Annotated in this window: 45 protein-coding genes and 1 pseudogene; 23 read left to right on the top strand and 23 right to left on the bottom strand. The window is 73.0% G+C overall.

Annotated features, from left to right (window positions below; all coding sequences use genetic code 11):
• Positions 1-176 precede the first annotated feature (176 nt).
• Positions 177-1,277 (top strand): branched-chain amino acid aminotransferase, encoded by a 1,101-nt coding sequence (locus tag ACFYMO_RS31230; protein WP_366772934.1) that lies wholly within the window; start codon positions 177-179, stop codon positions 1,275-1,277.
• 49 nt (positions 1,278-1,326) lie between these two features.
• On the opposite strand, the gene ACFYMO_RS31225 is transcribed toward ACFYMO_RS31230, so the two are convergent.
• From ACFYMO_RS31225 to ACFYMO_RS31215, 3 genes are all read right to left on the bottom strand, one after another.
• Positions 1,327-2,433, bottom strand: coding sequence for a hypothetical protein (locus ACFYMO_RS31225; protein WP_388550744.1), 1,107 nt, complete (start codon positions 2,431-2,433; stop codon positions 1,327-1,329).
• Positions 2,434-2,823: 390 nt separating this feature from the next.
• Positions 2,824-3,759 carry a universal stress protein gene (locus ACFYMO_RS31220; RefSeq protein ID WP_366772936.1) on the bottom strand — a complete coding sequence of 312 codons (936 nt, stop codon included), beginning with the start codon at positions 3,757-3,759 and terminating at the stop codon, positions 2,824-2,826.
• Between the two features lie 411 nt (positions 3,760-4,170).
• Complete coding sequence (locus ACFYMO_RS31215) at positions 4,171-4,410, bottom strand: chaplin (RefSeq protein ID WP_019354585.1); 240 nt, start codon at positions 4,408-4,410, stop codon at positions 4,171-4,173.
• A gap of 355 nt (positions 4,411-4,765) precedes the next feature.
• On the opposite strand from ACFYMO_RS31215, the gene ACFYMO_RS31210 reads away from it, so the two are divergent.
• The 5 genes from ACFYMO_RS31210 to ACFYMO_RS31190 all read left to right on the top strand — a co-directional run bounded on the left by ACFYMO_RS31210 (position 4,766) and on the right by ACFYMO_RS31190 (position 7,696).
• Positions 4,766-5,167, top strand: a complete 402-nt coding sequence (locus ACFYMO_RS31210) for a rodlin (RefSeq protein WP_019354584.1) — start codon at positions 4,766-4,768, stop codon at positions 5,165-5,167.
• A gap of 495 nt (positions 5,168-5,662) precedes the next feature.
• Complete coding sequence (locus tag ACFYMO_RS31205) at positions 5,663-5,899, top strand: chaplin (protein ID WP_019354583.1); 237 nt, start codon at positions 5,663-5,665, stop codon at positions 5,897-5,899.
• A gap of 162 nt (positions 5,900-6,061) precedes the next feature.
• Positions 6,062-6,643 carry a chaplin gene (locus ACFYMO_RS31200; protein ID WP_366772938.1) on the top strand — a complete coding sequence of 194 codons (582 nt, stop codon included), beginning with the start codon at positions 6,062-6,064 and terminating at the stop codon, positions 6,641-6,643.
• A gap of 216 nt (positions 6,644-6,859) precedes the next feature.
• Positions 6,860-7,138 carry a hypothetical protein gene (locus tag ACFYMO_RS31195; RefSeq protein WP_366772939.1) on the top strand — a complete coding sequence of 93 codons (279 nt, stop codon included), beginning with the start codon at positions 6,860-6,862 and terminating at the stop codon, positions 7,136-7,138.
• Positions 7,139-7,285: 147 nt separating this feature from the next.
• Positions 7,286-7,696 carry a rodlin gene (locus tag ACFYMO_RS31190; RefSeq protein WP_019354580.1) on the top strand — a complete coding sequence of 137 codons (411 nt, stop codon included), beginning with the start codon at positions 7,286-7,288 and terminating at the stop codon, positions 7,694-7,696.
• A 132-nt stretch (positions 7,697-7,828) separates the two neighbouring features.
• Here the strand turns inward: ACFYMO_RS31190 and ACFYMO_RS31185 are convergent, their stop codons facing one another.
• Positions 7,829-8,317, bottom strand: coding sequence for a hypothetical protein (locus ACFYMO_RS31185; protein WP_388550737.1), 489 nt, complete (start codon positions 8,315-8,317; stop codon positions 7,829-7,831).
• Between the two features lie 252 nt (positions 8,318-8,569).
• Between ACFYMO_RS31185 and ACFYMO_RS31180 the strand changes: the two genes are divergently transcribed.
• Positions 8,570-9,064: a DUF5949 family protein gene (locus ACFYMO_RS31180; protein WP_366772941.1), complete on the top strand. Its 495-nt coding sequence runs from the start codon at positions 8,570-8,572 to the stop codon at positions 9,062-9,064.
• A gap of 87 nt (positions 9,065-9,151) precedes the next feature.
• Here the strand turns inward: ACFYMO_RS31180 and ACFYMO_RS31175 are convergent, their stop codons facing one another.
• The gene (locus ACFYMO_RS31175; RefSeq protein WP_019354577.1) at positions 9,152-9,697 is read right to left on the bottom strand and encodes a carboxymuconolactone decarboxylase family protein; all 546 of its coding nucleotides are present in this window, start codon (positions 9,695-9,697) and stop codon (positions 9,152-9,154) included.
• Between the two features lie 19 nt (positions 9,698-9,716).
• Between ACFYMO_RS31175 and ACFYMO_RS31170 the strand changes: the two are divergent.
• Positions 9,717-10,254 (top strand): annotated as a pseudogene (locus ACFYMO_RS31170) (MarR family winged helix-turn-helix transcriptional regulator).
• 159 nt (positions 10,255-10,413) lie between these two features.
• Here the strand turns inward: ACFYMO_RS31170 and dnaK are convergent.
• Positions 10,414-12,360, bottom strand: coding sequence for a molecular chaperone DnaK (gene dnaK, locus ACFYMO_RS31165; RefSeq protein WP_388550733.1), 1,947 nt, complete (start codon positions 12,358-12,360; stop codon positions 10,414-10,416).
• A 53-nt stretch (positions 12,361-12,413) separates the two neighbouring features.
• Positions 12,414-13,523: a ferritin-like domain-containing protein gene (locus tag ACFYMO_RS31160; protein ID WP_388550730.1), complete on the bottom strand. Its 1,110-nt coding sequence runs from the start codon at positions 13,521-13,523 to the stop codon at positions 12,414-12,416.
• A gap of 201 nt (positions 13,524-13,724) precedes the next feature.
• On the opposite strand from ACFYMO_RS31160, the gene ACFYMO_RS31155 reads away from it, so the two are divergent.
• The 6 genes from ACFYMO_RS31155 to ACFYMO_RS31130 all read left to right on the top strand — a co-directional run bounded on the left by ACFYMO_RS31155 (position 13,725) and on the right by ACFYMO_RS31130 (position 19,341).
• A complete protein-coding gene (locus tag ACFYMO_RS31155) occupies positions 13,725-14,672 on the top strand; it encodes a diiron oxygenase (RefSeq protein WP_366772944.1) in 948 nt (315 codons plus the stop codon).
• Between the two features lie 118 nt (positions 14,673-14,790).
• Positions 14,791-15,558, top strand: a complete 768-nt coding sequence (locus ACFYMO_RS31150; RefSeq protein WP_366772945.1) for a TetR/AcrR family transcriptional regulator — start codon at positions 14,791-14,793, stop codon at positions 15,556-15,558.
• Between the two features lie 32 nt (positions 15,559-15,590).
• Entirely contained in the window at positions 15,591-16,229 is a 639-nt protein-coding gene (soxR, locus tag ACFYMO_RS31145; RefSeq protein ID WP_388550727.1) for a redox-sensitive transcriptional activator SoxR, read from the top strand.
• A 4-nt stretch (positions 16,230-16,233) separates the two neighbouring features.
• Entirely contained in the window at positions 16,234-16,509 is a 276-nt protein-coding gene (locus tag ACFYMO_RS31140) for a hypothetical protein (protein ID WP_388550724.1), read from the top strand.
• Between the two features lie 340 nt (positions 16,510-16,849).
• Positions 16,850-17,713 (top strand): hypothetical protein, encoded by an 864-nt coding sequence (locus ACFYMO_RS31135; RefSeq protein WP_388550721.1) that lies wholly within the window; start codon positions 16,850-16,852, stop codon positions 17,711-17,713.
• 530 nt (positions 17,714-18,243) lie between these two features.
• Positions 18,244-19,341, top strand: coding sequence for an NlpC/P60 family protein (locus ACFYMO_RS31130; RefSeq protein WP_388550719.1), 1,098 nt, complete (start codon positions 18,244-18,246; stop codon positions 19,339-19,341).
• Positions 19,342-19,424: 83 nt separating this feature from the next.
• Here the strand turns inward: ACFYMO_RS31130 and ACFYMO_RS31125 are convergent, their stop codons facing one another.
• Positions 19,425-20,249 carry a protein phosphatase 2C domain-containing protein gene (locus ACFYMO_RS31125; RefSeq protein ID WP_366772949.1) on the bottom strand — a complete coding sequence of 275 codons (825 nt, stop codon included), beginning with the start codon at positions 20,247-20,249 and terminating at the stop codon, positions 19,425-19,427.
• A 535-nt stretch (positions 20,250-20,784) separates the two neighbouring features.
• Between ACFYMO_RS31125 and ACFYMO_RS31120 the strand changes: the two genes are divergently transcribed.
• Complete coding sequence (locus tag ACFYMO_RS31120) at positions 20,785-23,859, top strand: nitrate- and nitrite sensing domain-containing protein (protein ID WP_388550716.1); 3,075 nt, start codon at positions 20,785-20,787, stop codon at positions 23,857-23,859.
• Positions 23,856-24,530, top strand: a complete 675-nt coding sequence (locus tag ACFYMO_RS31115) for a roadblock/LC7 domain-containing protein (RefSeq protein ID WP_388550713.1) — start codon at positions 23,856-23,858, stop codon at positions 24,528-24,530. The genes ACFYMO_RS31120 and ACFYMO_RS31115 overlap by 4 nt, the downstream gene beginning before the upstream one ends.
• A 60-nt stretch (positions 24,531-24,590) precedes the next feature.
• On the opposite strand, the gene ACFYMO_RS31110 is transcribed toward ACFYMO_RS31115, so the two are convergent.
• The gene (locus ACFYMO_RS31110) at positions 24,591-25,106 is read right to left on the bottom strand and encodes a MarR family winged helix-turn-helix transcriptional regulator (protein WP_388550710.1); all 516 of its coding nucleotides are present in this window, start codon (positions 25,104-25,106) and stop codon (positions 24,591-24,593) included.
• Positions 25,107-25,343: 237 nt separating this feature from the next.
• Between ACFYMO_RS31110 and ACFYMO_RS31105 the strand changes: the two genes are divergently transcribed.
• Positions 25,344-26,297, top strand: coding sequence for a lysozyme (locus tag ACFYMO_RS31105; protein WP_366772952.1), 954 nt, complete (start codon positions 25,344-25,346; stop codon positions 26,295-26,297).
• A 73-nt stretch (positions 26,298-26,370) separates the two neighbouring features.
• Here the strand turns inward: ACFYMO_RS31105 and lon are convergent, their stop codons facing one another.
• Positions 26,371-28,827 carry an endopeptidase La gene (lon, locus tag ACFYMO_RS31100; RefSeq protein WP_388550707.1) on the bottom strand — a complete coding sequence of 819 codons (2,457 nt, stop codon included), beginning with the start codon at positions 28,825-28,827 and terminating at the stop codon, positions 26,371-26,373.
• A gap of 303 nt (positions 28,828-29,130) precedes the next feature.
• Here lon and ACFYMO_RS31095 point away from each other — a divergent pair, with 303 nt between their 5' ends.
• The 4 genes from ACFYMO_RS31095 to ACFYMO_RS31080 all read left to right on the top strand — a co-directional run bounded on the left by ACFYMO_RS31095 (position 29,131) and on the right by ACFYMO_RS31080 (position 36,088).
• Positions 29,131-29,907, top strand: coding sequence for a spermidine synthase (locus ACFYMO_RS31095; RefSeq protein ID WP_366774711.1), 777 nt, complete (start codon positions 29,131-29,133; stop codon positions 29,905-29,907).
• Between the two features lie 69 nt (positions 29,908-29,976).
• Positions 29,977-30,774 (top strand): response regulator transcription factor, encoded by a 798-nt coding sequence (locus tag ACFYMO_RS31090; protein ID WP_019354560.1) that lies wholly within the window; start codon positions 29,977-29,979, stop codon positions 30,772-30,774.
• A gap of 89 nt (positions 30,775-30,863) precedes the next feature.
• Entirely contained in the window at positions 30,864-32,009 is a 1,146-nt protein-coding gene (locus ACFYMO_RS31085; protein WP_366774725.1) for a HAMP domain-containing sensor histidine kinase, read from the top strand.
• A gap of 224 nt (positions 32,010-32,233) precedes the next feature.
• Positions 32,234-36,088 (top strand): multifunctional oxoglutarate decarboxylase/oxoglutarate dehydrogenase thiamine pyrophosphate-binding subunit/dihydrolipoyllysine-residue succinyltransferase subunit, encoded by a 3,855-nt coding sequence (locus ACFYMO_RS31080; protein WP_366774712.1) that lies wholly within the window; start codon positions 32,234-32,236, stop codon positions 36,086-36,088.
• Positions 36,089-36,200: 112 nt separating this feature from the next.
• Here ACFYMO_RS31080 and fxsT read toward each other — a convergent pair whose 3' ends face one another.
• The 8 genes from fxsT to ACFYMO_RS31040 all read right to left on the bottom strand — a co-directional run bounded on the left by fxsT (position 36,201) and on the right by ACFYMO_RS31040 (position 50,349).
• Entirely contained in the window at positions 36,201-39,221 is a 3,021-nt protein-coding gene (gene fxsT / locus ACFYMO_RS31075) for an FxSxx-COOH system tetratricopeptide repeat protein (RefSeq protein ID WP_388550703.1), read from the bottom strand.
• A 61-nt stretch (positions 39,222-39,282) separates the two neighbouring features.
• On the bottom strand, positions 39,283-40,632 hold the full coding sequence (locus tag ACFYMO_RS31070; protein ID WP_366774714.1) for an aKG-HExxH-type peptide beta-hydroxylase: 1,350 nt from the start codon (positions 40,630-40,632) through the stop codon (positions 39,283-39,285).
• A complete protein-coding gene (locus tag ACFYMO_RS31065; RefSeq protein ID WP_366774715.1) occupies positions 40,619-40,981 on the bottom strand; it encodes a hypothetical protein in 363 nt (120 codons plus the stop codon). Before ACFYMO_RS31065 ends, ACFYMO_RS31070 begins: the two co-directional genes overlap by 14 nt.
• Before the next feature lie 231 nt (positions 40,982-41,212).
• The gene (locus ACFYMO_RS31060; protein WP_388550700.1) at positions 41,213-44,419 is read right to left on the bottom strand and encodes an SAV_2336 N-terminal domain-related protein; all 3,207 of its coding nucleotides are present in this window, start codon (positions 44,417-44,419) and stop codon (positions 41,213-41,215) included.
• Between the two features lie 7 nt (positions 44,420-44,426).
• Positions 44,427-45,482, bottom strand: coding sequence for a MoxR family ATPase (locus ACFYMO_RS31055; RefSeq protein WP_019354553.1), 1,056 nt, complete (start codon positions 45,480-45,482; stop codon positions 44,427-44,429).
• Positions 45,479-47,779 (bottom strand): trypsin-like peptidase domain-containing protein, encoded by a 2,301-nt coding sequence (locus tag ACFYMO_RS31050; RefSeq protein ID WP_388550697.1) that lies wholly within the window; start codon positions 47,777-47,779, stop codon positions 45,479-45,481. Before ACFYMO_RS31050 ends, ACFYMO_RS31055 begins: the two co-directional genes overlap by 4 nt.
• A 521-nt stretch (positions 47,780-48,300) precedes the next feature.
• Positions 48,301-48,708: a CU044_2847 family protein gene (locus ACFYMO_RS31045; protein WP_366774718.1), complete on the bottom strand. Its 408-nt coding sequence runs from the start codon at positions 48,706-48,708 to the stop codon at positions 48,301-48,303.
• Positions 48,709-48,903: 195 nt separating this feature from the next.
• On the bottom strand, positions 48,904-50,349 hold the full coding sequence (locus ACFYMO_RS31040) for an amidase (RefSeq protein ID WP_366774726.1): 1,446 nt from the start codon (positions 50,347-50,349) through the stop codon (positions 48,904-48,906).
• 102 nt (positions 50,350-50,451) lie between these two features.
• On the opposite strand from ACFYMO_RS31040, the gene ACFYMO_RS31035 reads away from it, so the two are divergent.
• Positions 50,452-51,102: a TetR family transcriptional regulator C-terminal domain-containing protein gene (locus ACFYMO_RS31035; RefSeq protein ID WP_366774719.1), complete on the top strand. Its 651-nt coding sequence runs from the start codon at positions 50,452-50,454 to the stop codon at positions 51,100-51,102.
• A 135-nt stretch (positions 51,103-51,237) separates the two neighbouring features.
• Here ACFYMO_RS31035 and ACFYMO_RS31030 read toward each other — a convergent pair whose 3' ends face one another.
• The 4 genes from ACFYMO_RS31030 to ACFYMO_RS31015 all read right to left on the bottom strand — a co-directional run bounded on the left by ACFYMO_RS31030 (position 51,238) and on the right by ACFYMO_RS31015 (position 54,212).
• Entirely contained in the window at positions 51,238-52,314 is a 1,077-nt protein-coding gene (locus ACFYMO_RS31030) for a helix-turn-helix transcriptional regulator (RefSeq protein ID WP_366774720.1), read from the bottom strand.
• A gap of 1 nt (position 52,315) precedes the next feature.
• Entirely contained in the window at positions 52,316-53,344 is a 1,029-nt protein-coding gene (locus ACFYMO_RS31025) for a DUF4097 family beta strand repeat-containing protein (RefSeq protein ID WP_366774721.1), read from the bottom strand.
• Positions 53,345-53,648: 304 nt separating this feature from the next.
• Complete coding sequence (locus ACFYMO_RS31020) at positions 53,649-53,837, bottom strand: DUF6104 family protein (RefSeq protein ID WP_360302757.1); 189 nt, start codon at positions 53,835-53,837, stop codon at positions 53,649-53,651.
• Between the two features lie 162 nt (positions 53,838-53,999).
• Positions 54,000-54,212 (bottom strand): hypothetical protein, encoded by a 213-nt coding sequence (locus tag ACFYMO_RS31015; RefSeq protein ID WP_360302754.1) that lies wholly within the window; start codon positions 54,210-54,212, stop codon positions 54,000-54,002.
• A gap of 482 nt (positions 54,213-54,694) precedes the next feature.
• On the opposite strand from ACFYMO_RS31015, the gene ACFYMO_RS31010 reads away from it, so the two are divergent.
• Positions 54,695-55,648 carry a sensor histidine kinase gene (locus ACFYMO_RS31010; RefSeq protein WP_388550691.1) on the top strand — a complete coding sequence of 318 codons (954 nt, stop codon included), beginning with the start codon at positions 54,695-54,697 and terminating at the stop codon, positions 55,646-55,648.
• On the opposite strand, the gene ACFYMO_RS31005 is transcribed toward ACFYMO_RS31010, so the two are convergent.
• Complete coding sequence (locus tag ACFYMO_RS31005) at positions 55,621-56,430, bottom strand: HAD-IA family hydrolase (RefSeq protein WP_366774724.1); 810 nt, start codon at positions 56,428-56,430, stop codon at positions 55,621-55,623. The two genes, ACFYMO_RS31010 and ACFYMO_RS31005, sit on opposite strands and share 28 nt — an antisense overlap.
• Positions 56,431-56,739: the final 309 nt, after the last annotated feature.

Below are 56,739 nucleotides of genomic sequence, written 5' to 3'. Positions count from 1 at the left end.
GGGCTCCGGCCGGGGCCTTGACTGCGTCGGGTGGCCGGCTGACCCGTGCTGGCCGTGGGCGCTGTACGACGTACGGAGGGACGCCGCGCCGTGCCGCGGGCGAGCGGCGTCCGGGCAGGGTCGGGCGACTTACGATGCCCGTTGCCGGTCGTGCCGTGAGGCGGGAGGAGCCGAGGGTGAGTGCGGAGTTCGCAGTGGTGCGCAGTGAGCGGCCCGTGGGTGAGGACGCGCGCGCCTCGATCCTGGCGGCGCCGGGGTTCGGACGGTACTTCACGGATCACATGGCCTCGGCGACCTGGAGCGCGGAGGCCGGCTGGACGGGGCACAGGGTCGGCCCGCTGGAGCCGTTCCGGCTCCATCCGAGTGCGGCCGTGCTGCACTACGCGCAGGAAGTCTTCGAGGGGCTGAAGGCGTACCGGCACGACGACGGCAGTGTGTGGCTGTTCAGGCCGGACGCGAACGCGCGGCGGTTCGCACGGTCCGCGCGGCGGCTGGCGCTGCCGGTGCTGCCGGAGGAGGACTTCGTCGCCGGTGTCACCGCGCTGGTGCGCGCGGACGAGCCGTGGGTGCCGGCGCCCGCGGGCGAGGAGAGCCTGTATGTGCGGCCGTTCATGTTCGCCTCGGAGGCGTTCTTGGGGGTGCGGCCCGCGGCCCGGGTCGAGTACGCGGTGATCGCGTCACCCGCGGGACCGTACTTCGCGTCGGGGGTCACCGGGGTCACCCTGTGGGTGAGCACGACGTACAGCCGCGCGGCGGAAGGCGGTACGGGTGCCGCCAAGTGCGGCGGAAACTACGCCGGGAGCCTGGTGGCGCAGCGGGAGGCCGCCGAGCACGGCTGCGACCAGGTGCTGTACCTCGACAGCGCCGGAAAGGGGAACCTGGAGGAGTCGGGCACGATGAACCTCTTCCTGGTCACCTCGGACGGCCGTCTCGTCACTCCGGAGCTGGGCACCATCCTGGAGGGCGTCACCCGGGACAGTCTGATGGCGCTGGCCGACCAGCACGGGCTGACGGTGGTGGAGCGCTCCGTCGGGGTCGGCGAACTGCGCGCGGGGATCTCCGACGGCACGTTCGTCGAGGCGTTCGCGGCGGGCACGGCCGCCGTGGTCACTCCGATCACCGGGTTCAAGGGCGAGGACTCCGAGGGTGGCGGCTACGCGCTCACCGTGGGCGGGGGAACCCCGGGCAGGAAGACGCTCCAGTTGCGGGAGCATGTCCTGGACATCCAGTACGGCCGCGCCGGTGACCGGCACGGCTGGCTGCACCGCGTGTGCTGAGCCGCGTCGCCTGGCCCGGCCATGTCCAGGATGCTTTTCGGTGGCGGCCTCACCGCGAGTCGACCAGGGCGTATTTCGCCGAGAGCACCGCGGGGCGTCCGTGCTGCGGCAGGTGGGCGAGCGCCTGACCGTGGAAGGTGCTGACCACACAGTCGCGCGGTGTCGCGTCGTAGACGGCTTCCTCGTCGGACGGGGTGATCTGGTATCCGGGTCCGGTGACGCGCAGCCGCTGTTCGTGTGCGAGGGGCACGACCGCCAGCACTCCTCCTCCGGCGGTGCGCAGTGCGTAGCTCTCGCTGTGGCTGGGCAGCGTCGGTACGAAGCGTCTTCGGGCGTGCTCCGGGCCCAGTTCGTCGTCGCGGTTCCGGTAGATGCGGCGGGCTTCCTCGGTCACGGCGTTGGGGGCGAGTGCCGCCGCCTCTCCGGTGCCGCCGGTGCGCCACAGGTCCTCGTAGGTCTCGGGGACATCGTGCGGGCGCAGGGCGCCGCTCCTGGTGGAGATCCCGGCTTCGGCCGCGAGGCCGGAGCGGGTCGTGGAGATCCGGGGCAGCTTTCCGGCCTGGAGGGGCAGCGCGGCGTGCAACCGCCAGCCGGCCGCAGGGGCGCTGTCGTGTCCTCCGGTGGTTCGCGACGGCGCGTCCTTCGCGTTCCGGGCGAAGACCAGCACGGTGTTCTGCGGTTCGGGGGAGGTGCGGGTGGCCGTCACCATGAACCACCGGGCTCCCGCGGGGATGTGGAACTCGGGCTTGCGGAAGCTGGTCGGACGGGCGAACGCGGCGCGTTCGGCGCGCGGCAGCGCGCCGTACTGCTCGTAGCCCGCCGTCGCACGCTCCAGCGCGTTTCCGGCAGCGACGTGGGCCAGCAGGGCGGCGTCCCGGTGCCGGTCGGCGCGGGTCGCGACGCGCTCGTAGTGGTCGAGGATCCGGCGGGCCTGTACGGCGGTCACGGGGGCGCGCGGATGCGGAGGTCCACCGGTGCGGCCGTCACCGCCGCGGGCACCGCGGTCGGCCGGTGCGGGACCGTCCGCTCCGGGGAGGCGCCCGCCGGCGCAGCCCGCGGTGGTTCCGGCGAGGAGTACCGCGGCCAGGACGGTGGCGACGGCGGTCCGGAGGCGGTGGGACAGCCGCCGCGTGGGCGGACGACAGCAGGCACACATGGCGGAGCTCCTGGTGCGGGTCCGAGGGACGGTCACGGTCCGGGGGCCGGGAGGGACGGACGCCGAGGGGCCCGTACCTCCCGGTCCACGTTCCGGCAGGATGCCTCAACGGCCTCGTCGGCTCAGCGGATCGGGCGGAATTCGACCTTGGACGGCTGACCCGGCACGGCCGCCGTGGCCGGTATCGTTCGACGGGCTCCGCCCTTCGGTGCACTGCTGCACCGTCGGGGACATGGCAGGCGTCCGGTCGCGCACATCCTGCGACCGCAGCGCGCAATGTGAGTGCAGAGGAGCAGGCCGCCCCCGGGGAAGGCATGTTGACTCCGACGTGTCAGGCGCCGTCCCTGGTGCCACCGGGCCACCGGATGCCGCCGCTCGGCTCCGGACCGTTCACTGCCCCGTCTGCCCCGGCCCCCTGTGGTGGCGGTGGCTCGTCCCGTGCCGGTGCTCGCGATCCGTTCTGACGACCGCCACGGGACAGTACGCGTGGTGGAGCACCGCCTGGCTCACCGACCCGAGCAGCAGCCCTGTGAAGCCGCCCCGGCCGCGGGCCCCCACGACCAGCAGTTGCGCCTCCTCGCTGGCTGCGATCAGCGCCTGCCGGGTGTACTCCTGAACGAGCCGCGGCGTCACCCGGACGCCGGGGTACTGCTCGCGCCGGGCGCTGATCGCGGTCGTCAGCACGCGCTCCTCCTCGGCGCGGTAGAGGTCCACGTCGTAGTAGGTGGGCACCTGGATGCTCGGTCCCGCCGCGACCGGTCCGGTCCAGGCGTTCCAGTTGTGCAGTGCCACGAGTTCGGCACCGCGCAGGGACGCCTCCTTGAAGGCCCAGCCGACGGCCGCGTCGCCCACCTCGGAGCCGTCCACTCCGAGCACCACCGGCCCGGTGGGGTGCTTCCTGCCGCGGGTGACCAGTACAGGGCACTCGGCGTGCGCGGTGAGGTAGACGGCGACGGAGCCGACCAGCAGTCCGGTGAAGCCGCCGAGGCCGCGGTCCCCGACGACGACGAGTTCGGCGTCGCGTGACTCGGCCGCGAGCACCGAGAGCGGCTCCCCCGCGACGACCGCGTGGCTGACCTCCACGGTCGGCTGGGAGCTCTTCGCGCGCGCGGCGGCCTCCTCCGCGGTGCGGTGGGCGAGATTGCGCAGCCCGCCCTCGGGCGGACCCATGGCGGACGGGCCGAGCGGGACCTTCATCGTCGGCCAGACGAACGCGTGCACCACGTGCAGCGAGCCGCCGCGGTGCTTCGCCTCGCGGGCGGCGACGTCGACAGCTTCCAGACTCGACGGAGAACCGTCGACACCGACCACCACGGTCCCGCTCACGACGGCGCTCCCTTCCGGGGCCCCCACCCGCCACCGCACTGCGGCGCCGTGGTCGGGTGCGTCCCTCCTGCGTCACTCCAGGCATACCGCCCGCGGGCCGGAACGGCAGCGGCAGATGGCCCGAACGGGCGGCCCGGGCGCCCGGGCGCCGGGAGGGAAAGCACGCACGGCCCCGCACAGGGCGGGGCCGCAGGGCGGGTAGGAGGGCGAACGGGGACTCGACCGGAGGTCGGGACCGGGGCCGGACCGACGGCCGGGCGGAAGCCTGACCGATCGGTACCCCGCGAGGTCCCCGGCCGGTGTCAGTGGTCCTCCCGGGCCGGGGGCCGGCGGCGGCCCCACCGCGGAACGGCAGGCCGCGGATCTGCGGCATGCGGCGGCATTCGGCGGCGGGGAGGCGTCCGTCGAGAATCAGCGGCTGACGCCGAGGTTCCCGAAGGCGGGGTTCAGCACGCCGACGACGTTGATGGTGTTGCCCACGACCTGCACCGGGACGGAGACGGGCACCTGAATGACGTTGCCCGAGACCACGCCGGGCGAACCGGTCGCGGCGCCGGTGGCACCCGCGTCCGCGAAGGCGGAGCCGGAGGCGGCGCCCACCGCCATCCCAGCGCAGGTGAGAACCAGGGCGGCCTTCTTCGGGGTCTTCATGTGCGTTCCTCCACAGGGTTGTTCACGGCCCCGACTTGGCGCCGCGGACTGGTGAACGCGGCGGTGCCGGCGGGGGCACGGCCGGGAGGCCGCCGTCCACCGTTCGGCCGACGGGGCGGCCGAACCGTCCCCGCGCCCGGGCCGGGCGAACAGGCGGGCCCGGCGAATCATGCGGGCGCATATGGCGAACAAGCGGGGTGAACAGGCCGAGCGAACAGACCGGACCGATGAAACGAGTATCGGATCTGGGCAGGTCAGAGAGTCGTCGTCCGGGTGAACCTGCGCAACCAACCCCGAGTCGCCGAGTTGTCCAGTGCGCTCCGCGTCTGAGCTCCACATCAGGATTGGACTATCAATGATCAAGAACGCGTTGGCCACGGCCGCCGCCGCCACCGCCGTCGTCGGTGTCGCCGCCCCGCAGGCCATGGCCGTCGGCAACGACCACGGCACCACGACCGTGAACGGCAACGGCGCGTCCCAGATGTACGGCAACTCGGCCACCTACGGGAACTGGAGCCCCCAGTTCGCGCTCATCCAGGGGTCGCTGAACAAGCCCTGCATCGGCCTGCCGCTGAAGGGCAACGTCGGCTCGCTCGTGGGCCTGGTGAACGTCGCCGTCCAGGACCTCAACGTCCTGTCGAACCCGCAGAACCAGCAGTGCGTCGAGAACTCCACCCAGGCCAAGGGTGACGAGCCGCTCTCGCACGTCCTGAACGACATTCCCCTCCTCTCCGGAAACGGTGCCGGCAACCGCTGAGGCGGTTCCCACCGCGGCCGGAGCGGAACGCGGGCAACGGGCCCGGGGCGCAGTGCGCCCCGGGCCCTGCGCTGTTCCCAGGCGCTCTTCCGGCCTTTTCGGCCTTTCCATCCCTTCCGGCCCCGCGCGACTCTTCGCCGAGCGGGCGAACCCCTGAGCGGGCCGAAAGCACCGGCTGACCCCACCGAGCCGGGAGACGCTGCGGGGCGGCGACCTGAATGCGTGCCTTCGGAGACGTCGTCCGGGAATCAACAGCCCGGCCGGCGGCCGGAGTCGGTGTTCCCCACAGCAGGCGGCATCCGGAAACCCGTCCGACCGGGCCGGTCGCACAATTAGGCCGTCCGAGGGATAAGAGCCGGAATTCTGCATAACTCGTGTCGTACGGAACGCGGCATCGTTACGAATGGCAGCAGCGGAGTTGCGGGCGATGAGCCAGCACTCGTGGACATACGAAATCCGTGGTCCAACGAAACCCGCTTAAGAAAGGACTCCCACGTGAAGTACACGAAGGTCGCGACCGTCGCCGCCGGCACGCTGATGGCCCTGGGCACCGCCGCCGCTCCGGCCCTCGCCGACTCCGGCGCCCAGGGTGGGGCCGCGAACTCGCCCGGCGTCATCTCGGGCAACGTCATCCAGGTTCCGGTCCACGTTCCGGTCCAGGTCTGCGGCAACACCATCGACGTCATCGGGCTGCTCAACCCGGCGTTCGGCAACACCTGCGTCGCCGACTGACACTCCCCGCCCTCGTGAGCGGGAACCAGTTCGGACCGGCTCCGGTGCGTGCGGCGTGAGCCCGCGCGCCGGAGCCGTCCGGTCTCCTGAGACGCGGACGGAGACCGCGGGTCTTCCGCACCGTCCGCGCCTTCCGCACCAGAATGAGAGCAGGAAGAGACCATGCGAAAGGTCTTGAGCAAGAGCCTCCTGACCGCTGCCGCGACGACGGGGGTGCTCGCCGCAGCCGCCGGGTACGCACAGGCCGACGCGGGAGCCGGCGGTGGCGCCGCCGACTCCCCCGGCGTGCTGTCCGGGAACGCGGTACAGGCCCCGGTGCACATTCCGGCCAGCGTCTGCGGCAACACCGTGGACATCGTCGGTGTGCTGAACCCCTCGTTCGGCAACAGCTGCGCCAACGGGCACCACGAGACGGTGACCCCGCATCACCCGCCGCGGTCCGAGCCGCCGCGGCAGACCGAGGAGGAACCGCCGGAGCGCCCCGAGGGACGCACCCCGGACAAGCCCGCGGAGAAGCCGGCCGAGGAACCCGTCGAGGAGCGCGCCCCCGAGCAGCCGGAGATGCCCGCTGCCCCCGTGGAGGAGGCCGCCGCCGAGACTCCGGTGACACCGCAGAGCAACGAGGCGCCCGAGGCGCTGGCGGAGACCGGCTCGGAGAGCGCCTGGACCGTCGGGGCCCTCGGTGCCGCCGCGCTGCTGGGCGGCACGGTGCTCTACCGCCGTTCGACAAGCCGCCGCGTCTGAGCGGACCGTGTCCGCACGCGTCCGGCACCTCGGCAACGGCGGGGCGAAGGAGACGCGAAGGAATCGCGGAACAGTCCACAGGGCTGTTCCGCGATTCTGTCTGCGGCTTTCCGCGGGTCGCTGCGCACCGCTCGCAGACACAGGGCTTCTCCCCGGCGGTCCCGTTGTCGGAGCTCCGCCGGAAAACCGAAAACGTACCGGGAGAAGAGAAACCCCATGAAGTACACCAAGACCGCCACCGCCGTCGCGGGTACGGTGCTGGCGCTGGGCGCCGCGACGCCCGCTTCCGCCGACGCGCCCCCGGTGGGCCCGAATTTCAGCCTCAACGGCGCTCTCGACAAGGCTCTCGCGAGCGGTGAGCTTCTCACCTATCCCCCGGTCGGCGTCAAAGGCCCGCAGGTGGACGCCCTCGTGAATACCGTCGAGGAGACGACGAAGAACGGGGAGCTGACCAGCGACCAGAATCTGCTCGGCGGCCTGCCGCTACTCGGGTGACCGGTACCGCCTGGCGAACGGATTTCCTCGTCACGGGGGATTCCGAGGATTCACCATTCAGGTGAAAAAGAACAACTCATGAAGCGGAAGACAGTTGAACCCGACGTCCCAGACTTCCGCACTCTTCGAAGAGGAACGGTAATACCCATGATGAAGAAGGCTCTGTCCACCGCTACGGTGGCCGTTTCACTCGTCGGCGTCTCCGCGCTGGCCGCCCCGCAGGCGCTGGCCGTCGGCAACGACACCGGCACCACCTCGGTGAACGGGAACGGCGCCGACCAGAGCTTCGGCAACGCCGCCACCTACGGCAACGGCAGCCCGCAGTTCCAGGCCGTCCAGGGCACCCTGAACAAGCTCTGCGTCGGTGTGCCGGCGAAGGTCAACGTCGGTTCGCTGGTGGGCCTGGTCAACGTGGCCGTCCAGGACATCAACGTCCTGCACAACCCGCAGAACCAGCAGTGCTCGGACAACTCGACCCAGGCCAAGGGCGACGACTCGCTGTCGCACATCCTGGACGACATCCCGGTCCTGTCCGGGAACGGCGAAGGCAACCGCTGAGCCACCGGGCCCCCGGCCCGACCGCGGTCCGCATCCCGCGGATCAGCACGGAGCAGTTCCGTACATGAAGAAGCCACCGGCATCCAGCCGGTGGCTTCTTCATGTGGGTGCCGCCACTGCGCGGCGCCGCGCTCAGCTACGCGGCAGCGCGCTGATCACGCCGTTGGCGACAGGACCGACGAGCGGGAGTTCACCCAGGGAGGCACCGCGGGCGAGCGGTCCGGTGAGCGCCGCGGTGCTCACCGCGCGGAAGTCGGCGACCTGGGTGCCCACGGCGTTGTCCAGGGGGTCCGTGCCCGTATTGGCCAGCGGGTCGAGTTGCAGGCCGGTGACCGTCTCCAGAGTCCTGGCGAGGGCGATTCCGGTGCCGCGCACCGTCTCCCTGGCCGGCGCCGCGAGGCCCTCGGCAGCGGATCGGGCTGCGACGGCGCCGCCCTTGCCCGCCGCGTCGAGGTTCTCGGCGACACCGCTCTTCTCGGCCGTGCCGCCGTGTTCCGCCGCCATCGCCGCCTGGCCGCCCGAACCGAGCGCGGCGGCCCCGAGGACCGTCGCGAGGAGTCCGGCCCGCAGGAGGACGCGCTGGGAGGGGGCCCTGTGACGGGCAGGTCGGGAGTTCAGCATGTGTCACCACCGAGTAAGAGGTCGTGCGGAAGGCGGGACAACAACATGTCACCGCATGACTCCATACAGTAGTCGACCGGTTCCGTCGGGCTCCAACCCGGCCGGGGCACGGCCGGGGTACCGGTGTCAGTGCACTGATGACGCACAGGCGAGCGAACCTGCCCCCGGTGGCGTACTCACGGGCCGGAGAGTGGTCATTGCGGGTGATTCGGGTGCCGTCGGGGTCCGCGGTCGCCACTAGGGTGCCGATCCATGACCTCCCCCCATGCCGCCCCGGGCGGCATCCAGCAGCAGCAGTTCGGCACCCTGACCGTGATCGGCTGGGCGGGCGAGTACGAGGACGGGCGGGACATGGCCTTCCTGCTCGCCTACTCGCTCGGCGACGGCGCGGACGGCCCGGAAGCGGCCTCCCGCGCGATGCGGCAACTCGCCCAGGAGGTCGGACTGCCGGTGGGCGAGGTGGTGGACGCGGCCGAGAACCGCAACTTCCCGGTGACTCTGCTCGTCGAGGGCGGACAGGCCGTGCTGCGGATGCCGAAACTGACGGCGCAGTACGTGGCACCGCCCCAGTGGCTCGCGGCGGCGCAGGAGCGCGGACTCGTCTACTTCATGCTCGCGAGCACTCCCTGGCCGCAGGCGCGTCCGGGGCTCGAGATCGGGGAGCAGGCCCTGCGGGAGTTCGTCAGCGAGGAGATGATGTCCACCGCCGCCCACTGCATGCTGCCGGTCCGGGGTCTGGCGAGCTGAACCCGGGGCCGTCCGGCCGCGCTCACGCGCGGCCGGACGGCGGACGGCCGGACAGCGGACGACCGGCCGGCCGCAGCGGAGCAGCAGTCAGGCACACGCTTCCAGTTCCGCGTCCACAGGGGCGCCGGTGAGCCTGTTGGCGAGGGTGGAGAGGGTGTACGCGCCGATCCCCAGGACGACCTCCAGCGCCTGCTCCGGCGTGTAGCCGTGCGCAGCGAAGGCTTCGAGCGCCTCCTCTCCGACGTCCCCCGCCCGGTCCAGCACCCGCAGGGTGAACACCCGCACGGCCTCGAGGCGTTCGTCGGGGAGCGGGCGGGCTTCGCGCAGGGCCGCGATCAGCGCCTCGTCCGCGCGCAGGGCGCGCAGCTTGCGGGTGTGCATGGCGACGCACACATGGCACCTGTTGCGGGTCGCGACGGTGAAGACGACCGTCTCGCGCGCCTGCGGTTCCAGACTGGTGGCCTCGAAGGCGGCGCTGATCCGCATGAACGCCTCCAGGGTGTGCGGCGAGGCGGCAAGGCGTGCCACCGCCGCCGGCAGGAAGCCCAGGCGCTGCCGGGTGGATTCCATGACCCGGCGCGAACCGGCGGGAGCTGACTGCGGGGTGAGATCCGTGAAGGCGGATTCGGGCACGGCGGGCCCCTCTCCTAGAATGGTCAACGTGGTTGTCGAAAAAAAGGTAAACCAGGTTGTCGAATATGTCGAGTGCGGGCCCCGCCATGGCTGACCGGGAACGGTGGGGCTTCGAGCTGCCATTGCTGCTGTTCGCCGGGTTCCGCTCGCTGATCGACCAGCTGCACGCCGAGTTGGCCGACCACGGACACCCCGAACTGCGCCCTGTGCACGGCTTCGCGATGCAGGCCGTGGGCGGGGACGGGGTGACGGCGAGCGAACTGGGGCGACGACTGGGCGTCTCCAAGCAGGCGGCGGGCAAGACGGTGGACCGGCTGGCGGCACTGGGCTATGCGGAACGGGTCTCCGACCCCGGGGACGCACGGCGCAAGCTGGTGCGGCTCACACCGCACGGCCAGGACGCTCTGGTGCTCTCCGGCACGGTCTTCGAGGAACTGCGCGGCCGATGGGCCGACCGGTTGGGGCAGGAGCGCCTGGCAGAGCTGGAGGACGCGCTGGAGACCGTGGTGGGGCCTGCCGCGTTCGGCCTGGACGCGGCAACATGGTTCGGGGACTGACCAGCGGCTCCGGTCCCCGGCCACTCCTCCGGCGGAAGCGAAACCCGCCCCCGCGCTCACCCGCCCCCGCGCTCGCGGCTGTGCGCGGTTCGCGCCCAGCGCCTGGCGGCGCCCTGCCGCAGGCCCCCGGACCGGCCCGGCCCCGGCCGGGAGGACCGGTCAGGATCCTCCGGGGCCGCCCCCGCCGCTCCCCGGTCCGGTGGAGCCGCCGGGCTCCTCGTCGTCGACGATCTCCGCGTCCACCACGTCCTCGTCCCCGGGTGCGCCTCCCTGGCGCGGCTCCTCACCCGTCGTCTGCTGCCCCTCCGCACCGCCGGACGGCCCGCTCCGCGCCTGCGCGTACATCGCCGTGCCGATCTGCTGTGCCGCGGCGGCGGTACGGTCGACGGCCTCGCGCAGCGTCGCGGTGCGCTCGGTGGCCCGAGCCGGGTCCTCGGGCGTCTCGGCCAGCCTCGCCCGGAGGTCGGCGAGGGCGGCCTCCGCCTCGGAGCGGGTCTCGGCCGGCACCGTGCCCGGACCGGTGTCGGCGAGCAGTCGTTCGGTCTGATGCACGAGTTGCTCGGCCTGGTTGCGCGTCTCGGCGGCCTCGCGGCGCCGCGCGTCCTCCTCGGCGTACTGCTCCGCCTCGTGCACCATGCGCTCGATGTCGTCACGTGGCAGCGCTGAGCCGCCGGTGACCTGCATCTTCTGCTCCTTGCCGGTGCCGGTGTCCCGGGCGGAGACGTGCATGATCCCGTTGGCGTCGATGTCGAAGGTGACCTCGATCTGCGGGACGTTGCGCGGCGCCGGGGGCAGGCCGGTCAGCTCGAACACTCCCAGCCTCTTGTTGTAGGCGGCGATCTCCCGCTCGCCCTGGAAGACCTGGATCTGCACCGACGACTGGTTGTCCTCCGCCGTGGTGAAGGTCTCCGAGCGCTTGGTCGGAATGGTGGTGTTGCGCTCGATCAGCTTGGTCATGATGCCGCCCTTGGTCTCGATACCGAGGGACAGCGGGGTGACGTCCAGCAGCAGGACGTCCTTGACCTCGCCCTTGAGCACGCCCGCCTGGAGCCCGGCACCGATCGCCACGACCTCGTCCGGGTTCACCCCCTTGTGCGGATCCCGGCCCGTGAGGTTCTTGACCAGGTCCGTCACCGCGGGCATCCGGGTGGAGCCGCCGACCAGGATCACGTGGTGGATGTCGGACAGGTCGACTCCGGCGTCGTCCACCGCCTGGTGGAAGGGCACCTTGCAGCGCTCCAGCAGGTCCTCGGTCAGCTGCTGGAAGCGGGTCCGGGTCAGCTGCTCCTCCAGGTGCAGCGGCCCCTCGGCGGTCGCGGTGATGTAGGGCAGGCTGATGGTGGTCTCGGTGGCCGAGGACAGTTCGATCTTCGCCCGCTCGGCGGCCTCGCGCAGGCGCTGCACGGCCATCCTGTCCTGGGACAGGTCGACGCCGTGCGCGTTCCTGAAGCTTTCGGCGAGGTGGTCGACCACGCGCTGGTCCCAGTCGTCACCGCCCAGGTGCGTGTCCCCCGCGGTGGCCTTGACCTCCAGGACGCCCTCGCCGATCTCCAGCAGCGACACGTCGAAGGTTCCGCCGCCCAGGTCGAAGACGAGGACGGTCTGCTCCTCCTCCTTGTCGAGACCGTAGGCGAGGGCCGCGGCGGTCGGCTCGTTGACGATGCGCAGCACCTCCAGTCCGGCGATCTCGCCGGCCTCCTTGGTGGCCTGGCGCTGCGCGTCGTTGAAGTACGCGGGGACGGTGATGACGGCGTCGGTGACGTCCTGGCCGAGGTAGCTCTCGGCGTCCCGCTTGAGCTTCTGCAGGATCCGGGCGGAGATCTCCTGAGCCGTGAACGACGTCCCGTCGATGCTCCCGGACTCCGGGAAGCGCCAGGCGGCCTCCCCCATGTGGCGCTTCACGGAGCGCACCGTGCGGTCGACGTTGGTGACCGCCTGCCGCTTGGCCACCTCGCCGACGAGCACCTCGCCACCCTTGCCGAACGCGACCACGGACGGCGTCGTCCTGGCGCCCTCGGCGTTGGCGACGACCACGGGTTCACCGCCCTCCAGGACGCTGACCACCGAGTTCGTGGTGCCGAGGTCGATTCCGACAGCGCGTGCCATGGCCGTCCTCCTCAGGAGCGCCGGCCTCCGCGAACCGTGGAGTGCCGGATGGGCTACCCCTGAGTCTTGCCTTCCTCGATGGCTTCGGCCACCTCAGCCGTCCGTTCGGCTTCCTCTGCGGCGAAGCGCTCGGCGTCCAGCTTCTCGGCGATCTCCTCGTCCTGGGCCATCAGCAGGTCGAGGTTCTGGTCGCCCATCTCGAAGACGCCCATGTCGACGTAGGCGCGCTGGAGACGTTCGCCCCACAGGCCGATGTCGCGCACACAGGGCACGATGCGGCTGAAGAGCAGCTTGCGGAAGAGCTGCAGGTACTCCGACTGCTCGCTGAAGGTCTCCGCCTCGGCCCGCGGGATGCCGAAATTCTCCAGCACCTCGACGCCCTTGAGCCGGTCCCGCATCAGATAGCAGCCCTCGATGACGAACTCCTCGCGCTCCCGCAGTTCCGCGTCGGAAAGCTGCTTGTAATAGTCGCGCAGCGCCATCCGTCCGAAGGCGACGTGGCGGGCCTCGTCCTGCATGACGTAGGCGAGGATCTGTTTGGGCAGCGGCTTGTCGGTGGTGTCCCTGATCATGCCGAAGGCGGCCAGTGCCAGTCCCTCGATCAGCACCTGCATGCCCAGGTACGGCATGTCCCAGCGGGAGTCGCGGAGGGTGTCGCCCAGGAGCGACTGGAGGTTGTCGTTGATCGGGTAGAGCATGCCGACCTTCTCGTGGAGAAAGCGGCCGTAGATCTCGGCGTGCCGGGCCTCGTCCATGGTCTGCGTCGCGGAGTAGAACTTCGCGTCCATGTCGGGAACCGACTCCACGATCCGCGCGGCGCACACCATGGCGCCCTGCTCGCCGTGCAGGAACTGGCTGAACTGCCAGGAGGCGTAGTGCCGGCGCAGTTCTCCGCGCTCGGCCTCGTTCATCTTGTCCCAGTAGGCCGTGCCGTGCAGCGTCATGGCCTCGTCAGGAGTGCCCAGCGGGTCGAACGGGTCGACCTCCAGGTCCCAGTCGATGCGCCGCTGCCCGTCCCACTGCTTGTCCTTGCCCTTCTGGTACAGCGCGAGCAGACGGTCCCGCCCGTCGTCGTACTCCCAGGAGAAGCGGGCGGTGCCGGAGGCGGGGACCTGCCAGAGAGGGGCGTCGGTTGCGTGCACATAGAGATCGTGTGTGGACACGGACATCTCCTTTGGTCACGGACTGCCCGGTGAGGGTGGATAGTTGGCAGGCTCACACGTGGGTTACTGCACGGTCAACAAGTTGCGCGCAAGGGATTGACGTCCTTGCTGACACGCAGTCTCATAAGAGAGGACAGTAGATGTGACCGCCGGTAACGCCCACGGGAGCGCCGGCGCCGCCTGACGAAGAGGTGCCTCAGCATGACGACAGCGCCTGACATCGCCGAGAAGGAACAGCAGGTGCTCAAGGACGCCCTCGGCCTGCTCAAGGACCGCGAACAGGTCGCCGAGCGCCTCCTGGAGTCCTCCCGGAAGCACTCCTTCGACCCGGACACCGAGCTGGACTGGGACGCCCCCTTCGAGGACGGCAAGTGGTTCTGGCCGCCGGAGCTGGTGTCGCTCTACGACACCCCGCTGTGGCGGCGGATGTCCGAGGAGCAGCGGATGGACCTCGCCCGGCACGAGGCGGCGTCGCTCGCGTCGCTGGGCATCTGGTTCGAGGTGATCCTCATGCAGCTGCTGGTGCGGCACATCTACGACAAGCCGCTGACCAGCAATCACGTCCGCTACGCACTGACCGAGATCGCCGACGAGTGCCGGCACTCGATGATGTTCGCGCGCATGATCAAGCGGGGCGGCGCACCCGCGTACCCCGTCTCCAGGCTGCACCACAACATGGCCCGGCTGCTCAAGACGATCTCCACGACGCCCGGCTCGTTCACGGCGACGCTGCTGGGCGAGGAGATCCTGGACTGGATGCAGCGGCTGACCTTCCCCGACGAGCGCATCCAGCCGCTGATCCGCGGCGTGACCCGGATCCACGTCATCGAGGAGGCCCGTCACGTGCGCTACGCGCGTGAGGAGCTGCGCCGCCAGATGGTCAGCTGCCCCCGCTGGGAGGCGGAACTGACCCGGGTCAGCTCCGGCGAGGCCGCCCGCGTCTTCTCCATCTCCTTCGTCAACCCGCAGGTCTACGAGAACGTCGGCCTGGACAAGAGGGAGGCCGTCGCCCAGGTGAAGGCCAGCGGGCACCGCCGCGAGGTCATGCAGAACGGCGCCAGGCGGCTGACCGACTTCCTGGACGAGATCGGCGTACTGCGCGGCGTGGGCAGGAAGCTGTGGGTCAGCTCGGGGCTGCTGGCCAAGTGAGCACCCTCGGCGAGCACCGCCGGTGAGGGCCGTCGGTGAGGGCCGCGTGAAGTCCCGGTGAGGAACTCCGGTGCACGCGGAGGGCACCGGTGGCCGCCGGGCGGTTACGCTGCCATGCATGAGCAGCAGCGGCACCGCCCCGGCGTATCGCAGGCTGAGTGTGCAGGAGCGGCGCAGCCAACTGCTCGGACACGCACTGGGCCTGTTCGCGCACCGGCCCCCCGAGGACGTGTCGCTGGACGACGTCGCGGCCTCCGCCGGGGTGTCGCGGCCCCTCGTCTACCGGTACTTCCCCGGAGGCAAGCAGCAGCTCTACGAAGCCGCCCTGCGCAGCGCCGCCGACCAGCTCGAACAGTGTTTCTCCGAGCCGCCGACCGGGCCCCTGACCACCCGCCTGGCCCGCGCCCTCGACCGGTACCTGGGCTTCGTCGACCAGCATGACGCGGGGTTCATGGCGCTGCTCCAGGGAGGCAGCGTGGTGGAGACCTCCCGGACGGACGCCATGGTCGACGAGGTCCGCAGGGACGCGGCCGACCAGATCCTCGCCCACCTGGCGGCGGACGGGGACGGCGGGGGCCGCGGGTCGCCGCGGCTGCGGATGGCGGTGCGCACATGGATCTCGGCGGTGGAGGCGGCCTCGCTGATCTGGCTGGACGAGGGCAAGCAGCCGCCGCTGCCGGAGCTGCGCGACTGGCTGGTGGACCACTTCGTCGCGGTCCTGACCGCCACGGCGGCCGGAGACGCCCGGACGGCGGCCGCGACCCGGCGGGCGCTGGCCCTGGAGGAGCCGGACGGCGCCGTCGCAGACCTGGTCAGCAGAGTGCTGCCGGTGGTCGCGGAGTCCGGTCACCTGCTCCCCGGCCCCATGGGACCGGCCGAGACTTAAAGATTGCTTGAAGTCTGAGCTAGGCTGCGGCCATGCCGACTCAGCTCTCATGGAAGGCCCCGGAAGCCACCGTCGGAGAACTGGCGGAACGCGCGGGCGTGGCCACCTCGACGCTGCGCTTCTACGAGCGCGAAGGGCTCATCCGCAGCCGCCGCACCTCGGGCAACCAGCGGCGCTACAGCCGCGACACCCTGCGCCGCGTCGCCTTCATCAAAGCCTCGCAGCGGCTCGGCCTCCCCCTCTCCGCCATTCGCGGGGCGCTGGCCCTGCTGCCGGAGGGCCGGACGCCGACGCGCGAGGACTGGGCAGCCGTCTCGGAGTGCTGGCGGGAGGACCTCAACCAGCGGATCGCCCTCATGGAGCAGCTCCGCGACCACCTCACCGACTGCATCGGCTGCGGCTGCCTGTCACTGACCTCGTGTGCGCTGGCCAACCCGCAGGACCGGCTCGCCGAACAGGGCCCCGGTGCCCGCCGGCTCAGCCAGCCGTGCGGTCCGGATCCCGCTCACGGTGACGCGTCCGGCTGCCGCGGCGGGGGAGCCACCGGCCGCGCGGGCGCCGCGGCGGCCGCGGGGAACGCGCACGCGGGCACCGCCGACACGGCGGTCGACGCGGCGCCCGGCGGCCTGCGGGCACACGCCGCCACCGCCCGCGCGGCCGAAGGGAACTGAGGCAGTGCGCAGCGAGGAGACGAACTTCCGCGGCGGGCCGCTCGACGGGCGGACGCTGTCGGTGCCGCTAGGCCCGACCGGCAGACCGCCGCGCAGCTACGAAGTACCGGTACCGGATCCGGCGGGCGGCCCGACCGTCGTCCATGTCTACCGGCTGGAGCCTGCCGGGCTGAACAGACTGGGACTGCCCCGGGGCTGGGCGTACGTCTACGAACCCGGAGGGCGACCTGCGAAGGGCCCGCTGCAGCGGTTGCCATGGCGCAGGCGGCGCGAACGCTGAGACCGGTCGGTGCCGGCACGGAGACCGGACGGCACGGGCGCCGGCCCCGGCTGGCGCGACGGCGGCACCGGTGGCGGCTGAGGTGCACGGAGGTACCGGTGGCAACGGTGCGGGCGGCCGCGTCGGGGCGCGGGGGCATCGCCGGCAGCAGGCGGTGCTGCCGACAGGAAGCGACGCTGCCGGCTGGAGGCGGTGCTCGCGGTTACGCGGGGAAGGCGGCCCGGGAACAGCCCCGCCGGGTTCGACGCCCTCCGGAAGGCCGGCCACCGGATGCGCCGGCTCCGGCCGCGGGCGCGCGATCAGCCTGGACAGGACGGCGAAGAGGGGGTTTTCTGCTGGCGTGATCGAAGGCATCGCGCGGCTGCGCGAGACGGATCCCCGGCAGCTCGGCCCCTTCCGGCTCTTCGGGATTCTCGGACACGGCGACGCGGGCGGTGTCTACCTGGCCAAGGGCGCCCCGGGGCGAGGCGGGCGCAAGCGGGCGGCGGCGGTCCGCGCCGTTCGGCCCGAACTGCTGCGCGACCGGCAGCTGCGGGCGCGGCTGCGCCGCAGGACGGCCCGGATCGCGGAAGCAGTGGACAGCCCCTTCGTAGCCGACGCGTTCGGCTGCGAACTCGACAGTGAGCACCCGTGGACCGCCGAGGCCTTCGTGCCGGGCGTGCCGCTGTCCGCGCTGGTCGCCGCCTACGGCCCGCTGCCGGAGATGTCGGTCCGCGCGCTGGGCGGCGGCCTCGCCCGGGCCCTGGCCGCGCTGGACGCGGCAGGAACCGCGCACGGGCGTCTGCGGGGCTCGGATGTGCTGTTGACGGCCACCGGGCCGTGCCTCGTGGACCACGGTCTCGCGCTGGACAGCTCCGGCTCGGGGGCATCGGCGGGCAGGGCCGGGGACGTCTTCGCGCTGGGCACCGTGCTGGCGCTGGCGGCGAGCGCACGGCACCCGTTCGCGGGAAGCCCGCTGCCCGCTGCCGACGAGGCCCCAGACCTGTCCGGGGTGCCCGACGCGCTGTGGGTGCCGCTGCTGGCGTGCCTGCACAAGACCCCCGAGTCCCGCCCGCATCCGGAATCCCTGGCCCGCTCCCTGGACCTCTCCGGAACCGCGACACGTCCGGCACGGGAGTGGCTTCCGGACCCGTATCTCCATGAGATCGGCCGACTCGCGGACACGGCAAGGGCGCTGATCGGACGTCGGGGCCGGAGCCGCTGAGCAGCTGCCCTCGGCCACCGCCGGCAGCACCTCCGTACCTCTGTCCTCGAAGGCGGCTCGACCTCCGCCGGACGCAGCTGGCGGGGGGAGGGCGAGCGTCCCACACGTTCGGGTGATGTGGAGCTGGTCGCCGTCCCTGGACAGGGCGCAGGGGTGGAGGTATGGGCAGGGCGCTTTCGGCGCCCCGAGAACCGCACCCCTTCAAGAGCACTGTTCCGACCAGCCATGAAGCGCCTCGGCCCGGTGAAGACCAGGCCGCACCCCACTGCCGCCTGATGGGAGGAAGAGCCGCAGCCGGGCCGGGGTGCGGGCACGGCGGCCTCTCGTTCGGGTGAGAGCCGTGCGCCCAGCCGCGCAGCTCGCCCTGAGCCGGGGGTCGCGGCCGTGCCACGATCGCGGCAGAGCGGTCGAGGACGGGGAGACGCCGCTCGGGAACGAGGTGCGCGGTGTTGAGGGTGTTGCGGAAGACCGGGGCGCGACGGGCGCGCGGAGAAGGGCCGGGCGCGGTTGCCCGGTCGAGGGCCGGTGCGATGCCGGCGGGGCTGGTGCTGGCGGCCGCGGCCGCGCTGGTGCCCGGCACGGTGGTGGACGCCGGTGCGGTCCCGGCGACGGGGGCGAGAGCGCCCGGTGCTCGGCAGCCGGGTCCGGAACCGGGTCCGCCGAGCGCGCGGCACGGGTCCGTCGGGGAACTGCTGGGCGAGCTGAGCGTGCTGTACCAACGCACGGAAGAGGCTTCGGAGGCGTACAACGGCACGGCGGAGAAACTGAAGGCGCAGCGTACGACGGCCCGGCGGGCACAGGCCGAACTGGGCCGGGCCCGTTCGGTGCTGGCGCGGGAGCGGCGGCGTGCCGGTGAGCTGGCCCGGCAGCAGTACCGGAACGGGGGTACGGGAATCCCCTCCGCGGTGCGGATGCTGCTCACGCGGAATCCCCACCGGCTGCTCGATCGGGGGCACCTGCTCCAGCGGGCGGCGGATGACCAGGCGGACACGCTGGGCAGGCTCGCCCGGGGCCAGCGCCGGCACACGGCCGCGGTCCGCAAGGCACGTGCGGCGGTGACTCGGCAGGAGCGGCTGGCGGACCGCAAGAAGCACCAGCGCGACGAGGTGCGCAACCGGCTGCGGAAGGTCGAGGGGTTGCTCTCGTCGCTGACCGGGGAGCAGCTCGCCCGCCTGAACGCCCTCGAAGGCGAGCGCACGGACGCGGCGCAGCAGAGGTTGGTGGCGGGGGGCACGCTGGATCCCGGCGGCGCAAGCCGGGCCGCTTCGGCTCAGGGGCGGAAGGCGCTCGACTGGGCGCTGGAGCAGATCGGCAAGCCGTATGTGTGGGGTGCCGAGGGACCGGGGGCCTTCGACTGCTCCGGGCTCACCCGGCAGGCGTGGCGCCATGCGGGCCGGGAGATCCCGCGTACCAGCCAGTTGCAGTGGCGTCGGCTGCCGAAGGTGGGGCTGGACGAACTGCGCCCGGGCGATCTGGTGATCTATTTCGAAGGTGCGACGCATGTGGCCATGTATGCGGGAGGGGGCCGCGTGGTGCAGGCCCCACGTCCCGGAGGCGAGGTCCGGCTGACCGAGCTCGCCGTGGACCCGCCCATCGGCGCGGTACGACCGGACGGACGGCGCACGTGAGGCGGGCGGCCTTGGCGCGGCCCAGCGCGGCGGAAGGGGCCCCGGCCCGGGGCTCGCCCACGGGGGCGGTGACGTCCCCGGGCTCAGTCCAGCTCGGCGAGCAGCACCGTGGCGTCGTCGTGCTGTTTGCCGCGCCGGGGTGCCGACTCCGACTCGGCGGCCCGCACGCGCTGGACGAGCGCGCGCGCCCCTTCTTTGCGCACGAGGGCGAGGAGTCCGGCCCAGTCACCGAGGTGGAAGGTCTCCGTCCAGCGGGCCGCGCCGTCGGTGACGGCGAGCAGGGCGTGGACGTCGCCCCTGTGGTGACTGCCCGTCACGGCGTAGGCGGTGACACCCGGATCGGTGGCGGCCGTGTAGAAGCCCCTGCCGTCCGGCGCGTTGCGCAGCGCCTCGACGGCGTCCACGTAGGCCGTCCGGTCGGCCTCCTCGCCGGTCAGACGGGCCCGGTCGCGCAGGTCGCGGACGGTGGCGGGCAGTTCGGCCAGTCGCCGGTCCTGGAGCGGGTGCACCGTGCCGTCGGCGGCCTCCAGGAGGAGCACGGAATCGGACAGCACCAGATGCTCGACCCGCTCCCCGTCCCAGCGGGCGGAGACGACGGTTGCCTGAGGGGTACGGGGGTGAAAAAGATCACATGTGCCGCGATGAGCGTCCGCGGTCCGGACGACGGCGGCACCGAGGCATTCGGCCAGCGACATGTCCCGGCGAGTCCCCGCCAGTTCGAGCAACGCGCCCCCCAGCCGCGCAACGAACCACGGCACCCCGTGACGGCAGCCGTCCCCCTCCGGCGGGGTGACACCGTCCAGCACCACGAGCACCCCGCCGCCGTCGGCAGCGGGAACGGCGGCCGACATGTAGTCCTCGTTGAGGCGTTGGGGGCTGCCGGGCTCGGTGACCATGTCGATGCGCATGCTCCGCAGTCTGCCCGACGGCGGAGCACCGAAGGGCCGGCGGACGGCCGTGCCGCTCACTGCGCACCCGGCCGTCCGCCGGGCCGGGAGGGCACCGGGAGCCCTCCGCCCGGAGCCGCTCCCGGGTACGCGGGCGGCCGGGAAGGCCGGAAAGCGCTCGGACACCGAACGGAACCTATTCCTCCGCACAGTGCGGCAGGCATCCTGCCAGGACCGCGCGCGGATTTCCAACCAGTGCCCGGAGGACGGACATCGCCCGGCTCGGGCCGAGTTGTTCCGCCACCGAGGAGTGATGTTCACTCCTTCGGGTGGCCCAGCAGGGGATTCTCACCCGCCTCAGGAGCGCACTGCCAAGGTCGGTCGTCGAGTGTGGGGACACCGCTGCCGAGCACCGCGCGTCCAGGGGCCCGGAGAGGTAGCTGGGGACGGAAGGACGCGGAGGGTGCCGGCGCGGGGGCGGGGCCACCCTCTCGCCACACACGTTGGACTGTGCCGCCCGGGCTCCGGGAGAGGCGGGACGAGATTGCGAGTGCGGGTGCGGAAGAAGCAACGTCTCAAAGCGGACGTTCCCCAGGCGACGGCGACCGGCACCGGCGCCACCGGGGACGCGGAGGCCACAAGGAGCGCGGAACCCCCCGCTGCGGCGGACACGGAGAACCTCACCCCTACGGGACGTCGGCGCGCGCGGGCGCGCAACCGGCTGCTGGTGTGCGTCGCGGTGGGAGCCGTGGCCGTGGTGGCTGCCGGGGCGCCCACCCTCGTCGCCGGTTCCCGGGACGCCGCCGACGCACAGGACCTCGTCGACCTGGCGCGGCTCGACCAGCAGGCCATCGCCCTGTCCCACTCCCTCGCGGACGAGCGCGACGGAATGGTCGAACGCCACGCCGCGGGTGGCGGCGGGGACAACAGCGGCACGGGCGTCAGCGAGGCCCAGCGCAACCGGGTGGACCGGCTGGCCCGCGAACTGCGTACGGCAGCGGCAGCGGCGCCGTCGGGCCCCGCGGGATCGTCCGCCTCCCCGTCCTCGGTCGCCGAGGCGCTCGAGAAGCTGCCCGGGGTCCGGAAGCGCGCGCTGGCGGGCAAGGGCGACGCGCTGGACTCCTACGACGCCTACTCCGAGATCATCCAGCCCCTCCGGAACCTCACCCGCGGCATCGCCGACGGTCTGCCCGCGCGGGCGGCCGACCGGACGGCGGCGGCCCTCCCCGACCTGGCCCGCGCGGTCGACCAGGCGTCGGCCACCCGCGGGCTGCTGGAAGCGGCACTCGCGGGGCAAGGTGACCAGCGCGCGCTGGTCACGGCGGCGGGGCAGGCCCGGGTCCGGGAACAGGCGGCCCTGGCGGACTTCGAGGAGACGGCCGACACCGCGGCACGCGACCGCTATCGCACGACCGTGAACGGTACGGACGTGAACGTCGCCGAGCGCTACCTGAAGTCCCTCACCGCGCAGAACCGGCTCACTCCCGGAGCGCGCGCGCTGGACCGGGAGCGGTTCGACAGCGCCGTCTCGGCCCGCCTCGCCCATATGCGCGGGGTGCAGTCGTCGTTCGCGGCAGCGGAGACCGAGCGGCTGGAGAAGCTGCGGGACGACGACGTGACGGCACTGCAGTTGCGGGCCGGGCTGGTGGGCGGCTGCCTCCTGCTCGCCGTCGCCGTCAGTGTCGCGGTCGCCCGCTCGCTGACCCGCCCGCTCTCGGTGCTCAAGCGCGGTTCGCAGCGGCTCCTCAAGGATCCGGTGAGCGAGGAACCGATCACCTTCCGCGGCCGCAACGACGAGTTCGCGGACGTGGTGCGAGCGCTCAACACACTGCGGTCCACCGCGGTCGACCTGCGGCGCCGGTCGGCCTGCGCGGAGCAGGAACAGGACCAGCTCGCGGTCGAGAAGGCGCAACTGACCGAGCGCCACCAGTTGCTGGGTGAGGAGTGCGACGCCCTGCGGGAAGAACTCCGAGCGGCGCGCGAGCAGTCGCCCGCCGCGACCCCGCACCGCGCGGCCGTGGCACAGACGGCGGCTCCGGGTGCTCCGGACGGCATCGGCGCGAGTGCGCACGCGGCCGCGGGGGACGGCGCGGCGGCGGACCGCAGCGCGTTCGCCGACTTGGGCAGCCGCACCCTCACACTGGTCGAACACCAGCTCGGCATCATCGAGAGACTGGAGGAGAGGGAGGCCGACCCCGACAGGCTCGACACTCTCTTCAAACTGGACCACCTGGCCACGCGCATGCGTCGGCACAGCGAGAATCTGCTGCTGCTGGCGGATACGGACCGTACCGGACGCCATGACTCGTCCGCGGACGTGGCCCCGGCGCCGCTGTTGGACGTGCTGCGCGCGGCTGTCAGCGAGATAGCGGAGTACGAGCGGGTGGAGCTCGGGACCCCGGCGCCGGAGGTACGGATCGCCGGATCCGCCGCGGACGATCTCAGCCACCTGATCGCGGAACTCCTCGACAACGCGGCGGGCTTCTCCCCGGCCGGATCCGGAGTGCGTCTGAGCGCCCGGCTGCTTGAGGGCGGCGCTGCCCTGGTGTCCGTGGAGGACGAGGGCCGGGGCGTGCCCGAGCCGCAGCTCGCCGAGCTCAACACCCGGCTGGCCGAACCGCGGACCGGGGCCGAGGCCGAGGCGCTGCGGGCGAGCAGCGGCTGGGGCCTGGGGATGTACGTGGTCGGCCGGTTGTCGGCGCGGCACGGGATCCGGGTGGAGCTGCGCGGCCGGGAGGCGGGCGGCACCGTCGCCGAGGTGACGGTGCCCCGGACCCTGCTGCCCGGCAACGGCGACGGGGCGGAGCAGCCACTCGAAGCTGAGGACCACGCACGGACCCTGGACGAGCACCCTCAGGCCGACGAGCAGGTGCACGCGCGGTCGGAGCAGCCGGAGCGGCGGGAGAAGCCGGACGCCGCCGCGGCCGGGGCAGCCGCCTGGCCGGGGGCGGCCGCGTCCCCGGCGGGCGCGGCGGCACCGGGCACATCAGGGGCCGGCGCATCCGGGGCGGATGTCTCCGGCGCCGGTGCAGCAGGGCCGGAGGCGCGACAGGCCGAGCCCCGGGGTCCCCTCACCCATCCGGGCCTGCCGCAGCGGGTGCGGAGGGAGACGCCGCGCGAGTCGGCCGTCCCTCATCCGCGCGGCGGCACCACCGCTGAGGAGCTGCGCCGCAGGCTCGACGGGTTCCAGCAGGGGGCCCGTGAGGGACTCCGGGACGCGGGAGCGCAGGCCGCGCCGTCGACGGCCAGAGTCCCCTCTCCCGCCGGTTCACCCGAGGCCGAACGGATCCGGCACGACGAGCACGCCGGGCACGACGAACGCACCGGACAGGACACGCCGCGCGACGAGCGGAACCGGCCCGCGGCGCTCCGGGAACAGGAGCAACACGCCGCGCACGACGGGCAGGACGCGCAGGATCGGCCCGCCGGGCAGGATGTGCGGGAAGCGCACGAGGCCCATGACGGACCGGAGCCGCAGGACCGGCACGAGCAGCAGGACACTCCGGGGGACCGGGAGGGCCGGGGAAGCGAACGGGAAGCACGGGGCGAGCAGCCCGAGGACATCAGCAGTGCGGAAAAGCGAGCGGGGGCGCAGCTTGACGGTGGTACCGCCGAGGAGGCACGTAGGTGAACCCGCTCAACACGGGCACGTCCGGCAGCGCGGAGGCACGTAACCTTCGCCGGCTGCTCGGCAAACTGGTCGAAGAGGTCCCGGGTATCCGGTCCGTGGCAGTCGTCTCGTCCGACGGCCTGCTGCTGCTCGCGTCCGACCCCGCGCTCGGTGTCGAGCACGGGTCCTCCGCCCTGGGGACCGGCTACGGCCGCTCCGTCGTCGTTGCCGAGCAGGGACGGCGCCAGGAGCAGCAGGCCGGGCTCCGGGAGCAGCAGCCCGCGTACGCGGGGCAGGGCGCGGGGACCCCGGCGGCGGCCCGCGAGGAGGCGGGCGCCACACGGGCGGGCATTCCGGTGCGGCGGCGCGGCGGACGGCCGGCCGCCGGCCCCCGGGGCACCAGCGGGGACCTGGCCGCTCTGGTGTCCGGGGTGGCCTCGCTGACGTTCGCCGCGGCCGAGCTGATGGAGGCCGGTGTGGTGAAGCGGACCATCGTCTCCATGGACGAGGGCGCGCTGCTCGTGATGGCCGTCGGGGACGGCTCGCTGCTGGGGGTGCATGCCGCGGCCGACTGCGACATGGCCGCGGTCGGCTACCAGATGGGGTTGTTCGTCGGCCGGGCCGGGCATGTGCTGACACCCGAGCTGCGCAGTGAGCTGCGGGGAGCGGTGGGCGCGAGCGCGGGTCGGTAGACCGGTAGAGCTGCCGCGGGGCTCCGGTTCCCCGATGTCCGCGGCTGCTCGCCCTCACTGCTACTCGTCCTGGTCGGCCAGCGAGTTCAGGCGGTGGAGGAGGCGGGCCAGCTCGGCGATCTCCATGCGGTCCCAGGCGGCGAGCTTGCGGGCGTAGGACAGGCGCCGCGCGTCCCGTACCCGGGTGAACCGCTCCCGGCCCTCCGCGGTGAGGCGGACGAGTGAGGCGCGCCGGTCCGCTGGGTCGGTGCGCCGGTCCACCAGGCCGAGCTGCAGCAGCGCGTGCAGCTGGCGGCTTATCGTCGCCTTGCCGACCCCGAAGTAGGCGGCGAGTTCGGTCGCCCGCTGCTCGCCCGCGTCCTCGAGGCGGACCAGCAGTCCGTAGGCCGCGGGTTCCAGGTCGGGGTGGACCTGGCGGGCCATCTCGCCCGAGGAGGCGCGGGCGCGGCGCAGGAAGACGGCCAACTCCCGTTCGACATCGAGGCATTCGGGCCCGAACGGCTCTGCCGGGTCCTCGTGGCCCGCGGGGTCTGTGGACTTCTTGTGCACGTCAGTGGTGCCTCCGGCGTTTTCCATGAAGAAACTTATCTCCAGCGAGCCCGATAGTCGCAGCTCCGCCAGTATTTCGCAGGAGTAGACCAACGGCAGCGGGCGGGGCGTCTTCCGCGTGGCCGGTCTACGCGCGTACCTTCGCCCTGACATGACCACACCAGTGGCGTGTTGTTGCTCCCGCGCGTCGCAGAGCAAAACCCCCCACACCGGTAAATACTACGTACGTACCAGACCCCCACCACCGAGGCTCCGGAGGCAGCGATGCCCAGCTTCAGATCCGGTACGGCCCGTCGCAGACGCGGAACCGCGGCTGTCATCGGGATGTTCGTCTCCCTTCTCGCACTCGTCCTGGCGCTTCCGGGCGCGGCCTCGGCCGCTTCCGGCAGCGGGGACAGCGGTACGAAGTCGGCCAAGGCCACGACACCTGGCAAGGCCTCGGAATCGGCCAAGAGCACCGAGGGCCTGCGCGGCAATCCCAAGGCACCCGCCAAGCGCGGCGAAGCCTGGATGGGCGCGGGCGTGCGGATGCACGAGGGCGACTCCACCGACGGTACCCAGCCCGACAAGAACCGCGCCGGCCTGCTCGCGTCGGTCCACGGCGTGGACGTCAGCAGCCACCAGGGGAACGTCGCCTGGTCGACACTGTGGAACAGCGGGGTCCGCTTCGCCTACTCCAAGGCGACCGAGGGCACCAGCTACAAGAACCCCTACTTCGCCCAGCAGTACAACGGCTCCTACAACGTGGGCATGATCAGGGGCGCGTACCACTTCGCGCTGCCCAACTCCTCCAGCGGCGCCACCCAGGCGAACTACTTCGCCAGCAACGGCGGCGGCTGGAGCAAGGACGGCAAGACTCTGCCGGGCGTGCTCGACATCGAGTACAACCCCTACGGCGCGACCTGCTTCGGCCTGAGCAAGAGCGCGATGGTGAACTGGATCAAGGACTTCACCAGCACCTACAAGGCGCGGACCGGCCGCGACGCGGTCATCTACACCACCACGAGCTGGTGGACCCAGTGCACCGGCAACAGCAGTGCCTTCGGGAACTCCAACCCGCTCTGGATCGCCCGCTACGCCTCCTCGCCGGGCACCCTCCCGGCCGGGTGGGGTTTCTACACCTTCTGGCAGTACACCTCCAGCGGCCCGACCGTGGGTGACCACGACTACTTCAACGGGTCGATGACCCGTCTGAAGGTTCTGGCCAACGGAGGCTGAGCAGTTCCGTCATACCGCGCATGGGAGTGGCCCCCGCCGTCCGGCGGGGGCCACTCTGCGCCGGTCGCGGCCGTCACGCCGCGACCGGCGCCTCCCTCGCAGGTGCCTGCGCGGGTGTCAGCGCCAGCTCCAGGACCTGGCGGACGTCGGAGACCGGGTGGACGTCGAGGCCCTCCAGCACCTCCGCCGGAACATCGTCCAGGTCGGGCTCGTTCCGCTTCGGAATGACCACCGTGGTCACCCCGGCCCGGTGCGCCGCCAGCAGCTTCTGCTTGACGCCACCGATGGGCAGCACCCGGCCGGTCAGCGACACCTCACCGGTCATCGCCACCTCGGGCCGCACCTGGCGACCGCTCAGCAGCGAGGCCAGAGCCGTGGTCATGGTGACACCGGCGCTGGGGCCGTCCTTGGGCACGGCGCCCGCCGGTACGTGCAGGTGGATACCGCGCTCCTTCAGATCGCCGACCGGCAGTTCCAGTTCCGCGCCGCGGGAGCGCAGGTAGGACAGGGCGATGTGCGCGGACTCCTTCATCACGTCGCCGAGCTGTCCGGTCAGGGTCAGCCCGGAGGCGCCGGTCTCGGGGTCGGCCAGCGACGCCTCGACGAAGAGCACGTCGCCCCCGGTGCCGGTGACGGCCAGTCCGGTCGCCACGCCGGGCACCGCGGTGCGCCGCTCGGCCGGGTCCTGCGCGGCCTCGGGGGTGTGCCGGGGACGGCCGATCAACTCGCGCAGCGCGTCCACCCCGACGCTGTAGGGCAGTTCCGCCTCGCCCAGTTGGTGCTTGGCCGCGACCTTGCGGAGCACCCGCTGCACGGACCGCTCCAGCGAGCGGACGCCTGCCTCCCGGGTGTACTCCGCGGCGAGCTTGCGCAGCGCGGGCTCCTCGATGACGACCTCGCCGCTCTCCAGTCCGGCCCGCTCCAGTTGCCGGGGCAGCAGGTGATCGCGGGCGATGGTGACCTTCTCGTGCTCGGTGTACCCGTCGAGTTCGACGACCTCCATCCGGTCGAGCAGCGGCTGCGGCACGGCCTCCAGGACGTTGGCGGTGGCCAGGAAGACGACGTCGGACAGGTCGAGCTCGACCTCCAGGTAGTGGTCCCGGAAGGTGTGGTTCTGCGCCGGGTCCAGCACCTCCAGCAGCGCGGCCGCCGGGTCGCCCCGGAAGTCGGAGCCGACCTTGTCGACCTCGTCCAGCAGCACGACCGGGTTCATCGATCCGGCCTCCTTGACGGCCCGGACGATCCGGCCCGGCTGGGCACCGACGTAGGTGCGCCGGTGGCCGCGGATCTCCGCCTCGTCCCGGACGCCGCCGAGCGCGACGCGGACGAACTTCCGGCCCATCGCACGGGCGACGCTCTCGCCGAGCGAGGTCTTCCCGACCCCGGGAGGTCCGGTCAGTGCCAGCACCGCTCCGCCGCGGCGTCCGCCGACGACACCGAGTCCGCGCTCGGCGCGCCGCTTGCGGACGGCGAGGTACTCGGTGATGCGCTCCTTGACGTCCTGCAGACCGGCGTGGTCCGCGTCCAGCACGCTCTGGGCGCTGGTGATGTCGTAGGCGTCCTCGGTGCGCTCGTTCCAGGGCATCTCCAGGACGGTGTCGAGCCAGGTGCGGATCCAGCTGCCCTCGGGCGACTGGTCGCTGGAGCGCTCCAGCTTGTCGACCTCCTTGAGGGCGGCCTTCTCGACCTCCTCGGGCAGTCCGGCGGCCTCGACGCGGGCACGGTAGTCCTCGCCCTCGTCCTCCGGGTCGCCGTTGAGCTCGCTCAGCTCCTTGCGGACCGCGTCGAGCTGGCGGCGCAGCAGGAACTCGCGCTGCTGCTTGTCCACCCCTTCCTGGACGTCCTTGGCGATGGACTCGGCCACGTCCTGCTCGGCCAGGTGCTCGCGCAGCGCACCGATGGCGAGCCGGAGCCGCTCGACGGGGTCGATGGTCTCCAGCAGCCGCAGCCTCTGCTCGATGGACAGGAACGGGGAGTAGCCCGCGTTGTCGGCGAGCTGGCCGGCGTCGTCGATCTGCTGCACCCGGTCCACGACCTGCCAGGCGCCGCGCTTGCGCAGCCAGTCGGTGATGAGTGCCTTGTACTCCTTCATCTGCTCGGCGACCTGGCCGGGCTCGGGGGCTCCCCGGCCGGAGGCCGGGGAAGGGTCGGGCACGGTCTCGGCGACGGGCGTGCCCTCGACCCACAGGGCTGCCCCGGGCCCGGTCGTCCCGGTACCGACGCGGATCCGGCGCAGTCCGCGGATCAGCGCCCCGGGGTCGCCGTCCGCGAGGCGGCCGGTCTGCTCCACCCGGCCCTCGACGCCGATCTCCGCATAGCTGCCCTCGATCCTCGGGACGAGCAGCACGCGCGGCTTCTCCCCGTCGGGCGCGTCCGAGGCGGCGGACTTCGCGGCATCGACGGCGGCCCGCACATCGTTGTCCGAGAGCTCCAGCGGCACCACCATTCCCGGCAGCACGACACCGTCCTCGGCGTCAATGGGAAGCACGGGCAGGGTGAGCGGTGTGGACTCCAGGGACTCAGCAGCCATGATCTCTCCCTAGGCAGGCAAGTTGAGTAATACACGCTCAATGCTTTTGAGGCTGCTGATGTTCCCCGAGGAGAGGGAGGACGTGTTCGCCGTGAGCGATCGTCCCGGCCCCCGGCACGAGCGGCGACCGCCCGGCCCCCCGCGGCTGCGCCCGTCGGCGCCGGGACGCGTACCCCGCCGCACCACCCGGACGTGGCGTGGACAGCGCACGGCGGACGGGCAGCCCCGCGGAACGCCCCGCCCCGGGGTGCGATTGACGTGATCATTCTCATCGGATCGCCCCGGCCGTCCTACGCTGCTCCCATGTCGAACCCCGCGACCGCCGTGTCCCGCTCAGCCGCCCCGGAGGAGACAGTCACCCTCGAGCGGCGCTCGGGCCCGTACGGCGAGGTGGTCCTGCGGCAGCGCGGTGCACACTTCGAGATCATCGCCAACGGCTGCTTCCTGATGGACACCTCCGACGGCCGCTCGGAACGGCTGCTGGTGCGTGCGGCCCTGGACGAGCTCTCCCAGGGCGGGGAGGACCACGCCGGGCGGACCGTGACTCCCTCCGAGCCCGCGGACGGCCCGGACCGCCCCGCCGGCCCGCGGCTGCTCATCGGCGGCCTCGGGGTCGGCTTCTCGCTGGCGGAAGCGGCGGCCGAGCCGCGCTGGGGCCGGGTGACGGTCGTCGAACGGGAGCCCGCGATCCTGGACTGGCACCGCGGCGGACCGCTCTCCGGCATCTCCGGACCGGCGCTGGCCGACCCGCGCACCGAACTGGTGGAGGCCGACCTGGTGGCTTACGTGCGTCGGGCCGCCGAGACCGGGCCGCGCTTCGAGGCGCTGTGTCTGGACATCGACAACGGCCCGGAGTGGACGGTCACCGACGGCAACTCCACCCTCTACTCCCCCGCCGGGCTGACCGCCTGCCGCGCGGCTCTGGCACCCGGCGGGATCCTTGCCGTGTGGTCGGCCCAGCCGTCGTCCGCATTCGAGGGATCTCTGCGCAATGCGGGCTTCTGCCGCGTTCGGACGGATGAGATCCCGGTCGCCCGAGGCGTCCCCGACGTGGTCCACTTCGCGGCCCGACCGGCGTAGCCGAGGCCCGTAGCAGGCCCTTACGCTGCTGTCCCAGGAAAGCCGGAAGAGCCACAGGGGCGGGGTCGCATGGACCAGAAGAACACCACTCAGACACCTGGCGGCGCTGCCGCCGCGACCACCCCGGGCGCGCAGCGCCGCATCCTCGTCGTGGAGGACGACCCCACCATCGTGGACGCCCTCGCGCGGCGGCTGCGCGCCGAGGGCTTCCAGGTGCAGACCGCGGGGGACGGACCCGCCGCGGTGGACACCGCCGAGGCCTGGCAGCCGGATCTGCTGGTGCTGGACGTGATGCTGCCCGGATTCGACGGCCTGGAGGTCTGCCGCCGGGTGCAGGCCCAGCGGCCGGTGCCGGTGCTGATGCTGACCGCGCGGGACGACGAGACGGACATGCTGGTCGGTCTCGGCGTGGGCGCCGACGACTACATGACCAAGCCCTTCTCCATGCGCGAGGTCGCGGCCCGCGTGCATGTGCTGCTGCGCAGGGTCGAGCGGGCCACTCTGGCCGCGCACACGCCGCGCAGCGGCATCCTGCGGCTCGGGGAGCTGGAGATCGACCACGCGCAGCGGCGGGTCCGGGTCACCGGCGAGGACGTGCACCTGACACCCACCGAGTTCGATCTGCTGGTGTGCCTGGCCCACTCACCCCGCGCGGTGCTCTCGCGCGAACAACTGCTGGCCGAGGTGTGGGACTGGGCCGACGCCTCCGGCACCCGCACCGTCGACAGCCACATCAAGGCGCTGCGCCGCAAGATCGGCGCGGAGCGGATCCGCACCGTGCACGGAGTCGGCTACGCGCTGGAGACGCCGGGCAACCCGGATGGCGCGCCGGCACCGGTCACGGGCGCCGCGGCGGAGAGTTCCTGACGGCCGGAGGGCGGAGCGAGGTGTCCGTTTCCGTGTCCGTCTCCCTCCGGGCGCGCACCCGCTCGTGGGTGCGCCGGATCGTCCGCTTCCTGGGCCGTGCGCTGGTCCGCTGCCGCAGGGCGGCGGCGCGGCAGGGCGCCGAGGCCTGGTCCCAGCTGTGGGAAGGCCTGCGGCCGGTCGACCCGTACCGGTCGGTGAAGGCGGCACTGGGCTGGCTGGTGATCGTCTCCGTGGTGATCACCACGCTGCTGGCGCTCTTCGCCGTGCAGTCGGCGACCGAGCTGCGCGTCATCACGATCATCTCCATCGTGGCCTCGCTGCTGATCACCCAGTTCGTGGCGCAGTCGCTGACCGCGCCGCTGGACGAGATGAGCAGCGTGGCCAAGGCGATGGCCGGGGGCGACTACTCCCGGCGGGTGCGCGGCGAGCGGCGTGACGAGTTCGGTGAGCTGGCTGCGAACTTCAACCGGATGGCGGCCGACCTGGAGGCCGTCGACCAGCACCGCAAGGAGCTGGTGGCCAATGTCTCGCACGAGCTGCGCACCCCGATCGCGGCACTGCGCGCGGTGCTGGAGAACGTGGTGGACGGGGTCTCGGAGGCCGATCCGGAGACGATGCGCACCGCTCTGTCGCAGACCGAGCGGCTGGGCCGGCTCGTGGACCACCTGCTGGACCTCTCCCGGCTGGACAACGGAGTGGTTCCGCTGGGCTCGCGGCGCTTCGAGGTGTGGCCGTATCTGGCCGGGGTGCTGAAGGAGGCCAACATGAGCAAGGGCTCGGGCCACTACCGCAAGGACGTCCATCTGCACCTGGACGTCTCCCCGCCCGAGCTGCGGGCCTACGCGGACCCCGAGCGGCTGCACCAGGTCGTGGCCAACCTGATCGACAACGCCGTGAAGCACAGCCCGCAGCACGGCCGGGTCACGGTGCGGGCCAGGCCCGGCGCGGCCGCCGAGGGCGACGGGAGCCTGGAGGTGGAGGTGCTGGACGAGGGGCCCGGCATCCCCGAGGCGGAGCGGGACCGGGTCTTCGACCGCTTCAACGGCACGCACAGCACCGAGTCGGCCACCGGGCGCAAGGGGGGCGGGATCAGCCCGGGAGGCGGCACCGGGCTGGGGCTGGCGATAGCCCGGTGGGCGGTGGAACTGCACGGGGGCCGGATCAGAGTGGCCGAATCTCCCCGCGGTTGCCGGATCCAGCTCACCCTTCCGGGGACGAGTGAGCCGCAGGTTTGACGTAGCCTCGCAGGTGAAACCCCGCAGACGCGAAATAGGGGCTGCCCGGTTCCGGTGCCGAGGCGGAACCGGGAGTGATTCCCGCCAAATTCCGCCCCGAAACCGCCGCCGCGATGTGATGTACGTGACCAAGAGCGGCCCGGACTCCACCAATCGTCCGGAGAGGCGTAGCCTTTATTTCCGCTGTCCACCACCTAAGGAAGCGGAAGAGGGCGGTTGCCGCCGTGTCGTCACAGTCCCCCAACAGCTCATCGAGCACCACCACGGAACGGAAGGACGGTCCGGGCAAGGACCCCGGCCCGTCGTTCGGCCCGAACGAGTGGCTCGTCGACGAGATCTACCAGCAGTACCTCCAGGACCCGAACTCGGTAGACCGAGCCTGGTGGGACTTCTTCGCTGATTATCAGCCGGAGTCCTCCGACGGAAGCACGGCGCCGAACAGCGCGGGCACCCCCCGGGACAACGCCCCGGCGCCAGCCAAGGCCGCCCCGGCCCAGCAGTCGGCCGCGTCCGGACAGGCCGCGGCACAGCCCGCCGGGGCACCCGCGCCGGCGCAGGCCGCCGCGCCGAAGCAGGCCGCCGCACAGCCGAAGCAGGCACAGCCCGCGCCGAAGCAGGCCGCGCCCGCCAAGCCGGCGGCGCAGCAGCCCGCGCAGTCGGGCGGCGCGAAGGCGGCGGAGGCGGAGAGCGCCGAGGGACCGGAGTACGTAGCGCTGCGCGGCCCCTCAGCGGCCGTGGCCAAGAACATGAACGCCTCGCTGGAGCTGCCCACGGCCACGTCCGTGCGCGCGGTCCCGGTGAAGCTGCTGTTCGACAACCGCATCGTCATCAACAACCACCTCAAGCGCGCCCGCGGCGGCAAGGTGTCCTTCACGCACCTGATCGGCTACGCCATGGTGCAGGCGCTGAAGGCGATGCCCTCGATGAACCACGCGTTCACCGAGAAGGAGGGCAAGCCCACTCTGGTCAAGCCGGACCACGTGAACCTGGGCCTGGCCATCGACCTGGTGAAGCCGAACGGCGAGCGGCAGCTCGTCGTGGCGGGCATCAAGAAGGCCGAGACGCTGACCTTCTTCGAGTTCTGGCAGGCGTACGAGGACATCGTCCGCCGCGCCCGGAACAACAAGCTGACGATGGAGGACTTCTCCGGCGTCACCTGCTCGCTGACCAACCCCGGCGGCATCGGCACCGTGCACTCCGTGCCCCGCCTGATGCCGGGCCAGGGCCTGATCATGGGCGTCGGCGCGATGGAGTACCCGGCGGAGTTCCAGGGCACCTCGCAGGACACCCTCAACCGGCTCGGCGTCTCCAAGGTGATGACGCTGACCAGCACCTACGATCACCGCGTCATCCAGGGCGCGGCGTCGGGCGAGTTCCTGCGCCAGGTGGCCAACCTGCTGCTGGGCGAGAACGGCTTCTACGACGAGATCTTCAAGGCGCTGCGCATCCCGTACGAGCCGGTGCGCTGGAACCAGGACATCGACGCCTCGCACGACGACGACGTCACCAAGGCGGCGCGGGTCTTCGACCTCATCCACTCCTACCGGGTGCGCGGCCACATCATGGCCGACACCGACCCGCTGGAGTACAAGCAGCGCAAGCACCCCGACCTGGACATCACCGAGCACGGGCTCACCCTGTGGGACCTGGAGCGGGAGTTCGCGGTCGGCGGCTTCGCCGGCAAGTCCATGATGAAGCTGCGCGACATCCTGGGCGTGCTGCGCGACTCGTACTGCCGCACCACCGGCATCGAGTACATGCACATCCAGGATCCCAAGCAGCGCAAGTGGATCCAGGACCGGGTCGAGCTCCAGCACGTCAAGCCGGAGCGCGAGGAGCAGCTGCGCATCCTGCGCCGCCTGAACGCCGCCGAGGCGTTCGAGACGTTCCTGCAGACGAAGTACGTGGGGCAGAAGCGGTTCTCGCTGGAGGGCGGCGAGTCCGTCATCCCGCTGCTGGACGCGGTGATCGACGCGGCCGCCGAGTCGCGGCTGGACGAGGCCGTGATCGGCATGGCGCACCGCGGCCGGCTGAACGTGCTGGCGAACATCGTGGGCAAGCCCTACGCGCAGATCTTCCGGGAGTTCGAGGGCAACCTCGACCCGAAGTCGATGCACGGCTCCGGCGACGTGAAGTACCACCTGGGGGCCGAGGGCGTCTTCACCGGCCTGGACGGCGAGCAGATCAAGGTCTCGCTCACCGCCAACCCGTCCCATCTGGAGGCCGTCGACCCGGTCCTGGAGGGCGTCGCACGCGCCAAGCAGGACATCATCGGCAAGGGCGGCACGGACTTCACTGTGCTGCCACTCGCCCTGCACGGCGACGCGGCCTTCGCGGGCCAGGGCGTGGTGGCCGAGACGCTCAACATGTCGCAGCTGCGCGGCTACCGCACCGGCGGCACCATCCACGTGGTCATTAACAACCAGGTCGGCTTCACCGCGGCCCCCGAGTCGGCGCGCTCCTCGATGTACTCGACGGACGTCGCCCGCATGGTCGAGGCGCCGATCTTCCACGTGAACGGCGACGACCCGGAGGCCGTCGTCCGCGTGGCGCGGCTGGCGTTCGAGTACCGGCAGGCGTTCAACAAGGACGTGGTCATCGACCTGCTCTGCTACCGGCGCCGCGGTCACAACGAGACCGACAACCCGAAGTTCACCCAGCCGCTGATGTACGACCTGATCGACCGCAAGCGCTCGGTGCGCAAGCTCTACACCGAGTCGCTGATCGGCCGGGGCGACATCACGCTGGAGGAGGCCGAGCAGGCGCTCCAGGACTTCCAGGGCCAGCTGGAGAAGGTCTTCACGGAGGTCCGGGACGCCACCTCGGCGCCGGCACCGGCCGAGGTCCCCGCGCCGCAGGCGGAGTTCCCGGTGCACGTGGAGACGGCCATCAGCCAGGAGGTCGTCAAGCGGATCGCCGAGTCGCAGGTCAACATCCCCGAGCGGGTCTCGGTCCACCCCCGGCTGACGCCGCAGCTCCAGCGGCGCGCGCAGATGGTCGAGGACGACACGATCGACTGGGGCATGGGGGAGACGCTCGCCATCGGCTCACTGCTGATGGAGGGCACGCCGGTCCGGCTGGCGGGCCAGGACTCGCGCCGCGGCACGTTCGGCCAGCGGCACGCCGTGCTGCTGGACCAGAACACCGGTGACGACTACACGCCGCTGCTGTACCTCTCCGACGACCAGGCCCGCTACAACGTCTACGACTCGCTGCTGAGCGAGTACGCGGCGATGGGCTTCGAGTACGGCTACTCGCTGGCCCGCTCGAACGCGCTGGTGATGTGGGAGGCGCAGTTCGGCGACTTCATGAACGGCGCCCAGACGGTCATCGACGAGTTCATCTCCTCGGCCGAGCAGAAGTGGAACCAGACCTCCGGGGTCACCCTGCTGCTGCCGCACGGCTACGAGGGCCAGGGCCCGGACCACTCCTCGGCCCGGATCGAGCGGTTCCTGCAGCTCTGCGCGCAGAACAGCATGACGGTCGCGATGCCGTCCCTGCCCTCCAGCTACTTCCACCTGCTGCGCTGGCAGGTGCACAACCCGCACCACAAGCCGCTGGTCATCTTCACCCCGAAGTCGATGCTGCGGATGAAGGCGGCGGCCTCGAAGACGGAGGAGTTCACCAGCGGCGGGTTCCGCCCGGTCCTCGGCGACACCATGGTCGACGACGGCAGTATCGATCCGGCCAAGGTCCGCAAGGTGGTCTTCTGCTCCGGCAAGGTCTACTACGACCTGGACGCCGAGCGGGCCAAGCGCGGGCTGACCGACACGGCGATCATCCGGCTGGAGCGGCTCTACCCGCTGCCCGGAAAGGAGATCCAGACCGAGATGGCGCGGTTCTCCAACGCCGAGAAGTACATCTGGGCCCAGGAGGAGCCGGCCAACCAGGGCGCATGGCCGTTCATCGCCCTGAACCTGGTCGACCACCTCGACCTGATCATCGGCTCGGAGCCGGTGCCGAACGCGGACCGGCTGCGCCGCGTCTCCCGGCCGTCCTCGTCCTCGCCCGCCGTGGGCTCGGGCAAGCGGCACGCGGAGGAGCAGGCGCAGCTCATCAAGGAGGTCTTCGAGATCTGAGCGGTCCTGCCGTACGAAGCCGAGGGCCCCGCCGCGCATCTGCGGCGGGGCCCTCGGCCGTGCCGGAGGCGGACCGCGTGCTGCTGCGGCGGCCCGGCCCCCGGCGGACGGGTCAGCCCAGGTACGGCTCGTAGTCCCAGTAGGGACGGGTGCGCTGGCGGGCGGCGAGCGTGTGGTGGTGCTGGGCGCCGAGCGAGTGGGTGAACCGCTCCAGAGCCGTGTTCTCCAGCGTGCGGGCCTCCTCGCGGCGGCGCAGCGAGCGCAGGTCGCCCGCGTGGGCGACCATGCACGACAGGGTGAGCGGATGGTCCTCGCCCAGTGCCCGCCGGGAGCGCTCCAGAGTGTCGCCGCTCAGCTCGTAGGCGTCCTCCAGGGCTTCGCTGAAGTTGCGGCCGCCGCTGGCGTTCAGGGCGCAGCCGAGGGTGGTGGGGTGGTCGGCGCCCAGCAGGGTGGTGAGGCCGGCCAGCGCCTGCTCGAACATGTTGAGCGCGCCGTCGCGTTCGCCCTCCGCCTGGAGCACCAGGCCCGCGTTGGACTGCATCGCGGTGGGGACCGGGTGCGCCTGGCCGAGCAGCGAGCGGAATCCGTCCTCCGCCTCGATCAGCAGTTCCCGGGCCAGGCCCACGTCCCCCTGCTCGCGCAGGAAGTTGCCGTAGTCGGTCAGCAGCGACAGCGTGGAGTAGTGGGTGCGGTTGTGCACCTTCTCGTGCTGCTCCAGCAGGAGCGCCATGGCGGTGGCGATGTCCTGGCCCGGGGCGCCCGCCCTGCGCTGGCACAGCAGCAGGTTGTGCCGGGCCATGAGGGTCTGCGGATGCTGCGCACCGAGCACCTGCAGGTGGAGCCGCATGCCGAGTTCCTGCCGGGCCAGCGCCTCCTGGTAGCGGCCCATCAGCCGCAGATCGCGGGCGCTGGCGTTGCCGGAGGCGAGGGTGTGCGGGTGCCGGGCGCGCAGTTCCTGCTCGCGTTTGCGGAGGGTGTCCAGGTCCGTTTCGTAGGCGTCCTCGTAGCGGCCCAGTAGCCGCAGGCCGACGGCCAGATTGTGCTGGGCGAGCAGGCTCGTCCACTCCAATGGGCCGTAGAGCCTACGGGAGACCTCGACCACCTGCTCCTGCAGCTGGAGCGCCTCGTCGTACTGCCCCAGCAGCCGCAGATCGGAGGCGAGGCAGCTGGTGGCGTCCATGACGGCCTCCTCGTGGAGGCCGTCGGCGTGCGGCATTCCGCGCAGCCGCTGCAGCCGGGCGCTGTCGAGTACCTGTGCCTCCCGGAAGCGGCCCCGCTGGCGCAGCAGATTGCCCTGGAGGGTGGCCAGGGCCAGCATCTGGTCCGCCGCCGGGTCCAGGAACGTCTCCCAGTCCGCGCGGATGCTCTCGGCCAGCTCGGAGCCGACGCTGTACTCGCCGCTGGCGAAGCAGTAGCGCAGACAGTTGAGCAGCATCTCCTGGACGCGGCGCTCCTTGCTGGCGGGTGCCGCCGAGGCCACCAGATGGGGCAGCATCTCGGCGTACCGGCCCCACTGACGGCTGTCGTTCGGCGTTCCCGGGTCGGCCTCGACCAGCAGCCGGTGCACGGTGTCGCGGTAGACCTCGTCCTCCCGCCCCCGGGTCAGCTCCCCGATGACGCTGTGGACCACCTGGTGCATGTGCACGGAGTCGTTCTGGTCGACGTCGCCCATCGCGGGCGTGCGGGCCTCGCGGGTGAGCACCGAGTAGTTGACGAGGGAGTCCAGGGCGCGGGACCAGCCGGAGCGGTCGCTGCTGAGCCAGCGCAGGCTCTCGGGGAGTTCGCCGGACGGGATGGCGCGGGCCAGGCCCAGCGGGATGCGGCCGGGGGCGAAGACCGAGCACAGGGAGAGCAGCTCGACGGCGCGCGGCTCGGACTTGCGCAGCTTGTTGAGCAGCATCGACCAGGAGGTCAGGGACGAGTACGGGTAGTCGTCCGGCATGGTGTTGCTCTCCAGCCGGGTGAGCCCGACACCGCGCACCATGCGCAGGTACTCGGGCACCTCCATGCCCTCCTCGCCCAGCCAGGCGGCGGCCTGCGCGAGCTGCAGCGGAAGGTCCTGGAACTCGCCCGCCACCTGGTCGGCCTGCTCGACGGTGATGTGCGGGGCACGGCGCATCAGGTAGCCGGTGGACTCGGCCCGGCGGAAGGCGCTGATCTGCTTGATGTCGGTGCCGGCCCGCCAGCTCTTGTTGCGGGAGGTGATCAGGACGTGCCCGCTGCCGCCCTGCGGGAGGTAGCCGGCCGCGTCCTCGGGCTCCTCCCAGCCGTCGAAGATCAGCAGCCAGCGGCCGGAGGGCTCGTTCCGGCGCAGCGCGTCGCGTACCGCGCGGACCCGCTCACCGACCTCCCCCGAGCTGTCGAGGCCGATCTCGGCGGCGAGCGCGCCGAAGGTGTCGCGCTGTGTGTTGCGCTGGTCGCAGTTGACCCACCAGACCACGTCGTAGTCGGGGGCGAAGCGGTGCGCGTACTCCGCCGCGATCTGCGTCTTGCCGATGCCGGCCGTGCCGACCAGGGTGCAGACGGCGGCGCCGTGCTCGGCGTCCATCAGCCGCTGCTGGAGGTCCCCGAGGATGACGTCGCGTCCGGTGAAGCGGCCGTTGCGGCGCGGCACCTCGCCCCAGACGGCGGGGGGATCGTTGGGGTAGCGGCTGGCGTAGCCGGGCTGCGGGACGGGCACCCGGCGGGGCCGCAACCCCAGCCGGTTCAGCAGCCGCCGCTCGGCCTCCTCCTCGCCGACGCCCCACAGGTTGACCGGCTCCAGTACGGCGGTGGCGGGCAGCAGTTCGCGGTTGGTGAGGTTGACGGCGGCGAACTCCTCGGCGTGCTCGGCCACGTAGCCGCGCAGCACGGCGTTCCAGTCGGCCTCGGTGCGCGGGCCGAGCTGGAGGAACAGATCGCTGATGACCAGCAGGACCCGTCCGGTGGCGAGCTGGAGGTCGCCGAGGGCTTCGTCCAGCGGCTGCTCGCGGTCCGGGTCCCAGCGCTGGAGCGTGGTGCGGTGCCCGTGGCTCTCCAGCCGGTGCGCGATCCAGTTGCCCCAGCCTCGGTGATAGCCGGGAAAGACCACCACGAAGTGCTCGGGCTCCCCTCCGGGCGGCCTGCCCCGAGCCGTTTCCCGCTGAGCGACCATGCCTGCGTTCTCCCTCGTCCAGCAGCCGTCGCCGCCCCCGCGGGCGACGTGTACGGCGAGATTACCCAAAGTGACCGTTCGTCAGCCTGTCTGCTGCGTTTTCCGCGTTGCCGGCCGGGTCACCGCGTTCCGCGTGCTCCGCGGCGCGGACGGCCGGCCCGCCCGGGGAGCCGAGCCGCTCGTGGCGGCGGCGCATGCCCTCCACGAACTCTGTGCCCTGCCGTGTGAGTTGACCAGAGCCCAGAAGGAGGAAAAGAGCGTGGTCGACCTGGGCCCGATAGTCCGCGGCGCGGCGCCGGGCGGCGGCGCGCTCGGCTGCCGGGGACGCGGCCCGGTCCGCGAGCCTGCCCCACAGGTCGGCGAGGGCCAGATGCGCGTAGGTGCCCTGCACGACGGCGCCCAGCGGTCTGGGATCGCTGCGCCAGCCCACCCGGTAGACGGCCTCGGCGGACTCGTGGTCGAGCCGTACGACCCCGCCCAGTACCGCCAGCTTGCTGTGCTGCACCTCGTGGACGAGCACCTCCGCCATCTCCTGCGGCGACTCCGGAAGGGTCGTCAGCACCGCCCAGGGCGCCGCCAGCCGGGTGGCGCTGGCCCGCCCGTCGGGCTTCCACCGGACGGGGACCACGGTCCGTACCAGGGCCGCCACCTCGGCGGCCCGCTCGGGGTCGGCGTCACGCAGCAGGGCCAGCGCCCGCGTCCACAGCTCCCGCCACTCGCGGGCCTCGCCGGGTGCCGTCACGGTGGTCGGCAGCAGGCCCGCGAGCCCGGCACGGCCCTCCTCCCGGGCGAGGTGCGGGTCACGGTCGTCCAGGACGGCGCGGCCGCCGGGCAGCCGGTTCAGTGGACGCCAGGGCCCGGCGGGCGGCACCTCGTGGCGCAGCAGGGCGCCCCGCGCCAGGGAACTCGGCGCCCCGTCCGGCGGGGCGAAGGCGACGGTGCCACCGTGTGCCGCGACCCGCACCCGGGGCGCCGCGCACAGATACGCGCCGAGTCCGGGAAGGGGGAGCCGTCCGGCGGACACCGGCAGGTCGAGCCGGAAGTCGGCCCCGGCCGCGAGGGCGACGGCGGCGGCGAGCGCGCCCAGGTCGGCGACGGCCGCCGCGAAGTCCTCCCCGGGCGGTGCGGCGAGCGCGTGCGCCAGCCAGTTCCCGGCCGCCGGGGAGCCGAGGGCGCGGCGTGCCGCGGCGGGGTCGAGTTGCTCGGCGTCCTCCAGCAGCGTCCAGTGCGCGTGCAGGGCGCGGGCCGCCGGGTCGGGGAGCGGGGCGCGCTCGGCCCGGGTCAGCAGGGTCTTGAGCAGGACGAGGCGTCTGCTGTGCAGCCAGCCCTCCAGCGCGGCGGCCTCTCCCGGTGCCGGTCGGGTCTCCCCCATCCGGCGCAGCCGGGGGTCCGGTATCTCAAGAGGGTTCATGGCGGCCCACGCCGTCTCCCGGGCCCGCGGGCGGGTCGGAGACGCCGTGGACCGGACCGGAGGTTGACCGGATCGCGCCCCGTTTCCGACCTGTCCTCGGGGTGTTCACCTGAGGGGTGCCGGAGTGCCGACGCTCGACCTGGCCGCCCTGGGTGCCGGACGAGCGCCACACCCGCGACAGTTCCTCGGGAGCGTGCAGCGCGCTCTCCACCGCTGCGGTGACGGCGGGATCGTCGCAGGTCCGAAGAGCGCGCAGGGTCACACCCGTCAGATCGGGCAGGGGTGGCTGCGGTGCGGCAGCGGGCCCGCGGCCCGGGCTGCGGACGGTGCCCTCGGTCCGCTTCGGCACGCTCTTCTCCTCCCTGGGGCCCCGCTCCGGGGTCGTGACACGGCTGCTGTCTCTTTCCCGAGGCGGATAGCCGGAAACCCGCGCGCGTGGCGCCGCCCCCGCATTCGGCCGGTCCTCGTCCTCCCCCGTGCACCGCATCGGTTCGTCCCCCTTCGCTTCCGGGTCTGCCGGTCCTTCGCCCCTCGGTCCGTCGTCGCCGCCCGCCCGCCGTACCGGTCGGGCAGGGCCCCGTCACCCCGCCAATTCGGTCATCCGCTCCCGGGTGGCGCGCACCTCGGCCCAGGGGATGTCCGCGAGGTGACCGGCCAGCAGCTGCCACTCGGCCTCCGCGGCGCGGTAGTCGGCCAGCGCCTCCGCGGTGCGCCCCTGGGCGCGGTGGAACTCGGCCCGCCCGTGCAGGGCCCTGGCCGCGGTGAGGGAGCCGCCGGTACGCGTACCGGACAGCTCCTCCAGTGCTCTGCCGTACTCGCCGGCCGCCTGCTGGACCTCGGGAGCGCCTGCGGGGAAGTGTGCACGCGCCGCGGCCAGCCGCAGCCACGCCTGTGCACTGCTCTCGGCCTCCGGGCTCTGGCGGGCTGCCTGCTCGAGCAGGTGGCACCCCTCGTACAGGTCGGGCAGGAAGCCCTCGCGTTCGTAGCGGAGCAGCAGGAGGCGGCCCAGCAGCAGCCCGGCCCGGGCCACGGTGGGGCTGCCGGTGGGGGCGCGGGTGAGGGCCTCACGCAGCGGACCCTCCGCGCGCGCGAGGGCACCGATCTCGGTGAACAGCATCTCGCCCCACTCGACGAGCAGGTCGCCGCGCTGCGCGCTGTCCCGGTCGGACAGCCGTTCGGCCTCCGCGTACGCCGCGTTCGCCGCCTCCAGGTCCCCGGTCTCGCGCAGCACCCGGGCGCGCTCGCGGACGCAGCGCAGCCGCAGTCCGGAGTGCTCTCCCGCCAGACTTCCGGCGCGTGTCAGCACGTCGAGGCGCTCCTGCGGCGGAACGCCGCTCAGCCGCAGCGCGGCCGCCAAGTCGAGGAGGGCGCCGCAGTGCTGCGCCCGGTGCTCCTCGTGGTGCTGTCCGGGCACCGCCGCGGGCCGGGGTTCGGAGGTCGTGGGGGCACCGGAGGGCTCGGGGGACCCGGGGGCGCGGTCTGCCAGCATGTCGCTCGCTTCGCGGAGTTCGCCGGCGGCCTCGGCGGCCGCCCGGTGACGGTGTTCGGGCGCGGTCCGGGCCAGTGCGAGCAGCACCCGGCCCAGCCGGAGTTTACGGGTGCGCTCGGCGTCCGGCGGGAGCGACGGGTCCGTCGTGTCCCGCCCGGTCGCGGTGGTGCGTCCGGCCAGCGAGCGCAGGAGCCCCTCGGCGCGCAGCAGGTGCCGGGTGCCCGCCGGGTCGGGCGCCGCCTGCCCGCCGCGCGTCTGCCACAGCGAGTACTCCACACCGGCGCGCTCCAGCAGTGTGCCGGGGGCGTCGCCGGTCAGCAGTTCGGCTGCCTCCCGGAGCAACGGCTCGGCGCCCTGTGGGCTGCGGCGTACGGAGGCCGTGCCGGCGAGGGCGTGCAGCACCCTGCCCAGGGCCAGCCGGGCGCGGAGGCTGTCGTGGTCGGCGGTGCGGGCGGCCTCGCCCACCGAGCGGGCGCGGTGCAGGAGTTGGCTGTCGCCCTGGTCGTGCCAGCGGCGCAGCAGCCGCTCGGTCTCGGCCACCTGGTCGACCGCGGTCTGCTCGGGCAGGTAGAAGCGGACCACTTCGGCGGGGATCGTCGCGAACATCTCGTCCCCGTCCTCGGCCTCGTCGAGCCCGGTGGCGTCCTCCGCAGGCCCTCCGGGGGGCCGGACCGGCTGGGCCGGGCCGGTGCGGCCGGAGAGCTGGGCGACGGCCACTGCGGCGAAGTTGCGGGTGCCCTTGCCGAAGCGCTGCGCCACATAGCCGGACAGATGTTTGAGGATGAGGACGGCGGCGCCCTGGTCGAGCGACTGCAGCAGCAGCTCCCGGACCCCCGGCGCGAACGCGTAGCGCGGCCCGGACGGTTCTCCGCGGCCGTCGGCCGCCTCGCCGCGGCAGTGCGGGCCGTCCTCCTCCGGCAGCCGGGTCAGCAGTCCGGACAGCAGCACCTCGGCCAGCTCCATCGGCCCCGTGTCGGGCAGCATCGCCTCCTGCACCAGGTGGATGACCGGCAGCAGCAGCGGCACCACCGCCAGGTGGACGGCCAGGTCGAGGGCGCCGGGTGAGGCGCTGTTGCGGAACTCGCGCAGCAGGGTTCGGGCCGGTACGCCGCCCGGGGAGGTACGCGGCGCGGGCATCGCCGGGTGCCTGGGCAGCACCCAGGCCGCGGCACCGGCGACCGCCCGCTCGCTCTCGGTGCCCAGCAGCCGCGCCCAGTTGCCCAGTGCCTCGGGGGTGGGCAGCAGCACCGGCACCGGCACCGCGTCGTCCTGCTCGGGCACGGCGAAGCTGTCCGGCTCGAAGGTGACGCGCCCCCCGGCGCCGCGCTCGCGCAGCAGCAGACCGGGCTCGGCCGGCAGCGCGGTGCGCGGCCACAGCCGGGGCGGCAGCGGCTGCACCACGGCCAGCGGGGAGCGCCCGGACCAGTGATGCAGCAGCCGTTGCGCGCGGCCGTCCTGCCACAGCGCGCCGACGCAGTCGCTGACCACGAGGGTGAGCCGCCGCCCGGTGGTGTCGCGGTACTCGTCGGCGGGGCGCAGCCGCGCGGTCCCGTCGGCGGGACCGGTGCCGATGAGCGGGGCTCCGTCCGGGGCGCGGTGCAGATAGCGGACCTGGACGTCGCGGAAGGCGCCGAGCTGCTCGAAGGTCTGGCGCAGCCGCTCCAGGGTGGGCTGCCACACGGACGCGGTGGGTGAGGCGTCCATGAGGAGCTGGATCTCGCTGTAGCGGCGTTGCTCGGTGCCGAAGACGGGCAGCACGGTGGTGGAGCGAGCGCTCAGGTCCGCGGTGGCTTCCTCGTCCAGCGCGCCGGTGGCCAGGGGCAACGGCGGCCGGTAGCCGTGCAGCGGGCGCAGCGCGTGCTGCAGTTCCAGCAGTCCGGACAGCGCCCCCGCCGCGGGTGCCCGCACCGGGAAGCCGGCCGGCGGGGCACCGCCGTGCCGGCGCGGCGCGAACAGCGAGACCGGTGCCGTGCGCTCCTGGACCGGGGCGGCGTCGGTTTCGGCGGCGTCGTGGTCCTCGACTGGGGGCATGGGGGGCTCCGGCTGCGGCGTCCGGCTCCCTTGGTAGCGGGGGCCGGTGGAGTCCGCGTCGGGTTCCCGTGCAGGTCCGCCCGAGGCGAAGCGGGCGAGCCACAGTGCCTCGGCGAGCTCTTCCGACCCCGGCTCCCGGCCCGCGGCACGCAGCCGTGCCACCAGTTCCGTGACGTCCTGCCGGTATCGCTGCGCGGGCCCCGGGTCCGCGGTGGACGCCCGGCCGCTGCCCGGAGGCCGCCGCGGCGGGGTCGACGCCGCACTCATGTCACGGTCACCTCGGGCGGTCGAGCGGCCGCAGCAGCATCTCGGCGAGCCGGTCGCGGGAGACCCGCTCGACGCCGGAGGCGTGCTGGGTGAGGAACAGGGCGTTGAGGAGTTGGTCGGTGGCGATGACCTGGCCCGGCTGGCGCCGCAGGAACCGCTGGACCAGTTCGGCGCCGTCCTCCAGCGCCTCCTCTCCCAGGTGCGCGAGGACCATCGCGGCGAGCTGCTCGTCGCCGGGCGGTTTGAGGTCGAGCTGGATGCAGCGGCGCAGCAGCGCGGCCGGGAAGTCCCGCTCGCCGTTGGAGGTGAGCACGATGAACGGAAAGGCGGTGCAGCGCACCCGGCCGCCCTCGATCCGGGCCCGGTCGCCGTCCGCCGTCAGCACTTCGGTGACCGGCTCGCGGTCGGCGATGCGCTCCAGTTCGGGAAGGGTGAACTCGCCGTCCTCGAGGACGTTCAGCAGGTCGCTGGGCAGGTCGATGTCGCTCTTGTCCAGTTCGTCGACGAGCAGCACCCGGGGCAGCGGGACTCCGCCCGGCTCGGCGGGGCGGGCGGGCAGCAGCGCCGTACCGAGCGGGCCCAGCCGCAGGTAGGACCCGATCGGCGGACGGGCGGACGGTGTGCCGTCCCCGGCCACCGCACGGTCCAGTTGGACGTCCTGCAGCCGGCCGATGGCGTCGTAGTGGTAGAGCCCGTCCTGCAGGGTGGTGCGGCTGACGATGGGCCAGCGCAGCACCCTGCCGAGGCCCAGTTCGTGTGCGACCGCGTGCGCGAGGGTGGACTTCCCGGTGCCGGGATTGCCGGTGACCAGCAGCGGACGGCGCAGGTACAGGGCCGCGTTGACGGCCTCGACCTCCTCGGGGCGCGGGTGGAGGCTCTCCACCAGGCGGCGCCGGGCCCCCAGCCGCCGGGCGGTGTCGGCGCCCTCCGGACCGTCCCCGCCGTCGGGAGAATCCGGGCCGGTTCCGGCGCCGGTGAAGTCCCGCCAGGGCGGCGGGTCGGGCAGCTCGCGCACGGCCTCGTGCGGCACCCCCGCACCGCGGTAGATGCGCCAATCGCTCACGGTGTGCTCCTCAACGCTGTCGGCGGCCTGGGCATGAGCGGTGGTTCGCGCAGCGGTCCGTCCCCCGAGGTCCTGTGGGGCGGATCGTAGAGCAGGACGATATGCCGTGCCCAGGCCGACGAGGGATCAATTGGCGTGCTGTTGACGCCTGTTGACTCTTCCGGGTCATCGGCGGGCTCGGCGTTGCGGTTGCGCAGGGTTCTGATGTGCAGCGGGACCTGCCGCGCGGAGTGCGCTTCGGCCAGCAGTTCCGCGGCGCGCCGGTGGAACTCGGCGCAGTCGTCGTGGTCCTGGCCGTCGCCGCAGCCGTGCCGCCACAGCGCCATCGCGTGCCCCGCGCCGAGCGCCGCCGCCATGGCCCGCGCGCCCGGGCCGCTGCCGACCCGTGCGCAATAGACCGGCACCGCACCGGGCGCCGCCGCGCGCAGTCTTCCGTAGGTGGCCTGCCCGCTCTCGGGGCCGGGCGCGTCGTGCCCGGCGCCGGGCACCTCGCGGCGCAGCGGCACGGCCTCCAGCGGGCCGCCGAGGACCGCGGCGGCGCGGGTGCGGCACTCCGGGGTGAAGCCCTGGTCCTTGCGCGTCCGGTCGCGTACGACCACGAGTCTGCGCTGGCCCAGCGGCATGGTGTGCGGGTTGAACGGGTCGTCGGGGTCGTAGGGGCGGGCCCGCCACCCGTCCACCGGTTCGTCGAACAGCGGGCGGGGCAGCATGAACTCCACCGCCGCGAGGTGGTCGTCCACGTCGCACTGGTCGAGCGCCTGCGACAGCGCGGCGCGCACCGCTTCCTCCAGTCCGGAGCGCGGCGCGTCCTCCCGGCTCTGCTCGACGGTGATCTCCTCCCGTTCGCCGTCCTCACCCGCGGCCTGGTCCGCGTCGGGCAGGTACCCGAAGGCGGCGGCCTCGCCGGGGATGTCGTCCTTGTCGGCCGGCCGCACCAGCGCCACCCGCCAGGCGTGCCGGCCGGAACCGTAGATGTCCGGCTCTATCTCCACCAGCACGTCGGCGCGCGCCGCGGAGGCCGCGCGGTGGCCGTCCAGCACACCGGGGACCTGGGCCCGGATGACGTCATTGAGCAGGGTCCGCGCCGTGCGCTCCACCCACTCGCGCAGCTCGGCCAGTGCGCGGACCGCGCGCGGCGTACGCCCGGGACCCGATCGGTGGAGCGCGGCGGTCACCTTCGCGGCGTACAACACCACCGCTTCCAGCGCGAGGTCCGGGGACGGTTCCTCCTCGGCCGTGCTGTGGTCCCGCGGGTCGTAGAGCAGACCCGCGCCCTCCCGCCAGGAGCGCGGATCGTGGTCCCGGAGGGTGTAGGGCCGGCGCAGCACCATGTTCCGGGCCTCGTTGGCCAGTTGCAGCACCTGACCGGCCCCGGTGGGCGGCTCGACCTCGGCGAACAGCGCGTACAGCTCCGCGCGCCGGTCGACGGTGAATCCGTAGGCGGGCTCGCCGCCGGTGGGGCCCAGCCGGGCGTGCTGCCGGTGCCAGCTGTGGCCGAATCCGGTGTAGCGGCTCAGGTGGTGCCGGTCGTGTGCGGAGAGCACCTCGTGCAGCACCCGGGCTCCGCGCGGTCCCGCGTCGCACAGCCGGCGCAGGGCCGTGACGGGCGTCGCCAGGCCCGTGCCCGGCCGCCGGCCGGCTCCCTTGCTGACGCCGAGCACCGTGCCGCGCCGCTGGTCGAGCACGGGACCGCCGGAGCAGCCCTCGGTCAGCTGGTCGCCGCTGAGCATGAGCGGGCGGCCGACGACCCCGGTGGCCTTCCCGAGCCCGGTGAAGAACATCTGCTCGCCCCGGACCTCACCCGGCGCCCAGCCGTACAGTCCGATGTCCGCGGGGGTCAGCACGGAACGATCGCTCAGCCACAGGCAGTCGGCGTCCTCGGCGCCCGGCACCCGCACCAGCGCCAGATCGGGGAAGGGCCAGGGGGAGGGCGGTGCCTGGGGGTCCTCGGGGCGCGGCAGTCCGAAGGCCAGCTCTCCGAGGAGGACGGTGCCGCCCTCGCCGGCGCCGTCCGCGGTGCCGGGGCCGCCGGCGCTGCCCGCGGCGTCCCCGATCGTGATGCCGATGGCGCGCTCCCCCCTCCAGACGGGCGCGGCCCCCTTGGCGAGGACGTGTGCGCACGTGAGGACCCATCCGGGCGCGACGAAGAAGCCGCTCCCCCAGAACGCTCGCCGGCTCCTGTCGCTGCGACGGCTGTCGCCGCTTGTCCCGCTGCTTCCGTCGTACCCCTCGGGGGGTGCCCCGATGCGCACGACCGAGGCGCGGACGGAGTCGGCGAGGTTCGCGGGGGCGTTCATACAGCACAGGGCGCGCACGGCAGCACGCCGAATCGTGAACCGCCGCTTCGCACGGCTCGCACTCCTGTCACAACGCTCCCCCTCCACGCCGGGTTCCCCGCAACCCTCCAGCAGGCTAGTGGCCGCAACTGACAGGCGGGAGACGCGGGTTCGCAACCCGCCCGCCCCCGCTGCCGGTTGGGGCGGTGGCCCCCTCCACCGGTCCGCCGGATGCCGGTTCGCAGCCCGCGGGTCCACCGTCGACCGGTTCGCCCTTCGCACTTCGCCGGTCGCTGTTCGCCTGTCGGATTGCCGGTGCCGGTCGCTGTCCGGCGTTCGCCGGTCCGGGCAGCCCCCTGTCCGCGCGGCCCCGGCGGCGGGTGGCGGCCGGGGAGCGCGCGGGAGATTTCGGCGCCGGGGTGCGTCAGTCCTCGCGCGCCGACGTCGCGCCTTCGTACGCCCATGCACGCCGATGGTCCCCGCGCCCCCCCCGCGAGGGGCCGCCGGGGCGCCTTCCGCCCGCCGGGATGGCGGACGCCGGCTCACCCGTCCTGCGGCGGCGCGCCGCCGCCACCGGTACCGGAATCCGGCCCGGGGGCGGCCGGCTCGGGTTTGCGCCAGGTGAGGGTCACGGAGACAGCACCCTTGGCCTCGCCCTCGGCGAGGACCGCGGCCAGGGCCTTGCCGGACTTGACGGCGAGTTCGACGCCGAACGTCGCGCTGACCTCGTCGGGGCGCGCGTGCCGGGCGGCGGCGAGCACCGCGGAGCCCACTCCGCCGATCACCTCGTTGAGCTGCCGGGCCCGCGCGACGAGCATGTCCTGCACGCCCACGTCGTCGTACTGGAACTCCTCTGCCTCCGACGGCACTTCGTCGTCGTCCAGGACGTGCACCCTGGCCAGCACCGTCTCCCCGCCCGGCAGTGTGATCTCCCGGATCTCCCGCTCCATGTGCGCCCCCTCGCCTCTGCCGCCGACGCTCCCGTCGCGGCCCCTGCACGACCTCAACCTGCCCTGTACGAGGCCCCCTCGAACCCTCCTGGCCCTCAGGTCCCGACCGCACCGGCCGACCAGGACCGGACCTGGGTGCTGTGCCGGGCGGGACACCCGGCTCCGCGCGTCCGCCGTCCCGCGGGCGCGGCGCTCCTAGCGTGCGGCGGCGGCCGGTGCGGCGCCCGGGCGAGGGTCGACCGGGGTGAGCACGCCGAGACGGTCCTCCACCGCCTGAGCGGCGTCCAGGCACAGGTCCTCGCGGAACGCGCGCCCGACGAGCTGCACACCGAGCGGCAGCCCGTCGGCGACTCCGGTGGGCACGGCGACCGCGGGCACGCCCGCGAAGCTGGTCGCCGTGCACAGGCGCATCGCCGAGCCGACCCGCTCCCTTCCCGCCCGGTCGCGCGACTCCAGACCGGGTTCGACGGGCGGCTCGGTGAACACGGGGCCGAGCAGCAGCGGACAGGTGTCGAGGAACTCGGCCCAGGAGCGGCGGATGTTCAGCCACACTCCCATCAGCTGCATGAACTCCGCGGCGGTCGCGGGCGGGGTCTTCTCCAGCGCCATCTCGATGTAGCGGCCTCCGCCCTCGCCGAGCAGCGTACGCAGCACCGGCCAGTTGGGGGCGAACTCGGTGAGGACGATTCGCTCATACGCCTCCAGCGCCTCGTCCAGCCGCGGCACGTCCGCCACCTCCCGCACGTCATAGCCCGCGTCGCGCAGCGCGTCGGCCGCTGCCGCGACCGCGCCGCCGACCGCGGGGTGGACGCCATGGCCGCCGGGGTCGGCGACGACCGCGACCCGCACCGGCCCGGGCAGCGGCTCGCCCCGGACGGGCACCGGAACCGCCCGCGGGTCCCGCGGATCGGACCCGGCCAGCGCCTCGTACGCCAGCCGCAGATCGGCGGTCGTGCGCGCCAGGGGGCCGTCGGTGACGAGTATCTGCGAAGCCGGCCCCGGGTCGGCCGGGCCGAAGAGCCGGTGATCGGCGGGGAACCGGCCGGCGGTCGGTTTGAGTCCGGCCACACCGCAGAACGAGGCCGGGATCCGCACCGACCCGCCGGAGTCGTTGCCGAGGCCGAGCGCGGCCATGCCGGTGGCGACTGCCGCTCCGTCGCCACCGCTGGAGCCGCCCGGAGTCCGGCTCGGGTCCCACGGGTTGACGGTGTCGCCGAACAGTTCGCTGCGGGTGTGCATCCCGGCGAGGATCAGGGTGGGGACGTTGCTGTGGCCGATGGGTACGGCTCCGGCGGCGCGCAGCCGGGCCACCGGCGGCGCGTCGGCCTCCGCGACCAGATCGCGGAAGCGGGGGACTCCCATCGTGGTCGGTACGCCCTCGACGGCCGTGGTCTCCTTCACCGTGAAGGGCACTCCGGCGAGCGGACCCGGTTCCGCACCGGCGGCCCGGCGCGCGTCCGTCCGCGCCGCGGCCTCCCGCGCGCGCTCGGCCATGAGCTGAGTGACCGCGTTGACCCGCGGGTTCACGTCGGCGATGCGGTCCAGGTGGCTGCCGACCAGTTCGGCGGCCGATACGTCGCCGTTCCGGACCGCCGCCGCCTGGGCCGCGGCCGGCATCTTCCAAAGGGCGTCCCGCACGATTGCTGCCCTCCCGTCCCTGTGTCGAATTCTGTGTCGAAGTGCTCGCCGCAGCACCCTAACCCAGATCCGATACACTCGTATCGAATTAAGGAGGCGCCCCGCATGCCCAAGCAGGTGGACTACGAGAACCGACGCCGACGGATCGCCGAGGCCGTCTGCGTGCTCGCCGACGCGCACGGCCCCGAGGGGGTGACGCTGCGCGACGTGGCCGCCCACGCGGAGGTCTCGCTGGGCGCCGTGCAGCGCTGCTTCCGCACCAAGGAGGAGATGCTGGTGTTCGCCGTCGACCACGTCGGCGAACGCGTCACCGAGCGCATGCGGGCCCGGCTGTCCGACAGCCCGGAACTGTCGCCCGGCACCGCCCTGGAACACGCGGCCACCGAGATCGCACTGCTCCGCAGCGGGCACCGCGCCGAGGCCCGGGTGTGGCTCGCCTTCGTCGCCCAGGCCGCGGTCAGCGAGCCGCTCGCCGCCAGACTCCGGATCAGTTACGCGGCCCTCCAGGGCCTCCTCGCCCGCCTGGTCACCGAGGCCGTCCGGGGCGGTCCCGGTGACCCGGACGGCCCCGACAGCAGTGCGGCGTCGGTCGATCCCCAGCGCGAGGCCCGCGCCCTGCTCGCCCTCGCGGACGGCCTGACCAGCCACGTCCTCATCGGACACCTGAGCACCGAGGAGGCCGAGGACACCCTCCGCGCGCACGTGGTCCGCCTCTGGGAGCACCCCCGCACCGGTCGGGCCGCCCGGGCCGAGTGACGGCGGTCGCCAGGCCGGTGCCGGACGCCGGAGAGCCATGTGCCGGAACCTCGTCCGGGGCCGCGGGGGTCATCCGCGCCGCGGGCCAGGTTCCGGCAGGGACGGCGGGTCGTACCGGCCCGCCGCGGGCGGGGTTCAGTTCCCGCTCGCGGCGCCCTCCGCCGATCCGCCGCCCGAGGCGTCGGCTCCTCCGCCGGAACCGCGCAGCACGACCCCGATGTGGGCCGCCGCGGTGGACAGCTGCCGCCGCACCTCGCGCAGTTCGCCCTCGCCGACACCGTGGTCGCGCGCCGCGTCCCGCACGTCGTCACGGAAGCGGTCCAGGAGGCGCTCCAGATCGCGCGCCGGATCGCCGGTGGAGTCGGAAAGCGGCAGACCACCCCTGTCATCGGACTCCGCTCCGGCGGGGCCGGGGTGCTCCTCCGCGGGGCGGGGCGGCTGACCGGCGAACCGTCCCAGGTCGCCCATCTCACGGGCGAGTTCGGACATGCCGTCGCGGACGGCGCCCGACCAGTCGCCGCCCCGCATCCGGGTCTGCACCTGTTCCTGCACCTGGTGGGCGATGCGCCGCACCTCGGCGAGGGCCGCGCTGTGCGCCTCGCGCTCCTTGCGGGCCTGCTGCTTGGCCTGCTGAGCTTCTTCCTTGGCCCTGCGGGCCTGCTCCTTCCACTCGTCCTTGGCGCGGCGCATCTCCTCCTTGGCCTGGCGCCACCCCTCCTTGTCGCCGCGCACACCCTCCCAGGCGCCGCCCCAGGCGCTCTCGGCGCCGGGAGCCGCCCCGGTGGCTGCGGAGCGGCCGCGTCCGCGCCCGTTCTTGGCGCGGCCGCGGGCGTCCCGGGCCTGCTCGCGCATCTCGCGCCGCAGGTCGCTGGCCGTGCCGCTGACGTCCTCGCGGATGTCGGCGGCGAGCGCGGCCACGGAGTCGCGGATCTCCACCTCCAGCTCGGCGAGTTCGGCCTGCCGGTCGACCAGCTCGGCCCGGCCGGCCTCCGTGATCGAATAGACCTTCCGGCCGCCCTCGGTGGTGTGACTGACCAGCCCCTCGGCCTCCAGCTTGGCCAGCCGGGGGTAGACGGTTCCGGCGGAGGGCGCGTACAGCCCCTCGAACCGCTCCTCCAGGAGGCGGATGACCTCGTAGCCGTGCCGGGGCGCCTCGTCGAGCAGCATCAGCAGATACAGGCGCAGGCGGCCGTGTGCGAAGACGGGGGGCATGTCACAGGTCCTTCGCCGGAGAGGGGGTGCCCGGCTGCCCGGGCGGGTGCGGGTCGCGGGCCGGCGCCGCCTCCCGGGCGGGCGCGTCGCAGCCGGAGCCGGGCCCCTGCGCGGGCCGCGGAACCCCGACGCGGGAGGCGGCACCGGGGTCGGGACCGGGACCTGCCGGGTCGGCACCGTTCTCGGCCGCGTGCTCGGCGGCCTCGCCGGGGGGCCGGCGGAGAAGAGCGAGGCCGCCGGAGACGTTCACGGCGTGCAGCGCTCCGCGGCCGGTGCCCAGGGTGCCGGTGATGCGGTGGTCGCCCCAGCCGCCGGTGTGCAGGTTGTCGAAGGCGCTGGAGACGGCGCCGCCCGTGGTGTGCGCGTCCACGGTGAGGTCCGCGTCGTCGGGGAGCCGGAGTGCGAGCTCACCCGAGACGCTGGAGAGCCGGATGTCGGCGGGCCGGTCGCCGCGGGGCGAGGCCAGGTCGAGGATCATCGCACCGCTCACCGAGTCCGCCCTGATCTGATCGGCGGAGGCGTCGATGCAGGTCAGATCCCCGGAGACGGTGGAGAAGCGCAGCGAGCCGGAGAGCCGCTGGGTCTCCACGCTGCCGGAGACGGTGTCCGCCGCGACGGGACCGCACAGCCCGACCAGGGTCGTGTCACCGGAGACGCCGGCCACCCGGGTGCGGCCGCGGACCCCGGAGACGACAGCTCCGGCCGTGACGACACCGACCGACAGCTCGGCGTGCGCCGGCACCTGGACGGAGACCTCGACCTCGCGCCGCCAGCCCTTGCGGTCCAGCCACTTGAGGAAGCCCCGCCAGGGCAGGTCGTCATAGGCGAGGACGAGTCTGCCGCCCTCCCGCCGGACGCGCAGCGGCGGTCCCTTGACCTTGCCGATCTCGACGCGGGTGGTCGGCTCCTGGGTACCGACGACGTTGACGGTCCCGCCCACCACGCGGACCTGGAGTTCCGTCACCGGATCGTCGAACTCGATCCGCTGCGGCGTCGTGATCTCCCACGAGCGATCGTCGGGTGCGGACACTGCGCGGCCTCCCAGGCTCGGGCACTGCGGGCGCACGGGAAGGCCGTACGGAACCGGCCGTACGGCACCGCAGCGCGACGACATATCGCGTATCGCTGTGAACACGATATGTCGCGTATCGCGAGCGGTGCAAGCCTCGGGGGGCGGCGAGCCCGCGCGCACGCCCCGAACCGGCGTTCCCAGGCCCTCCCACCCCTGTCCGGCGACGACCCGCCCGGGGCGGACCGCCCCGAACCGGACCGGGCCGGACCGCGCCCGGTCCGTCGTCCGGCCGTAAGGATCTGAACGGACCTGTCCGCCCTCGTCAGTCGTCGTCTTCGTCGTCCTCGTCGTCCAGCCGCGCCAGCCAGGTCGCCAGCCGCTCCACCGGCACCTCGAAGTCGGGGTTCAGATCGACGAAGGTGCGCAACTGCTCGGCCAGCCACCCGAGGCTGACCTCCTCCTCGCCGCGCCGCTGCGCCAGCTCTTCGATGCCACGGTCGGTGAAGTACACGGTTCTGCTCCTGATCGGTCCGTACGGGGAATGGCAGTGCGACCTGCCGCCGCCTCAGAATATGCCGCGGCCCGCACCCCTCCCGCCCCGCCGGGTGGGACCCCCGGCCCGTGCGGCCGCCCGCGCCGCCGCGTCACCACCGCCGGCCGCCGTCGACCGCCGTCAGCCGCGCCGCCCCACCGCGTCCGAGGCCACACCGACCGCGACACCGAGGACGAGCAACAGGACGCAGGCGTACACCTCGTAGCCGTCGAGAAAGCCGATCCGCTGGACCACCGTCCACAGGTTGAACCGGCCGCCGGTCACCTCGTGCAGGAGACCGCCGGCGCCCTGGGCGAGGAGAACGAAGGACACGAACCCGAGAAAATTCTTCATGGCGGCAGACTGGCCCGCTCCGGCCGGCCGCCGGATCGGGCTTCGGCCTCGGCGGAGGCGACCGAAGTATGCGTCATGGCACGCGGACGTCATACCCAAGTCGCCGCCTCCCCGGCACCGGTCCCGACGGCACGCGGTCCGCCGTAGATTCGCCGCATGGAACTGCTCGGGACCGAACGCGGTGAACGACTACCGATGGTGGAGCGGCTGCGGCACCGCGGCAGCGAGCCGGTGCGCCGCGCCGCGCGACGGATACGCCGGACCCGGCGGCACCGCGAGGAGCGCGGCGCCGCCTCCCGCACCCGCCGCGGGACACGGGACCGGGTCGTCGACACCGGCGCGTTCCTGTTCGCCGGATGCTTCCTGGTACTGACCGCGGACTCGGTGGTGATCGACTCCGGCACCTCCGAGACCGCACTGTTCCTGGATCAACTGACCGGCGCACTGTCCTGCGCGGCAGGTTCCTGCGGCGTTGGCAACCGGTGCCGCTCGCCGTCGGACTGCTGCTCCTGGAGCCCTTCTCGCACTTCGTCACCGGACCGATCCTGGTGGCGCTGTTCACCGTCGCGGTCGACAAGCCGCCCCGCGTGACCGGGTACCTGGCGTGCGTGGCCTTCGCGCCGGTGCCGTTCCTCCTGGCGAACGGACCGGCGCCGGACGACCCCCGAACCGCGTCGGCCGTCACCTACTTCGCACTGGTCGCCGGGAGCATCGGCTGGGGGCTGTACCTACGGTCGCGGCGACAACTCGTCATCTCGCTGCGCGAGCGGGCCGCACGGGCCGCGGCCGAGTCGCGGCGCGAGGCGCGGGAGGACATCGCCCGGGAGATGCACGACGTGCTGGGCCACCGGCTCTCCCTGCTGAGCGTCCACGCGGGCGCCCTGGAGTTCAACCCCGGCGCCACCCCGCAGGAGATCGGGCAGGCCGCCGCCGTGATCCGCGACAGTGCCCACCGGGCGCTGGAGGACCTGCGGGACGTCATCGGCGTGCTGCGTGCGCCGGAGGACGGCAACCGCCCTCAGCCGGTGCTCGCCGACATCGGAAACCTGGTGGAGGAGGCCCGGCGGGCAGGCGCCCCGGTCGCACTCGATGTCGCGGTGGCGGGTGGTCCGGACTCGGCACCCGCGGTCGCGGGCCGCACGGCGTACCGCATCGTCCAGGAGGGTCTGACGAATGCCCGGAAGCACGGCGCGCATCCCACCGCGCCCGTCTCCGTGACCGTACGCGGCGCCTCGGGTGCGGGCCTCACCGTCGAGGTCCGCAACCCGGTGCGGCACGACGGCGCCGCCCGCGACCCCGCCGGTCCGCGGCTCCCCGGCGCGGGGCAGGGCCTCATCGGACTGGCGGAGCGCACACTGCTCACCGGCGGCACGCTCGAACACGGCAGGGACGGCGCCGACTACCGCCTCTACGCGGCGCTTCCCTGGCCGGACTGACCGGGCGGGCGGCCGGTACACGCGGGCGGCCCGCTCCAGCTAGCCGCGCCCGCTTTCCGTATGCCGGCCAGGTGCAGCACGGCGTCCAGGCCCCGGACCCCTCCGGGGGACGCTCCGGCCGGCAGGACGTAAGCGCGCAGACCCGCGCCCGCGGCGCCGCCGTCAGCGGCCGGGTGGTCACCGACCATCAGCGTCTCGTCCGGATCCGCGCCGAGTTCCCGGCAGGCCGTCCGGAAGAGCGCGGGGTCCGGCTTCTCGGTGGCGTGCTCGTAGGAATGCACCCAGCACGAGAAGTACTCGGCAACTCCATGGTGGGCAAAGGTCTCCCGCAGGTCCCAGCCGATGTTGCTGAGGACACCGAGCGTCAGCCCGGCGCCGCGCAGCGCAGCCAGTGTCGCGCCGGTGTCGGCGTACGGCACCCAGTGCCCAGGGGCGCGCAACTGCTCGTAGAGCACCTCCGCGACGGGAGCGAGCTCCGGCACCGAGGCGTACCAGGCGGTGAAGGCCCGCCGGTGAGCGGCCGCTGAGACGTCCCTGGCCTGCTGTGCCGCCACCACGGCCGGTTCGGTGAGCCCCCGTTCCAGCCCGTCGAGCAGGTGGTCCATCTCGGCTTCGCCCACCGGACGCCCCAGGGCGGCCCGGATCCGGTCCGCGTACGTGCCGATCTGGAACAGCGTGCCGGAGAAGTCGAAGAGGACGGCGCGGAGTGGGACAGGAGCCGCGGAGGCGGTGGCTCCGGCCCTGATCGGACCTTCGGGACCGCAGACAGGGACTGTATCCATCCGCACGTCCTACCACCCCCGGTGCGGCGTCGGGAACGGTCGCGGTGTGCTTGGGGGCGATCACTGGAGGTGCGGGGGCGGGGGCCGGCGGGGGTGGGTGGTGTGAGGCCGCCCATAGGGTCCGCGTCACGTACGAACCACCCTCGTATGTCCGGTATACCGGTTTCGGGGTGGGGGTGGGGGCGGCAGGACCGGTCCGGCGGGAGGGACGAGTCGGGTCGTAGGTCACATGGTTGCCGGGGTGGGGGGTGCCTCCCGCACGGTGGGCCCCACGCCGCAGACAGACCACCGGCAGCCCCGTGCCGGGTG

Source organism: Streptomyces sp. NPDC007025, from assembly GCF_042869455.1.
Lineage (GTDB): Bacteria > Actinomycetota > Actinomycetes > Streptomycetales > Streptomycetaceae > Streptomyces.
Note: the sequence above shows the minus strand (reverse complement) of the source record. Positions and strands in the feature narration are given on the sequence as shown.

What these genes read in the sequence shown, in the direction of transcription:
- ACFYMO_RS31225 (WP_388550744.1), bottom strand. Translation starts at nt 2,433, where the DNA reads ATGTGTGCCTGCTGTCGTCCGCCCACGCGGCGGCTGTCCCACCGCCTC.
- ACFYMO_RS31215 (WP_019354585.1), bottom strand. Translation starts at nt 4,410, where the DNA reads ATGAAGACCCCGAAGAAGGCCGCCCTGGTTCTCACCTGCGCTGGGATG.
- ACFYMO_RS31210 (WP_019354584.1), top strand. Translation starts at nt 4,766, where the DNA reads ATGATCAAGAACGCGTTGGCCACGGCCGCCGCCGCCACCGCCGTCGTC.
- ACFYMO_RS31200 (WP_366772938.1), top strand. Translation starts at nt 6,062, where the DNA reads ATGCGAAAGGTCTTGAGCAAGAGCCTCCTGACCGCTGCCGCGACGACG.
- ACFYMO_RS31195 (WP_366772939.1), top strand. Translation starts at nt 6,860, where the DNA reads ATGAAGTACACCAAGACCGCCACCGCCGTCGCGGGTACGGTGCTGGCG.
- ACFYMO_RS31190 (WP_019354580.1), top strand. Translation starts at nt 7,286, where the DNA reads ATGATGAAGAAGGCTCTGTCCACCGCTACGGTGGCCGTTTCACTCGTC.
- ACFYMO_RS31185 (WP_388550737.1), bottom strand. Translation starts at nt 8,317, where the DNA reads ATGCTGAACTCCCGACCTGCCCGTCACAGGGCCCCCTCCCAGCGCGTC.
- ACFYMO_RS31180 (WP_366772941.1), top strand. Translation starts at nt 8,570, where the DNA reads ATGACCTCCCCCCATGCCGCCCCGGGCGGCATCCAGCAGCAGCAGTTC.
- dnaK (WP_388550733.1), bottom strand. Translation starts at nt 12,360, where the DNA reads ATGGCACGCGCTGTCGGAATCGACCTCGGCACCACGAACTCGGTGGTC.
- ACFYMO_RS31155 (WP_366772944.1), top strand. Translation starts at nt 13,725, where the DNA reads ATGACGACAGCGCCTGACATCGCCGAGAAGGAACAGCAGGTGCTCAAG.
- ACFYMO_RS31150 (WP_366772945.1), top strand. Translation starts at nt 14,791, where the DNA reads ATGAGCAGCAGCGGCACCGCCCCGGCGTATCGCAGGCTGAGTGTGCAG.
- soxR (WP_388550727.1), top strand. Translation starts at nt 15,591, where the DNA reads ATGCCGACTCAGCTCTCATGGAAGGCCCCGGAAGCCACCGTCGGAGAA.
- ACFYMO_RS31130 (WP_388550719.1), top strand. Translation starts at nt 18,244, where the DNA reads ATGCCGGCGGGGCTGGTGCTGGCGGCCGCGGCCGCGCTGGTGCCCGGC.
- ACFYMO_RS31125 (WP_366772949.1), bottom strand. Translation starts at nt 20,249, where the DNA reads ATGCGCATCGACATGGTCACCGAGCCCGGCAGCCCCCAACGCCTCAAC.
- ACFYMO_RS31110 (WP_388550710.1), bottom strand. Translation starts at nt 25,106, where the DNA reads ATGGAAAACGCCGGAGGCACCACTGACGTGCACAAGAAGTCCACAGAC.
- ACFYMO_RS31105 (WP_366772952.1), top strand. Translation starts at nt 25,344, where the DNA reads ATGCCCAGCTTCAGATCCGGTACGGCCCGTCGCAGACGCGGAACCGCG.
- lon (WP_388550707.1), bottom strand. Translation starts at nt 28,827, where the DNA reads ATGGCTGCTGAGTCCCTGGAGTCCACACCGCTCACCCTGCCCGTGCTT.
- ACFYMO_RS31095 (WP_366774711.1), top strand. Translation starts at nt 29,131, where the DNA reads ATGTCGAACCCCGCGACCGCCGTGTCCCGCTCAGCCGCCCCGGAGGAG.
- ACFYMO_RS31090 (WP_019354560.1), top strand. Translation starts at nt 29,977, where the DNA reads ATGGACCAGAAGAACACCACTCAGACACCTGGCGGCGCTGCCGCCGCG.
- fxsT (WP_388550703.1), bottom strand. Translation starts at nt 39,221, where the DNA reads ATGGTCGCTCAGCGGGAAACGGCTCGGGGCAGGCCGCCCGGAGGGGAG.
- ACFYMO_RS31070 (WP_366774714.1), bottom strand. Translation starts at nt 40,632, where the DNA reads ATGAACCCTCTTGAGATACCGGACCCCCGGCTGCGCCGGATGGGGGAG.
- ACFYMO_RS31060 (WP_388550700.1), bottom strand. Translation starts at nt 44,419, where the DNA reads ATGAGTGCGGCGTCGACCCCGCCGCGGCGGCCTCCGGGCAGCGGCCGG.
- ACFYMO_RS31050 (WP_388550697.1), bottom strand. Translation starts at nt 47,779, where the DNA reads ATGAACGCCCCCGCGAACCTCGCCGACTCCGTCCGCGCCTCGGTCGTG.
- ACFYMO_RS31045 (WP_366774718.1), bottom strand. Translation starts at nt 48,708, where the DNA reads ATGGAGCGGGAGATCCGGGAGATCACACTGCCGGGCGGGGAGACGGTG.
- ACFYMO_RS31035 (WP_366774719.1), top strand. Translation starts at nt 50,452, where the DNA reads ATGCCCAAGCAGGTGGACTACGAGAACCGACGCCGACGGATCGCCGAG.
- ACFYMO_RS31030 (WP_366774720.1), bottom strand. Translation starts at nt 52,314, where the DNA reads ATGCCCCCCGTCTTCGCACACGGCCGCCTGCGCCTGTATCTGCTGATG.
- ACFYMO_RS31015 (WP_360302754.1), bottom strand. Translation starts at nt 54,212, where the DNA reads ATGAAGAATTTTCTCGGGTTCGTGTCCTTCGTTCTCCTCGCCCAGGGC.
- ACFYMO_RS31005 (WP_366774724.1), bottom strand. Translation starts at nt 56,430, where the DNA reads ATGGATACAGTCCCTGTCTGCGGTCCCGAAGGTCCGATCAGGGCCGGA.